This window comes from Streptomyces sp. TRM70350 (genome assembly GCF_019219825.1).
In the GTDB taxonomy this organism is placed as follows: Bacteria; Actinomycetota; Actinomycetes; order Streptomycetales; family Streptomycetaceae; genus Streptomyces.
In genome coordinates this window covers 1-56,331 of record NZ_JAHUXH010000030.1, presented here as the reverse complement: position 1 = coordinate 56,331, position 56,331 = coordinate 1, and the positions used below count along the sequence as shown (strand labels likewise).

General features: G+C 70.3%; 54 protein-coding genes, 1 tRNA gene and 2 pseudogenes (1 of these 57 only partly in view). 44 read left to right on the top strand and 13 right to left on the bottom strand.

The window, feature by feature from the left end:
• Window positions 1–741: the 5' end (the start) of a potassium/proton antiporter gene (locus tag KWI83_RS31100; RefSeq protein ID WP_218517754.1), read on the bottom strand. Its footprint begins 756 nt before the window's first position; 741 of the gene's 1,497 nt are visible here — the first part of the coding sequence; its start codon is at window positions 739–741; its stop codon lies beyond the left edge, outside the window.
• Window positions 742–941: 200 nt separating this feature from the next.
• Here KWI83_RS31100 and KWI83_RS31095 point away from each other — a divergent pair, with 200 nt between their 5' ends.
• Window positions 942–3,722 carry a penicillin acylase family protein gene (locus tag KWI83_RS31095; RefSeq protein WP_218517711.1) on the top strand — a complete coding sequence of 927 codons (2,781 nt, stop codon included), beginning with the start codon at window positions 942–944 and terminating at the stop codon, window positions 3,720–3,722.
• A gap of 67 nt (window positions 3,723–3,789) precedes the next feature.
• Here the strand turns inward: KWI83_RS31095 and KWI83_RS31090 are convergent, their stop codons facing one another.
• Window positions 3,790–4,416, bottom strand: coding sequence for a 5-formyltetrahydrofolate cyclo-ligase (locus KWI83_RS31090; RefSeq protein WP_218517710.1), 627 nt, complete (start codon window positions 4,414–4,416; stop codon window positions 3,790–3,792).
• A gap of 93 nt (window positions 4,417–4,509) precedes the next feature.
• On the opposite strand from KWI83_RS31090, the gene galU reads away from it, so the two are divergent.
• From galU to KWI83_RS31055, 7 genes are all read left to right on the top strand, one after another.
• Window positions 4,510–5,412, top strand: a complete 903-nt coding sequence (gene galU, locus KWI83_RS31085; protein ID WP_218517709.1) for a UTP--glucose-1-phosphate uridylyltransferase GalU — start codon at window positions 4,510–4,512, stop codon at window positions 5,410–5,412.
• A gap of 4 nt (window positions 5,413–5,416) precedes the next feature.
• Entirely contained in the window at window positions 5,417–6,739 is a 1,323-nt protein-coding gene (gene glp, locus KWI83_RS31080; protein ID WP_218517708.1) for a gephyrin-like molybdotransferase Glp, read from the top strand.
• 85 nt (window positions 6,740–6,824) lie between these two features.
• Window positions 6,825–7,304, top strand: coding sequence for a cyclic pyranopterin monophosphate synthase MoaC (gene moaC, locus KWI83_RS31075; RefSeq protein WP_218517707.1), 480 nt, complete (start codon window positions 6,825–6,827; stop codon window positions 7,302–7,304).
• On the top strand, window positions 7,301–7,837 hold the full coding sequence (locus KWI83_RS31070) for a molybdenum cofactor biosynthesis protein B (RefSeq protein WP_218517706.1): 537 nt from the start codon (window positions 7,301–7,303) through the stop codon (window positions 7,835–7,837). The genes moaC and KWI83_RS31070 overlap by 4 nt, the downstream gene beginning before the upstream one ends.
• Before the next feature lie 26 nt (window positions 7,838–7,863).
• Window positions 7,864–8,481, top strand: coding sequence for a GNAT family protein (locus KWI83_RS31065; protein WP_308122276.1), 618 nt, complete (start codon window positions 7,864–7,866; stop codon window positions 8,479–8,481).
• A gap of 184 nt (window positions 8,482–8,665) precedes the next feature.
• The gene (gene glpR / locus KWI83_RS31060; RefSeq protein ID WP_218517705.1) at window positions 8,666–9,922 is read left to right on the top strand and encodes a gephyrin-like molybdotransferase receptor GlpR; all 1,257 of its coding nucleotides are present in this window, start codon (window positions 8,666–8,668) and stop codon (window positions 9,920–9,922) included.
• An 80-nt stretch (window positions 9,923–10,002) separates the two neighbouring features.
• Window positions 10,003–10,076, top strand: a tRNA-Ala gene (locus tag KWI83_RS31055).
• A gap of 102 nt (window positions 10,077–10,178) precedes the next feature.
• On the opposite strand, the gene KWI83_RS31050 is transcribed toward KWI83_RS31055, so the two are convergent.
• Entirely contained in the window at window positions 10,179–10,655 is a 477-nt protein-coding gene (locus KWI83_RS31050) for a GNAT family N-acetyltransferase (RefSeq protein WP_218517704.1), read from the bottom strand.
• 69 nt (window positions 10,656–10,724) lie between these two features.
• Here KWI83_RS31050 and KWI83_RS31045 point away from each other — a divergent pair, with 69 nt between their 5' ends.
• Window positions 10,725–11,528 carry an exodeoxyribonuclease III gene (locus tag KWI83_RS31045; RefSeq protein ID WP_218517703.1) on the top strand — a complete coding sequence of 268 codons (804 nt, stop codon included), beginning with the start codon at window positions 10,725–10,727 and terminating at the stop codon, window positions 11,526–11,528.
• A 33-nt stretch (window positions 11,529–11,561) separates the two neighbouring features.
• Here the strand turns inward: KWI83_RS31045 and KWI83_RS31040 are convergent, their stop codons facing one another.
• A complete protein-coding gene (locus KWI83_RS31040) occupies window positions 11,562–12,206 on the bottom strand; it encodes a MerR family transcriptional regulator (RefSeq protein WP_218517702.1) in 645 nt (214 codons plus the stop codon).
• 125 nt (window positions 12,207–12,331) lie between these two features.
• Here KWI83_RS31040 and KWI83_RS31035 point away from each other — a divergent pair, with 125 nt between their 5' ends.
• The 4 genes from KWI83_RS31035 (at window position 12,332) to KWI83_RS31020 (ending at window position 15,902) form a co-directional block, all read left to right on the top strand.
• Complete coding sequence (locus tag KWI83_RS31035; RefSeq protein ID WP_218517701.1) at window positions 12,332–13,846, top strand: NAD(P)/FAD-dependent oxidoreductase; 1,515 nt, start codon at window positions 12,332–12,334, stop codon at window positions 13,844–13,846.
• Entirely contained in the window at window positions 13,843–14,769 is a 927-nt protein-coding gene (locus KWI83_RS31030) for an alpha/beta fold hydrolase (RefSeq protein ID WP_218517700.1), read from the top strand. The genes KWI83_RS31035 and KWI83_RS31030 overlap by 4 nt, the downstream gene beginning before the upstream one ends.
• Window positions 14,766–15,650, top strand: a complete 885-nt coding sequence (locus tag KWI83_RS31025) for an SDR family oxidoreductase (protein WP_218517699.1) — start codon at window positions 14,766–14,768, stop codon at window positions 15,648–15,650. Before KWI83_RS31030 ends, KWI83_RS31025 begins: the two co-directional genes overlap by 4 nt.
• 75 nt (window positions 15,651–15,725) lie before the next feature.
• Window positions 15,726–15,902, top strand: a complete 177-nt coding sequence (locus KWI83_RS31020; RefSeq protein WP_171116677.1) for a hypothetical protein — start codon at window positions 15,726–15,728, stop codon at window positions 15,900–15,902.
• A gap of 84 nt (window positions 15,903–15,986) precedes the next feature.
• On the opposite strand, the gene KWI83_RS31015 is transcribed toward KWI83_RS31020, so the two are convergent.
• Entirely contained in the window at window positions 15,987–19,217 is a 3,231-nt protein-coding gene (locus tag KWI83_RS31015) for a S41 family peptidase (RefSeq protein WP_218517698.1), read from the bottom strand.
• Window positions 19,218–19,410: 193 nt separating this feature from the next.
• Between KWI83_RS31015 and KWI83_RS31010 the strand changes: the two genes are divergently transcribed.
• The gene (locus KWI83_RS31010; protein WP_218517697.1) at window positions 19,411–20,010 is read left to right on the top strand and encodes a TetR/AcrR family transcriptional regulator; all 600 of its coding nucleotides are present in this window, start codon (window positions 19,411–19,413) and stop codon (window positions 20,008–20,010) included.
• Window positions 20,011–20,115: 105 nt separating this feature from the next.
• The gene (locus KWI83_RS31005) at window positions 20,116–22,320 is read left to right on the top strand and encodes an MMPL family transporter (RefSeq protein WP_218517696.1); all 2,205 of its coding nucleotides are present in this window, start codon (window positions 20,116–20,118) and stop codon (window positions 22,318–22,320) included.
• A 69-nt stretch (window positions 22,321–22,389) separates the two neighbouring features.
• On the opposite strand, the pseudogene KWI83_RS39220 reads toward KWI83_RS31005, so the two are convergent.
• Window positions 22,390–22,464: pseudogene (locus KWI83_RS39220) on the bottom strand (type II toxin-antitoxin system RelE/ParE family toxin); the annotation flags it as partial.
• A gap of 121 nt (window positions 22,465–22,585) precedes the next feature.
• A complete protein-coding gene (locus tag KWI83_RS31000; protein ID WP_218517695.1) occupies window positions 22,586–22,996 on the bottom strand; it encodes an ATP-binding protein in 411 nt (136 codons plus the stop codon).
• 136 nt (window positions 22,997–23,132) lie between these two features.
• Between KWI83_RS31000 and KWI83_RS30995 the strand changes: the two are divergent.
• From KWI83_RS30995 to KWI83_RS30980, 4 genes and pseudogenes are all read left to right on the top strand, one after another.
• A pseudogene (locus KWI83_RS30995) lies at window positions 23,133–23,977 on the top strand (helix-turn-helix domain-containing protein).
• Window positions 23,974–24,153, top strand: a complete 180-nt coding sequence (locus KWI83_RS30990) for a DUF397 domain-containing protein (RefSeq protein WP_218517694.1) — start codon at window positions 23,974–23,976, stop codon at window positions 24,151–24,153. The pseudogene KWI83_RS30995 and the gene KWI83_RS30990 overlap by 4 nt, the downstream one beginning before the upstream one ends.
• 57 nt (window positions 24,154–24,210) lie before the next feature.
• Complete coding sequence (locus tag KWI83_RS30985; RefSeq protein ID WP_218517693.1) at window positions 24,211–24,717, top strand: YbaK/EbsC family protein; 507 nt, start codon at window positions 24,211–24,213, stop codon at window positions 24,715–24,717.
• Window positions 24,714–25,469 (top strand): EamA family transporter, encoded by a 756-nt coding sequence (locus KWI83_RS30980; RefSeq protein WP_218517692.1) that lies wholly within the window; start codon window positions 24,714–24,716, stop codon window positions 25,467–25,469. The genes KWI83_RS30985 and KWI83_RS30980 overlap by 4 nt, the downstream gene beginning before the upstream one ends.
• 777 nt (window positions 25,470–26,246) lie before the next feature.
• On the opposite strand, the gene KWI83_RS30975 is transcribed toward KWI83_RS30980, so the two are convergent.
• The gene (locus KWI83_RS30975; RefSeq protein WP_218517691.1) at window positions 26,247–27,599 is read right to left on the bottom strand and encodes a tetratricopeptide repeat protein; all 1,353 of its coding nucleotides are present in this window, start codon (window positions 27,597–27,599) and stop codon (window positions 26,247–26,249) included.
• Between the two features lie 200 nt (window positions 27,600–27,799).
• Between KWI83_RS30975 and KWI83_RS30970 the strand changes: the two genes are divergently transcribed.
• Window positions 27,800–28,363 (top strand): ATP-binding protein, encoded by a 564-nt coding sequence (locus tag KWI83_RS30970; protein ID WP_218517752.1) that lies wholly within the window; start codon window positions 27,800–27,802, stop codon window positions 28,361–28,363.
• Between the two features lie 1,016 nt (window positions 28,364–29,379).
• Here KWI83_RS30970 and KWI83_RS30965 read toward each other — a convergent pair.
• Window positions 29,380–30,159, bottom strand: coding sequence for a GntR family transcriptional regulator (locus KWI83_RS30965; protein WP_218517690.1), 780 nt, complete (start codon window positions 30,157–30,159; stop codon window positions 29,380–29,382).
• Window positions 30,160–30,324: 165 nt separating this feature from the next.
• On the opposite strand from KWI83_RS30965, the gene KWI83_RS30960 reads away from it, so the two are divergent.
• The 4 genes from KWI83_RS30960 (at window position 30,325) to KWI83_RS30945 (ending at window position 33,830) form a co-directional block, all read left to right on the top strand.
• Window positions 30,325–30,672, top strand: coding sequence for a hypothetical protein (locus KWI83_RS30960; RefSeq protein WP_218517689.1), 348 nt, complete (start codon window positions 30,325–30,327; stop codon window positions 30,670–30,672).
• Window positions 30,672–31,973: an FtsK/SpoIIIE domain-containing protein gene (locus KWI83_RS30955; RefSeq protein WP_218517688.1), complete on the top strand. Its 1,302-nt coding sequence runs from the start codon at window positions 30,672–30,674 to the stop codon at window positions 31,971–31,973. Before KWI83_RS30960 ends, KWI83_RS30955 begins: the two co-directional genes overlap by 1 nt.
• On the top strand, window positions 31,970–32,167 hold the full coding sequence (locus KWI83_RS30950) for a hypothetical protein (RefSeq protein ID WP_218517687.1): 198 nt from the start codon (window positions 31,970–31,972) through the stop codon (window positions 32,165–32,167). Before KWI83_RS30955 ends, KWI83_RS30950 begins: the two co-directional genes overlap by 4 nt.
• A 301-nt stretch (window positions 32,168–32,468) precedes the next feature.
• A complete protein-coding gene (locus KWI83_RS30945; RefSeq protein ID WP_218517751.1) occupies window positions 32,469–33,830 on the top strand; it encodes a replication initiator in 1,362 nt (453 codons plus the stop codon).
• Between the two features lie 124 nt (window positions 33,831–33,954).
• Here KWI83_RS30945 and KWI83_RS30940 read toward each other — a convergent pair whose 3' ends face one another.
• On the bottom strand, window positions 33,955–35,403 hold the full coding sequence (locus KWI83_RS30940; RefSeq protein ID WP_218517686.1) for a recombinase family protein: 1,449 nt from the start codon (window positions 35,401–35,403) through the stop codon (window positions 33,955–33,957).
• Window positions 35,404–35,565: 162 nt separating this feature from the next.
• Window positions 35,566–37,065, bottom strand: a complete 1,500-nt coding sequence (locus KWI83_RS30935) for a metallophosphoesterase family protein (RefSeq protein ID WP_218517685.1) — start codon at window positions 37,063–37,065, stop codon at window positions 35,566–35,568.
• Between the two features lie 172 nt (window positions 37,066–37,237).
• On the opposite strand from KWI83_RS30935, the gene KWI83_RS30930 reads away from it, so the two are divergent.
• The 4 genes from KWI83_RS30930 (at window position 37,238) to KWI83_RS30915 (ending at window position 40,772) form a co-directional block, all read left to right on the top strand.
• On the top strand, window positions 37,238–37,513 hold the full coding sequence (locus tag KWI83_RS30930; protein WP_218517750.1) for a DUF1876 domain-containing protein: 276 nt from the start codon (window positions 37,238–37,240) through the stop codon (window positions 37,511–37,513).
• A 254-nt stretch (window positions 37,514–37,767) separates the two neighbouring features.
• Window positions 37,768–38,955 (top strand): acyltransferase, encoded by a 1,188-nt coding sequence (locus tag KWI83_RS30925; protein ID WP_308122275.1) that lies wholly within the window; start codon window positions 37,768–37,770, stop codon window positions 38,953–38,955.
• Window positions 38,956–39,111: 156 nt separating this feature from the next.
• Complete coding sequence (locus KWI83_RS30920) at window positions 39,112–39,918, top strand: SAM-dependent methyltransferase (protein ID WP_218517684.1); 807 nt, start codon at window positions 39,112–39,114, stop codon at window positions 39,916–39,918.
• Between the two features lie 182 nt (window positions 39,919–40,100).
• On the top strand, window positions 40,101–40,772 hold the full coding sequence (locus tag KWI83_RS30915; protein ID WP_218517683.1) for a ScbR family autoregulator-binding transcription factor: 672 nt from the start codon (window positions 40,101–40,103) through the stop codon (window positions 40,770–40,772).
• 97 nt (window positions 40,773–40,869) lie between these two features.
• Here KWI83_RS30915 and KWI83_RS30910 read toward each other — a convergent pair whose 3' ends face one another.
• On the bottom strand, window positions 40,870–41,550 hold the full coding sequence (locus tag KWI83_RS30910) for a ScbR family autoregulator-binding transcription factor (protein ID WP_308122274.1): 681 nt from the start codon (window positions 41,548–41,550) through the stop codon (window positions 40,870–40,872).
• 220 nt (window positions 41,551–41,770) lie between these two features.
• Here KWI83_RS30910 and KWI83_RS30905 point away from each other — a divergent pair, with 220 nt between their 5' ends.
• On the top strand, window positions 41,771–42,748 hold the full coding sequence (locus tag KWI83_RS30905; RefSeq protein WP_218517682.1) for a ScbA/BarX family gamma-butyrolactone biosynthesis protein: 978 nt from the start codon (window positions 41,771–41,773) through the stop codon (window positions 42,746–42,748).
• An 82-nt stretch (window positions 42,749–42,830) separates the two neighbouring features.
• On the opposite strand, the gene KWI83_RS30900 is transcribed toward KWI83_RS30905, so the two are convergent.
• Window positions 42,831–43,622 (bottom strand): response regulator transcription factor, encoded by a 792-nt coding sequence (locus KWI83_RS30900; RefSeq protein WP_218517681.1) that lies wholly within the window; start codon window positions 43,620–43,622, stop codon window positions 42,831–42,833.
• Window positions 43,623–43,971: 349 nt separating this feature from the next.
• Between KWI83_RS30900 and KWI83_RS30895 the strand changes: the two genes are divergently transcribed.
• The 15 genes from KWI83_RS30895 to KWI83_RS30825 all read left to right on the top strand — a co-directional run.
• Window positions 43,972–44,556: a hypothetical protein gene (locus tag KWI83_RS30895; protein ID WP_308122273.1), complete on the top strand. Its 585-nt coding sequence runs from the start codon at window positions 43,972–43,974 to the stop codon at window positions 44,554–44,556.
• A complete protein-coding gene (locus KWI83_RS30890) occupies window positions 44,553–44,744 on the top strand; it encodes a hypothetical protein (RefSeq protein ID WP_218517756.1) in 192 nt (63 codons plus the stop codon). Before KWI83_RS30895 ends, KWI83_RS30890 begins: the two co-directional genes overlap by 4 nt.
• Window positions 44,745–45,085: 341 nt before the next feature.
• Window positions 45,086–45,457, top strand: coding sequence for a dehydrogenase (locus KWI83_RS30885; protein ID WP_256363040.1), 372 nt, complete (start codon window positions 45,086–45,088; stop codon window positions 45,455–45,457).
• A complete protein-coding gene (locus KWI83_RS30880) occupies window positions 45,454–46,011 on the top strand; it encodes a nuclear transport factor 2 family protein (protein ID WP_218517680.1) in 558 nt (185 codons plus the stop codon). The genes KWI83_RS30885 and KWI83_RS30880 overlap by 4 nt, the downstream gene beginning before the upstream one ends.
• 3 nt (window positions 46,012–46,014) lie before the next feature.
• Window positions 46,015–46,506 (top strand): ester cyclase, encoded by a 492-nt coding sequence (locus KWI83_RS30875; protein WP_218517679.1) that lies wholly within the window; start codon window positions 46,015–46,017, stop codon window positions 46,504–46,506.
• A 101-nt stretch (window positions 46,507–46,607) separates the two neighbouring features.
• Window positions 46,608–47,012: a nitroreductase family deazaflavin-dependent oxidoreductase gene (locus tag KWI83_RS30870; protein WP_218517678.1), complete on the top strand. Its 405-nt coding sequence runs from the start codon at window positions 46,608–46,610 to the stop codon at window positions 47,010–47,012.
• On the top strand, window positions 47,009–47,599 hold the full coding sequence (locus KWI83_RS30865) for an NADPH-dependent FMN reductase (RefSeq protein ID WP_218517677.1): 591 nt from the start codon (window positions 47,009–47,011) through the stop codon (window positions 47,597–47,599). The genes KWI83_RS30870 and KWI83_RS30865 overlap by 4 nt, the downstream gene beginning before the upstream one ends.
• A 67-nt stretch (window positions 47,600–47,666) precedes the next feature.
• On the top strand, window positions 47,667–48,971 hold the full coding sequence (locus KWI83_RS30860; RefSeq protein ID WP_218517676.1) for a cation:proton antiporter: 1,305 nt from the start codon (window positions 47,667–47,669) through the stop codon (window positions 48,969–48,971).
• Window positions 48,972–49,112: 141 nt separating this feature from the next.
• On the top strand, window positions 49,113–49,772 hold the full coding sequence (locus KWI83_RS30855; protein ID WP_218517675.1) for a hemerythrin domain-containing protein: 660 nt from the start codon (window positions 49,113–49,115) through the stop codon (window positions 49,770–49,772).
• A 90-nt stretch (window positions 49,773–49,862) separates the two neighbouring features.
• The gene (locus KWI83_RS30850) at window positions 49,863–51,335 is read left to right on the top strand and encodes an MFS transporter (protein WP_218517674.1); all 1,473 of its coding nucleotides are present in this window, start codon (window positions 49,863–49,865) and stop codon (window positions 51,333–51,335) included.
• A gap of 88 nt (window positions 51,336–51,423) precedes the next feature.
• Entirely contained in the window at window positions 51,424–52,509 is a 1,086-nt protein-coding gene (locus KWI83_RS30845; RefSeq protein WP_256363039.1) for a methyltransferase, read from the top strand.
• Between the two features lie 71 nt (window positions 52,510–52,580).
• The gene (locus KWI83_RS30840) at window positions 52,581–53,588 is read left to right on the top strand and encodes a MarR family winged helix-turn-helix transcriptional regulator (RefSeq protein ID WP_218517673.1); all 1,008 of its coding nucleotides are present in this window, start codon (window positions 52,581–52,583) and stop codon (window positions 53,586–53,588) included.
• A gap of 126 nt (window positions 53,589–53,714) precedes the next feature.
• Window positions 53,715–55,427 (top strand): NAD(P)/FAD-dependent oxidoreductase, encoded by a 1,713-nt coding sequence (locus KWI83_RS30835; RefSeq protein WP_218517672.1) that lies wholly within the window; start codon window positions 53,715–53,717, stop codon window positions 55,425–55,427.
• Between the two features lie 42 nt (window positions 55,428–55,469).
• Window positions 55,470–56,045: a flavin reductase family protein gene (locus tag KWI83_RS30830; RefSeq protein WP_218517671.1), complete on the top strand. Its 576-nt coding sequence runs from the start codon at window positions 55,470–55,472 to the stop codon at window positions 56,043–56,045.
• A gap of 1 nt (window position 56,046) precedes the next feature.
• A partial coding sequence (locus KWI83_RS30825) for a biotin carboxylase N-terminal domain-containing protein (protein WP_305733702.1) occupies window positions 56,047–56,331 on the top strand: 285 nt, incomplete at its 3' end.

The following is a 56,331-nucleotide window of genomic DNA, read 5'->3' as shown; positions in this document are numbered from 1 at the left end:
GACGGCGAGGAATCCGCTGCCGTGCGCCAGCGCGCCCGCCGCGTACGCGGCGACGGCGATCGCCATCGCGGCGATCGGATAGAGGCCCGAGGCGGGCAGGGCCACGTGCCGCAGCCCCCAGGAGCCCAGCCAGCCCACCGCGATGCCGATGGCGGCACCGATGGCGAGCTCCAGCAGGATCTCGCCGACCAGCACGTACCAGTGCTCGAACGGTCCGGCCATGGAGAACGAGACCACCAGGATGACCACGGGCGCGTCGTTGAAGCCGGACTCGGCCTCCAGCGTGCCCGTCACGCGCGCGGGCAGGGGGACCCTCCGCAGCACCGAGAAGACCGCCGCCGCGTCGGTGGAGGAGACGACCGCCCCGATGATGAGCGCCTGCCGCCACTCCAGCCCGACCAGGTAGTGCGCCGCCGCCGCGGTGACCCCGACGCTCACCGCGACGCCGGCCAGCGCCAGCGCGGACGCGGCGGGCAGGGCGGGCTTGATCTCCTTCCACTTCGTGCCGAGACCGCCCTCGGCCAGGATCACGACCAGGGCGGCGTACCCGATGACCTGGGTCAGCTCGGCGTTGTCGAAGCGGATGCCGCCGATCCCGTCCTGGCCCATGAGGACGCCGATGCCCAGGTAGACGAGCAGGCTGGGGAGCCCGCTGCGCGAGGAGATCCGGACCGCGGCCACGGCGACGAGCAGGACGAGCGAGCAGACGAGCAGGAGTTCGTTGAGGTCGTGGATACTCAGCGGCCGTTCCCTTCCAGTGGTGCAGTTACTTCGTTACCTTACCTAACTCTTGACGATTTCTTGACGCTTGCCCGGGCAAGATCGAACGTCAGTCCGTGCTGGTTCACCACTCCGCGTCAAGTCGCGTGGGGCCCTGCGCCTATGGTTGCTCCAGCACTCCAGTACCGCCTGCCGCTCGCGTTAGGACAGCAAGGACAGCGATGCCCCCCAACACCACCGCCTCAACGGGTCAGCAGCCCGGCAAGTCCGGCAGGAAGAAGGGGCGCAAAGCCCGACTGATCGTGCTCGTGCTGGTGCTGGCCATCGTGGGCGGCACCGCCTGTGGGGCGTACTGGTCCGTCAGCACCGTGCGCGCCTCCTTCCCGCAGACCAAGGGCTCGATCACGCTGCAGGGCCTGACCGCACCCGTCGACGTCAAGCGCGACGGCTACGGCATCCCGCAGATCTACGCCTCCTCCGACGAGGACCTGTTCATGGCGCAGGGCTACGTCCAGGCGCAGGACCGGTTCTACGAGATGGACGTCCGCCGGCACATGACCGCCGGACGCCTGTCGGAGATGTTCGGCAAGGGCCAGGTCGACAACGACGAGTTCCTGCGCACGCTGGGCTGGCGGCGGGTCGCGCAGCAGGAGTACGACACCAAGCTGTCCGCCGCCACCAAGAAGTACCTCCAGGCGTACGCCGCGGGAGTCAACGCCTACCTGGAGGGCAAGGACGCCAAGGACATCTCCGTGGAGTACGCGGCGCTCGGCTTCAGCAACGACTACAAGCCCGAGAAGTGGACCCCGGTCGACTCGGTGGCGTGGCTGAAGGCGATGGCCTGGGACCTGCGCGGCAACATGCAGGACGAGATCGACCGCTCCCTGATGACCAGCCGCCTCGGCCCCAAGCAGATCGCCGACCTGTACCCGCGGTACCCGTACGACCGGAACCAGGTCGTCGTCCAGCAGGGCCAGTACGACGAACTCACCCAGACGTTCGACGGCGGCGGCACCTCCACCGACGGCACGGCCGGAACGTCCACAGGCGGTACAGGGACGTCCACGGGCGCCTCGACGGGCACGTCCTCGTCCACCGGCTCCTCGGCGCTCCAGACCCAGCTCTCGGCCCTCTACGACGAGCTGGAGGACCTGCCCGAGGCCGTCGGCGTGAACGGCAACGGCATCGGCTCCAACTCGTGGGTCGTCGGCGGCGAACACACCATCACCGGCAAGCCGCTGCTCGCCAACGACCCGCACCTGTCGGCCTCGCTGCCGTCCGTCTGGTACCAGATGGGCCTGCACTGCCGCACGGTCTCCAGCAAGTGCCAGTACGACGTCTCCGGCTACACCTTCGCGGGCATGCCCGGTGTGATAATCGGTCACAACCCGGACATTTCCTGGGGTATGACCAACTCCGGCGTCGACGTCACCGACCTCTACCTGGAGAAGCTCACCGGCGACGGCTACCTCTACGACGGCAAGGTGAAGCCGTTCACCACCTACGAGGAGACCATCAAGGTCGCGGGCGGCGCGTCCAAGAAGATCGTGGTCCGGGAGACCAACAGCGGCCCCCTGCTGTCCGACCGCAGCGACGAACTGGTGAAGGTCGGCAGGAAGGCCACCGTCGACACCGCCGCACCCGACCGCGGCGACGGCTACGGCATCGCCCTGCGCTGGACCGCGCTGGAGCCGGGCACCACCATGGAGGCCGTCTTCGCGATGAACAAGGCGGCCGACTGGGACGACTTCCGCGCCGCGGCGGCCCTGTTCGACGTGCCCTCGCAGAACCTCGTCTACGCCGACACCGACAACCACATCGGCTACACACTGCCCGGAAAGATCCCCACGCGCGCGAAGGACCACGACGGCTCCATCCCGGCACCGGGCTGGGACTCCAAGTACCGCTGGACCGGCTACATCGAGCAGGACGAGCTGCCCTACGAGTACGACCCGCGGCGCGGCTACATCGTCACCGCCAACCAGGCCGTCGTCGGCAAGGACTACCCGTACACGCTGACCACGGACTGGGGCTACGGCACCCGCAGCCAGCGGATCACCGACCTGATCGAGTCGAAGATCAAGGGCGGCGGCAAGATCTCCACCGAGGACATGCGGCAGATGCAGATGGACAGCAGCAGCGAGATCGCCAAGCTGCTGGTGCCGCAGCTGCTGAAGATCGACGTCGACGACAAGGACGTACGCGACGCGCAGAAGCTCCTGGAGGGCTGGGACTACACCCAGGACGCCGACTCGGCGGCCGCCGCCTACTTCAACTCGGTCTGGCGCAACATCCTCAAGCTGGCCTTCGGCAACAAGCTGCCCAAGGAACTGCGCGCCAAGGGCCAGTGCCTGTGGGTCGAGCCGGTCAACACCACCGGCCCGGTGGACGAGGACCGGCGGGTGCGCGAGTGCGGTCAGCGCGACGCGGACCAGGCCCAGCCGGACGGCGGCGACCGCTGGTTCGAGGTCGTGCGCGGCCTGATGGACGACGAGAACAGCGACTGGTGGACGACTCCCGAGTCGGGCACCCGCCCGTCCGCCGACAACCGCGACGATCTCTTCAAGCGAGCCATGATCGACGCCCGCTGGGAGCTGACCGCCAAGCTCGGCAAGGACATCGACACCTGGAGCTGGGGCCGGCTGCACCGCCTGTTCCTGAAGAACCAGACCCTCGGCACCAACGGCCCCCGCTTCCTGCAGTACGTCCTCAACCGCGGCCCCTGGGAGCTCAGCGGCGGCGAGGCGACGGTCAACGCGACCGGCTGGAACGCCGCAGGCGGCTACGGCGTGGTCTGGGTGCCGTCGATGCGGATGGTGGTCAACCTCGACGACTTCGACAAGTCGAAGTGGATCAACCTCACCGGCGCCTCCGGGCACGCCTACAGCTCCCACTACACGGACCAGACCAGCAAGTGGGCCAAGGGCGAGCTGCTGGACTGGTCGTTCACCCGGCAGGCGGTCGACAAGGGAACGAACGACACCCTCGTCCTGAAACCCTGACCGACCGACGGCGAACAACCGAAAGGGCCCTCCGCGCGCGCGGAGGGCCCTTTCGCCTGCCGGTGCCTCACCTCCCGGAGCCCTGGAAGCGGCGCACGCCCGACGGCGTCACCACCGCGTGCACCGGCCGGTCGTGCGGCTCCGCCGGGACACGCGCGACGACCTCCGTGTCGTACAGCAGCACCACCAGCGCCGGATGGGCGCCCGCGCGCTCCAGACGCGCCAGGACGCGGTCGTACGACCCTCCGCCGCGCCCCAGCCGCATCCCGCGCGTGTCGACCGCGAGCCCCGGCAGCAGCACGGCGTCGGCGCCGGTCACGGCGTCCGGGCCGAGCCGCTCACCGACGGGCTCCAAGAGGGCCATCTTCCCGCCGTGTTGGACGCGCCCCAGGGAGCCCTTCCCGGAGTAGACACCCCAGTCGAGGTCGTTATCGGGCAAAAGCACCGGAAGCAGGACGCGCACCCCGCGCGCGTGCAGCGCGTCGAGCAGCGTGAGCGTGCCGGGTTCGCTGCCCACGGAGACGTACGCGGCCACCGTGCGCGCGTGCGCCAGCTCACGTAGTTCGAGCGCGCGTTCGGCCAGTGCGGCCGCCGCCGACTCCACGTCACCTGCGGGCAACCTGTTTCTCACCGCGAGGAGCTCTCGCCGCAATGTGCGCTTGTCAGGCTCGCCCGTGCGTCCGAGGTGTCCCATCGTTGCTCCCATACCGTGATCAATGTGCTCATATGAGCGTGAACTGGCCGGAGCCGAGGATTACCCACAAAGGCACCGGATATGGTTGCGGGCATGACTCAGGCGCAACCACGGATCAGCAAGGCTGTCATTCCCGCAGCAGGCCTCGGCACCCGGTTCCTGCCGGCCACCAAGGCCACTCCCAAGGAGATGCTGCCGGTCGTGGACAAGCCGGCGATCCAGTACGTGGTCGAGGAGGCCGTCTCGGCCGGTCTCGACGACGTCCTCATGATCACAGGCCGCAACAAGCGCCCCCTTGAGGACCACTTCGACCGCAACTACGAGCTCGAGTCGGCTCTGGAGAAGAAGGGCGACGCCGAGCGCCTCGCCAAGGTCCAGGAGTCGAGCGACCTCGCGACCATGCACTACGTGCGCCAGGGCGACCCCAGGGGACTGGGTCACGCCGTCCTGTGCGCGGCCCCCCACGTCGGCGACGAGCCCTTCGCGGTGCTCCTCGGCGACGACCTGATCGACCCGCGCGACCCGCTCCTCCAGCGCATGATCCAGGTCCAGGAGCAGCGCGGCGGCAGCGTCATCGCCCTCATGGAGGTGGCGCCCGAGCAGGTCCACCTCTACGGCTGCGCCGCCGTGGAGACCACCGAGGACAGCGACGTGGTCAAGGTGAGCGACCTGGTCGAGAAGCCGGACCCGGCCGACGCCCCGTCGAACTACGCCATCATCGGCCGCTACGTCCTCGACCCGCGCATCTTCGACGTACTGCGCAAGACCGAGCCCGGCCGCGGCGGCGAGATCCAGATCACCGACGCCCTCCAGCAGCTCGCCGCCGACGAGAAGGCCGGCGGCCCGGTGCACGGCGTCGTCTTCAAGGGCCGCCGCTATGACACCGGCGACCGTGGCGACTACCTGCGTGCCATTGTCAGACTCGCGTGCGAACGTGAAGACCTGGGCCCGGACTTCCGGACCTGGCTTCGCAGTTACGTCACCGAGGAGATGTAGCCACGTGAGCACCGCCGCGCCCCGCGCCACCGGCCAGGACCACCTGTGGTCGGTGGACGAACACCTGGAGGACATCCTCGACACCGTCCGCCCCCTCGAACCCATCGAGCTGCAACTGCTCGACGCCCAGGGCTGCGTCCTGGTTGACGACGTCACGGTGCCGGTGTCCCTGCCGCCGTTCGACAACAGCTCCATGGACGGGTACGCGGTACGGGTCGCGGATGTCTCGGGCGCGAGTGAGGAGTTCCCGGCGGTCCTGGAGGTCGTCGGGGACGTCGCGGCGGGCCAGGCCGAGCCGCTGACCGTGGGACCCGGCCAGGCCGCCCGCATCATGACCGGCGCCCCGCTGCCGCCCGGCGCCGAGACGGTCGTGCCCGTGGAGTGGACCGACGGCGGCCTCGGCGAGGGCCCCGTCAGTGGGATGCGGGCCCGCAGCCTCGGCCCCGAGGGCGCCTGCGGGCAGGTGCGCGTGCACCGCTCGGCCGAGGCACGCGCGCACGTACGCGCGAAGGGCAGCGACGTGAAGGCCGGTGACCGCGCCCTCGAAGCGGGCACCGTCCTCGGCCCGCCGCAGATCGCGCTGCTCGCCGCGATCGGCCGCGGCACGGTCCGGGTACGCCCGCGCCCGCGCGTGGTGGTGGTGTCCACCGGCAGCGAACTCGTCCAGCCCGGCGAGGAGCTGGCCAGCGGCCGGATCTACGACTCCAACAGCTTCGCCCTCACCGCCGCCGCCCGCGACGCCGGTGCCATCGCCTACCGGGTGGGCGCGGTCGCCGACGACGCCGAGACCCTGCGCACCACCATCGAGGACCAGCTCGTGCGCGCCGACCTGATGGTCACCACGGGCGGCGTCAGCGTCGGGGCGTACGACGTCGTCAAGGAGGCGCTGTCGCACGTCGGCGACGAGGACGTGCCGGGCAGCGGCATCGAGTTCCGCAGGATCGCCATGCAGCCCGGCAAGCCCCAGGGCTTCGGCTCCATCGGCCCCGACCACACACCCCTGCTGGCCCTCCCCGGCAACCCGGTGTCGTCGTACGTCTCCTTCGAGCTGTTCGTCCGCCCCGCGATCCGCACCCTCATGGGGCTGCGGGACGTGCACCGCCCGCGCGCCCGCGCGACCCTGACCGCCGACAAGCCGCTGACCTCGCCGAAGGGGCGCAGGCAGTTCCTGCGCGGGACGTACGCCGACGGAAAGGCCACCCCCGTCGGGGGCGCCGGATCACACCTGGTCGCCGCCCTCGCGCACGCGGACGCGCTGATCGTGGTCCCCGAGGACGTGGAGTCCGTCGAGCCCGGGACCGAGGTCGAGGTGGTCCTGCTCGGCTGAGCGCCCCAGGTTGGCGGTACCGTGTCGCGGACAACAGGCCCGCGCGCCGCACCGCGTCGGGCCCCCGGACCGGGAGCGCCACACCATGAGCACGCAGGACCGACTGACGCACCTCGACGACGCGGGCGCCGCCCGCATGGTCGACGTGTCCGGCAAGGACGTCACCGCGCGCACCGCGCGCGCGAGCGGACGCGTCCTCGTCTCGCCCCGCGTCATCGAGCTGCTGCGCGGCGAGGGCCTCCCCAAGGGCGACGCCCTGGCCACCGCCCGCATCGCGGGGATCATGGGCGCCAAGCGCACCCCGGATCTGATCCCGCTGTGCCACCCGTTGTCGGTGTCGGGTGTGACACTGGATCTGTCGGTAGCGGACGACGCCGTGGAGATCACCGCCACGGTGAAGACGACGGACCGCACGGGCGTCGAGATGGAGGCTCTCACCGCGGTCTCCGTCGCCGCGCTCACCGTGATCGACATGGTCAAGGCGGTCGACAAGGGAGCGGTCATCACGGACGTACGGGTGGAGGAGAAGACGGGCGGCAAGTCGGGTGACTGGAGCCGGGCATGACTCTCGACGCGGCGCTCGGCGGCGCGCTGGTCGCGCCCTACAGCGCCCTGGTGATCACCGCCTCCAACCGGGCCGCCGCCGGGGTCTACGAGGACAAGGGCGGCCCGCTGGTCGCCGACGGCCTGAAGGGCTTCGGGTTCGCCGTCGACGGCCCGCAGGTCGTCCCGGACGGCGACCCCGTCCAGGCCGCGCTGCGGGCGGGCGTGGACGCCGGGTACGACGTGATCGTCACCACGGGCGGCACGGGCATCTCGCCCACCGACCGCACCCCGGAGGCCACGCGCGCGGTGCTCGACCGCGAGGTGCCGGGCATCGCGGAGGCCATCCGCGCCCACGGCCGGGACAAGGTGCCCACCGCGGTGCTCTCCCGGGGCCTGGCCGGAGTGGCGGGCGGGACACTGATCGTCAACCTGCCGGGCTCGACCGGCGGCGTACGGGACGGACTCGCCGTTCTGGAGCCCCTGCTGATCCACGCCGTCGACCAGATCCGCGGCGGTGACCACCCCAGACCCAGCAGTGGGGGTGCGAGCTGAGCAGCGCATCCTGGCCCGTCGAACTGGTGGAGGGCGATGTCGTCCTCCGGCCGATAAAGCTGCGCGACCAGCGGGCCTGGCGTGAGGTCAACCGGCGCAACCGGGACTGGCTGCGCCCCTGGGAGGCGACCATTCCGCCGCCCGCGCCCGGCGGGCCGATCGCGCACCGGCCGACGTACCGCCAGATGGTGCGCCATCTGCGGTCCGAGGCGAACGCGGGCCGGATGCTGCCGTTCGTCATCGAGTACCAGGGGCAGCTGGTCGGGCAGTTGACGGTCGCCGGGATCACCTGGGGCTCGATGTGCTCGGGGCACGTCGGGTACTGGGTGGACGAGGCGGTGGCCGGCCGGGGTGTGATGCCGACCGCCGTGGCACTGGCCGTCGACCACTGTTTCCGGACCGTCGGCCTGCACCGCATCGAGGTCTGCATTCGCCCCGAGAACGGGCCCAGCCGCCGCGTGGTGGAGAAACTCGGATTCCGTGAGGAGGGCCTCAGGCCCCGTTATCTCCACATCGACGGCGCCTGGCGCGACCATCTGGTGTTCGCGCTCACGGCGGAGGAAGTCCCCGAGGGACTGCTGGCCCGCTGGCGCCGCAACCGGACGCGGAACACCCCGCAGAACGCCCCCGGGAATCCCGCGTAACCCCGAAATTGAATACATGTTCGAAAATGATCGGTTCCTGACCGGACCAGGGCATTGAATTCGCGGACACGCCAGCCCGCTGATCGCATCGGTCGCAAAAAAAGCTCGAAATATCAGCCAGATCGTGCGACACACCGGCTCAATTGGCAGATGGCCTCACGCAAACCCCTCTACCGTGTGAGACGTGAGCAGCAGCGGCCTCATCTACGCAGTCATCGTCGGGGCCTGGGCCGCCTACTTGGTGCCGATGTGGCTCCGTAGGCAGGACGAGCTGAACGAGGCCCGTCCGACGGAACGCTTCAGCACAGCCATCCGGTTGCTGTCCGGACGGGCGGGCATGGAGCGCCGATACGCCAAGGACCTGCGGGCACGCTCCGCCGACGAGGGGGAGCCTGGCTTCGACGCCCCGGACGCCGTCACCGACTCGGTGGACGTCCGGGCCTTCGCCGTGCCTCCGACGCGCCCGCAGGCGGGCGGCGTCGTGGAGGCGGCGTCGGGAACCGGGCAGGCGTCCGAGGCCCGCGCTTCCGGCACCGTCCCCGCCCCGGCACGGGAGGACGCCTCCGCGTCCCCGCGCAAGCCGATCCCCCCGGCCCGCCGCGCCCCCGGCGCGGAGGCGGCCGCGGCGCGCGCCCGGCGCTCGAAAGTGCTTGCGCGCCGCAGGCGCACCACCATCATGCTCTTCCTCGCCTTCACGCTCGGCGCGATCGTCGCGGCCGTCGGCGGGCTCGCGTTCCTCTGGGCGCCCGGCGTGCCCGCCGTGCTGCTCAGCGGGTACATCGCGTATCTGCGCATCCAGGAGCGCCGCCGTTTCGCCTACCAGATGGACCGGCGCCGGGCGGAGGCCGCGGCCCAGCGGCTCCGCGAGCGGGCACGCCAGCCGCGCCGGCACGCCACGGCCGAGGCCGAGGCCGACGAACCCGAGGAGGGGCCCGAGCCGGAGACCGACCCCGGGCTGTCGGCGCTGGCCGCGGACCGGCGGGCGCTGGTGGAGCAGACCGATCACGCCGAGTGGGTCGACCAGCAGCGGGAGCGGCAGCGGCGGCCCGGGCGCGGGGAGAGCTGGGAGCCGGTGCCGGTGCCGCTGCCGACGTATGTGACGGCGCCGGTCGCTCCGCGCGCGACGCCGGATGTGGATCTCGGGGCGCCGGACGCGTGGAGTTCGGCGCGGTCGAGCTCGGTGGCGCGGGAGCACGAGGCGGGCGTGGGCTCCCGGGAGCACGGCTCCGGTGCGTCCGGCTCCGCGTCGCCGTCCGATGCCGAAGCGGGGGAGAGCGGGCAGACCCGGGAGACGGACGGCGCGGCGGACAAGGCGGACGGCGAGGGGCGCGGGGACGCGCGGCGCCGGGCGGCCTCGGCGCGACGGGCGCGGGAGCGGGGGCGGACGCCGCTGTTCGACCAGTACGAGGACGGGGAGCGGCCGCGGGCGGCCAACGAGTAGCGGCCGGGCCGGGCCCCGCGTCCAGCGGGAACGGATTTCCAAGCACGCCGATCGGGGTGCTAAAGTTTCACTCGTTGCAAGGGCCTGTGGCGCAGTCCGGTAGCGCACCTCGTTCGCATCGAGGGGGCCAGGGGTTCAAATCCCCTCAGGTCCACGCAGCATAGAGCCCCGCCGGGATTCCGGCGGGGCTCTAGTGCGTTGTGGGTCAGGTGACGTCGTGCTGTGCGCCAGGTGACCGCCCCTCAAGTGGCCCCCGTCACAGGGCCTTCGCGTAGCAGCGGCTGGACTCGTGGAAGCGGTAGTAGCCGAACTTGGCGCACGGCTCGTAGCCGCTGGAGGTGTAGAGGGCGATGGCCTCCGGCTGCTGGGTGCCGGTTTCCAGGACCATGCGGATACGGCCCGCGGCGCGGGCGTCGTCCTCCAGGGCGGCGAGCATGCGCCGGGCGAGGCCGCGGCCGCGCAGCTCCTTGATCACGTACATCCGCTTCAGCTCGGCGTCGCCGTCCTCGTTGCCCTCGTCGTTCTTGTCCTGGCTGCGCCAGCCGCCGGTGGCCACGGGGCGGTCGGTCTCGTCGTAGGCGATCAGGTACACGCCGTTCGGCGGCCGGAAGTCCGACGGGTCGAGGGCGGTGGCGTCGCCGCCGTCGCCGTAGCGCTCGTGGTACTCGGCCTGGACCTCGTCGTTGAGCTTCACGGCGTCGGGGTGGTCGAAAGGGACGCGGCGTATATGCATGCCAGGGATCGTACACCTATGCAGAATGAGGAATCCGGACTTTGTCCAGTGTGCCGGTAGGGTGCCCCGGTGCTCACTGTGACCTCTGTGAATGTGAACGGGCTGCGGGCCGCCGCGAAGAAGGGCTTCGTGGAGTGGCTCGCCGGTACCCAAGCCGATGTGCTCTGCCTGCAGGAAGTGCGCGCCGAGCCGCAGCAGCTGCCCGAGCAGGTGCGGGCGCCGGAGGGCTGGCATGTGGTGCACGCGCCGGCGGCCGCCAAGGGGCGCGCGGGCGTCTCCCTGTACACCCGGCGTGTGCCGGACGCCGTGCGGGTGGGGTTCGGGTCCGCCGAGTTCGACGGCAGTGGGCGCTACGTCGAGGCCGACCTGCCCGGTGTGACGGTCGCCTCGCTCTACCTCCCCTCCGGCGAGGTCGGCACCGAGCGGCAGGACGAGAAGGTCCGCTTCATGGGCGAGTTCCTCGCCTACCTCAAGGGTCTGCGGGAGCGGGCCGCCGCCGACGGACGTGAGGTGCTCGTCTGCGGCGACTGGAACATCGCCCACCAGCAGGCCGACCTGAAGAACTGGCGCGGCAACACCAAGAACTCCGGCTTCCTGCCGGAGGAAAGGGAGTGGCTCACGCAGGTCTTCGACCCGCAGTCGGGCGGTTACGTCGACGTCGTGCGCGCCCTGCACCCGGACGTCGAGGGGCCGTACACCTGGTGGTCGTACCGGGGGCGGGCCTTCGACCACGACACCGGCTGGCGCATCGACTACCAAGTGGCCACGCCCGGGCTCGCGCAGGGGGCGGTCAAGGCGTTCGTGGAGCGGGCCGCCAGCCATGGCGAGCGGTGGTCGGACCACGCTCCGGTGACGGTGGTCTACGACCGTTAGGACTTCTACGACCGTCAGGGGCTTCCACGGCCGTTACGACTGCCTCCGCATCCTCCGGTCCAACGCCAGCGACAATTCCGCCTCCACCACGCTGCGGGCCAGTGGGCGCAGGCGGGGCAGGTCCTCCTCCGAGGCGTGGCGCAGGACCAGGTCGGTGAAGAGGTCGGCCAGGGCGTCGGCGTGGCAGCGGACCTGCTGGCCCGCCCGGAGCACCTCCGCGAGCGGGATGCCCTCCCGTACCAGCGCCGACGACACGTCCAGCAGGCGGCGGCTGATGTGGACGATCTCGTCGCCGTCGGTGCCGAGGTAGCCCAGTTCCATCGCGGCGGCGAGGTTCTCGGGGGTCGCCTGGCCCGCGAACCGGTCGGCGAGTTCCTCGGGGCTGAGGCGGACCGGTTCCTCCTCGGTGGGGGCGCCGACGCCGAGCAGGTCGGCGACATCCCGGCCGTGGTCGAAGGCCTCGGCCAGCTCGGCTATGCCGTTCAGGGTGTGGCCGCGTTCCAGCAGCGCCGCGATCGTGCGCAGCCGGGCCAGGTGGTGGTCGTCGTACCAGGCGATACGGCCCTCGCGGCGGGGCGGCGGAATCAGCTTGCGTTCGCGGTAGAAGCGCAGGGTGCGCACCGTGATGCCGGCCAGCCGGGCCAGCTCGTCCATGCGGTACTCACGCTTGTCTGCCACGTCCGCACCCTAAGTCGTACCGCCGGTAACTTTCCTCGTACGGCCCCCTACCCATCAGTACACAGCTCCTCTACTCTCCCGATTGCGCCAGTGTTCACTGGCAGGGTTGAAGGGAGGGCGTCGGTATGGCCGAGCACGAGCACGTACGGGTGGCGGTGGTCGGGTCGGGGTTCGGCGGGCTGGGAGCCGCCGTGCGGCTGCGCCGCGAGGGGATCACCGACTTCGTCGTCCTGGAACGGGCCGACGGCGTCGGCGGCACCTGGCGGGACAACAGCTATCCGGGGTGCGCGTGTGACGTGCCGTCGCATCTCTACTCGTTCTCCTTCGCACCCAACCCCGACTGGCCCCGCGCCTTCTCCGGGCACGAGCACATCCGCGCCTACCTGGAGCGCGTCACGGACGTCTTCCGGCTGCGCCCGCACATCCGGTTCAACTCCGAGGTGAAGCGGATGACCTGGAACGGCGACGAACTGAGGTGGGAGATCGAGACCGCCTCCGGCACCCTCACCACCGACCTCGTCGTCTCCGCCACCGGGCCGCTGTCCGACCCGAAGATCCCCGACGTCCCGGGGCTCGACACCTTCCCCGGCAGGGTGTTCCACTCGGCCCGCTGGGACCACGACTACGATCTGCGCGGCAAGCGGGTCGCCATGGTCGGCACGGGCGCGTCCGCCATCCAGATCGTGCCCGCCATCCAGCCCTCCGTGTCGAAGCTCGTCGTCTTCCAGCGCACCCCGCCCTGGGTCCTGCCCCGCGTCGACCGCGCGATCGGCGGCGCCGAGCGATGGCTGCACCGCCAACTGCCGTTCACCACCCAGGCCCGGCGCGGACTGCTGTGGGGCATCCGGGAGTTGCAGGTGCAGGCCTTCACCAAGCACCCGGGCCAGCTGGGCTTCGTCGAGCAGCTGGCCAAGCGCAACATGGCCCGCGCCATCAAGGACCCGGCCCTGCGCGCCAAGCTCACCCCCGACTACCGCATCGGCTGCAAGCGGATCCTGCTGTCCAGCGACTACTACCCGGCGCTCGCCCAGCCCAATGTGGACGTGCTCGCGGGCGGGCTCAGCGAGATCAACGGCTCGAACGTCACCGCTTCCGACGGCACCGAGGCCGAGGTCGACGCGATCGTCTTCGGCACCGGCTTCCACGTCACCGACATGCCGATCGCCGAGCGGGTGGTGGGCGCGGACGGGCGGACGCTCGCCGAGACCTGGAAGGACGGGATGGAGGCCCTGCGCGGGGCGTCCGCCGCCGGGTTCCCGAACTGGATGACGATCATCGGGCCCAACGCCGGCCTCGGGAACTCGTCCATGATCCTGATGATCGAGTCCCAGCTGAACTACATGGCCGACTACGTACGGCAGTTGGAGGTGCTCGGCGGGCGCGTGGCCCTCGACGCACGCCCCTTGGCCGTCCGCGCCTGGAACCACAGGGTGCAGGAGCGGATGAAGCGCACGGTGTGGAACACCGGTGGCTGCACCAGCTGGTATCTGGATGCCAACGGGCGCAACACGACCATCTGGCCCGGTACCACGGGCGAGTTCCGGCGCGCGACGCGGCGGGTGGATCTGGGGGAGTACGAGGTGCTGCGCCCCTCCACGGGAAAGGTCACCGAAGCGGCCGTGCAGGAGGCCACCGCATGAGCCGCCTCCTGCACGTCTCCTCCGGCCCCTACGCCCCACCCGCCCCCGCCCACGAGCTGACCGTCACCTCCGCCGACGGCGCACGCCTGCACGTCGAGGTGCACGGCCCCGAGCGCGCGCCCGCCGTCGTCCTGGTGCACGGCTGGACCTGCTCGACCGCCTTCTGGGCCGCGCAGATCCGCGCCCTCGCCCCCGACCACCGCGTCATCGCCTACGACCAGCGCGGCCACGGACGCAGCCCCGCCGCCCGCGTGTGCAGTACGGAGTCCCTCGCCGACGACCTGGAGGCCGTACTCGCCGCGACGCTCGCGCCGGGGGAGAGGGCGGTGATCGCCGGGCACTCCATGGGCGGCATGACGGTGCTGGCGGCGGCCGAACGGGAACGCTTCCGCGCGCACGCGGCCGCCGTCCTGCTGTGCAGCACGGGCAGTTCACGGCTGGTCGCCGAGTCGACCGTCGTGCCGATCAGGGCGGGGCGGCTGCGGACCTGGCTGACCCGGCACATCCTCGGCTCCCGCGCGCCCCTCGGCCCGGTCACGCCGCTCGCGCGCGGGATCCTCAAGTACGCGACCATGGGCGCCGGTTCCGCCCCGCACATGGTGGAGGCGTGCGCGCGGATCGTGCACGCCTGCCCGCGCGCCGTGCGCCACAGCTGGTCGCAGGTACTGCGCCTGCTCGATCTCGACCACGGCGTACGGCAGTTGCACGTCCCCACGGCGGTCGTCGTCGGCGCGCAGGACCGGCTCACGCCCCCGGTGCACGCCCGTGCGCTGGTCGCCGCGCTGCCGCGGTGCGTCGGGCTCACCGAGCTGCCCGGGCTCGGCCACATGACACCGGTGGAGGCTCCCGAGCTGGTCACCGGGAAGATACGCGAACTCGTCACCGCATACGCGCCGCAGGAACCGGTCAGGGAGGGCGCATGAGCAGGGTCAGCCTGGAGGGACAGGTCGCGGTCGTCACCGGGGCCGCGCGGGGCGTCGGGGAGCTGCTCGCCCGGAAGTTGTCGGCGCGCGGCGCCAAGGTGGCGCTGGTCGGGCTGGAGCCGGACGAGCTCGAGCGGGTCTGCGCACGACTGCACAGCGAGAGCGACCACTGGCACGCCGACGTCACCGACCACGCCGCCATGGCGAAGGTGGCCCAGGAGGTCAAGGCGCGGTTCGGCAAGGTCGACATCGTCGTCGCCAACGCGGGCGTGGCGACCGGCGGGCCGTTCGTCGACTCGGACCCGGAGGCCTGGCGGCGGGTCATCGAGGTCAACCTCATCGGCTCCGCGGTGACCGCCCGCGCCTTCCTGCCGGTGCTCACCGAGAGCCGGGGCTATCTGCTCCAGGTCGCCTCCCTCGCCGCGATCACACCGGCGCCGATGATGACCGCGTACTGCGCGTCCAAGTCGGGCGTGGAGGCGTACGCGCACAGTCTGCGGGCCGAGGTCGGCCACCAGGGCGTGAGGGTCGGCGTCGCGTACCTGTCGTGGACCGACACCGACATGGTGCGCGGGGCCGATCAGGACGACGTCATGCGGGAGTTGAGGCAGCGGCTGCCGTGGCCGGCCAACAAGACGTATCCGCTGGGACCGGCGGTGGACCGGCTGGTGGCCGGGATCGAGCGGCGGTCGAGCCATGTGTACGGGCAGTGGTGGCTGCGCGGGATGCAGGGCGTGCGCGGGTACTTGCCGACGCTCGTCGGGACCGTGGGGCAGCGGGAGATGCGGCGGTTCGCGCCTCGGCTGCGGGGGATGCGGACGGGGCTGGTGGGCGCGGGTGGCGTGGCCGACGAGCAGCACCGCACTACGGTGCGTAACTGATCGACATGCGCGGGGTTATCGCCCGTGTGAATCTGGTCGTGCCAGATTCCCTCACCCCCACGGGAGTGAACCCACATGGGCATGAAGGACCAGTTCCAGGAGAAGTCCGAGCGTCTGCAGGAGCAGGCCAAGCAGAAGGCCGGTGAGGCCAAGGAGCGTGGCCAGCGTGGCCGCCAGCAGCGCGAGGACGAGGAGATGGAGCGTCAGCGCCGCGAGGAGCAGGACCGGTTCGAGCAGGACTACGACGCGTAACGCGTAGTCGGCTTCACCCGTGACGCAGGGTGCCCTTCTTTGCGGAGGGTGCCCTGCGTTCATGTTTCTCATGGTCAAGAATCCTCAAGCCCTCGGCGGGAGCTTCGGCCTCGACCTGTCCGGGACGTGGCTGTAGTCCGGCGGCGTTGCCGCAGGCTCCGTCTCCAGCAGGTTCAGGGCCAGCCGGACCGCGTCGTCGAGTTGGGCGTAGCGGCCCTCCGCCCAGTCGAGGGGGGTGCGCAGGGCTTCCACGTCGGGGGTGACGCCGTGGTTCTCGACGGACCAGCCGTACGCCTCGAACCAGGCCGCGTTCATCGGTACGGTGATGACCGTGCCGTCGCCCAGGCGGTGGCGGCCGGTCATGCCGACGACGCCGCCCCAGGTGCGCTGGCCGACCACGGGGCCCAGTGCGAGGAGTTTGAAGGCGGCCGTGATCATGTCGCCGTCGGAGGACGTGGCCTCGTCCGCCAGCGCCACCACCGGGCCGCGCGGCGCGTTCGAGGTGTACGACACCGGCTGGGCGTTGCGGGTGAGGTCCCAGCCCAGGATCGTGCGGGTCAGCTTCTCGATGACGAGTTCGCTGATGTGGCCGCCCGCGTTGCCGCGCACGTCCACGATCAGTGCGGGCCGGGACACCTCCATGCGCAGGTCGCGGTTGAACTGCGCCCAGCCGGAGCCGCCCATGTCGGGGATGTGCAGATAGCCGCAGCGGCCGCCGCTCAACTCCCGGACCACCGCCCGGCGTTTGGCCACCCAGTCCTGGTAGCGCAGCGGGCGTTCGTCGACGAGCGGGACGACGGCGACCCGCCGGGAGCGTCCCGCGCCCTCGGCCGGGCTGAACGTCAGCTCCACCGTCGTACCGCCCGCGCCCGCGAGGAGGGGGTAGGGGCCGGTCACCGGGTCGACCGGACGGCCGTCCACGTGGGTCAGGATCGCGCCCTCGCGGATGCCCGAACCGGCCAGCGGGGAGCGGGCCTTGGAGTCGGAGGAGTCGCCGGGGAGGATGCGCTTGACCATCCAACCGCCGTCCCGGTGGACGAAGTTGGCGCCGAGCAGGCCCTGCCGGCGCTGGTAGTGGGGCGGGCCCTCGTTGCGGCGGGCGGCGGAGACGTAGGCGTGGGAGGTGCCCAGCTCGCCCAGCACCTCGCGCAGCAGGTCGGCGAACTCGTCCGGCGAGGCGACCCGGTCGACCAGCGGCCGGTACTGGTCGAGCACCGCGTCCCAGTCGATCCCGCACATCCCCGGCTCCCAGAAGTAGGCGCGGATGAGCCGCCCGGCCTCCTCGTACGCCTGCCGCCACTCGGCGCCCGGATCGACCTCGTGCATGATGCGGCGTACGTCGATCCAGGTCGTCGTGTCGCTGTCGCCCACCTCGGTGGACGGCACCGCGCGCAGATCGCCCTCGTCGACCACGACGAGGCGGGTGCCGTCGCCGCTGACGGTGAACCAGTCGAGGTGCTGGACCAGTTCGGACTTCTTCGCCTTGGTGATGTTGAAGTACTCGAGGGTGGGGCGGCCGCTGGTGTCGTCCGGGTTGACGAACGTCTCGCCGAGCGCGCCCGAGATCGGCCAGCGCAGCCAGACCAGCCCGCCGCCCGCGACCGGGAACAGCCCGGAGTACTTGGAGGCCGCGACCGGGAAGGGCGTGACCCGGCTCTCCAGGCCCTCGACCTCGACCGTCACCGCGCCCGCCTCGCCGGTCTCCTCGTCCTCGACCGGGTACAGGCCACCGGCGGCCGGCCGCCCGTCCGGGTTCAGCGCGAAGGGGGACGGGGTGGCCGAGGACAGCGGCACCAGATACGGGCGGCAGCCCAGCGGGAAGGAGAGGTCGCCGGTGTGGACGTCGTACACCGGGTCGAAGCCGCGCCAGGATAGGAACGCGAGATAGCGGCCGTCGCTGGTGAAGACGGGGTTCTCGTCCTCGAAGCGGCCGTTGGTCACGTCGACGATGTAACGGTCCTTGATCCGGGCCAGCTTGATCTGCCGCAGCGAGCGGCCGATCCCCGGGTGCGACCAGGTCAGCCAGGTTCCGTCGGGTGAGAAGGCGAGGTCCCGGACCGGGCCGTTGATCGACCGGATCAGCTCGGTCACCTCGCCGTTCGACTGCTCCGACGCGTCGAGCAGCAGCAGCCGCCCGTCGTGCGCGGCGATGGCGAGCCGCTCGCCCTCCGGGTCGGCGACCATCTCCAGCACCCGCCCCAGCTCGCCCTGGGCCAGCCGACGTGGCGCGCGGTCGCCGGTGGCGCGCGGCAGATAGGCGATCTCGATCGCGTCCTCGCCCTCCGCGTCCGTCACATACGCGACCTGACCGCCCGAGCCGAGCATCTCCGGGAGCCGGACCCGTACGCCCGGAGTGTCGGTGATGGTGCGGGCGGGACCGTCGCGATGCGTCAGCCAGTACAGACTCCCGCGCACGACGACGGCGCTCGCGCGCCCGGTCTCGTCGACGGAGATGCCGTCCACGTGGTGGGCGGCGGGCACCTGGTAGGGACGACGTCCCGCGCGCGGACCGCTCAGGCGCACGTCGAGCCGGCGGGGCGCCGAGTCCGCGGCGAGGTCGTCGACGAGCCAGAGGTCCCCGGCGCACTGGTACACCACGCGCGTGCCGTCGCTGGCGGCGTGCCGGGCGTAGAACGCGTCGTGGTCGGTGTGCCGGCGCAGGTCGGTGCCGTCGTACGCGCACGAGTAGAGGTTGCCGACGCCCTCGTGGTCGGAGAGGAAGGCGATCCGCCCGCCGACGAACATCGGCGAGTGGAGATGCCCTTCGAGGTCGGCCAGCAGGCGCTTGCCGTGCAGCCAGAGACGGCCCATGGCGCCGCCCCGGTAGCGCTTCCAGGAGGCCGGTTCGTGGGGCGGGGTGCCGGTGAGGAGGAGGGTGCGGTGGCCGTCCTCGACGTCGGCGACCTGGATGTCCGCGACCGGGCCCCAGGGCAGTTTGCGGCCCGGGTCGCCGTCCGGGGGGACCTTGTAGGCCCAGGTGTAGTGCGAGAACGGCTCGCCGTGCGAGGCGACGGCGAGGATGTCGCCGTCCGGGGTCCAGCCGCACACCTGGGTGTCCGAGCTGCCCCAGTAGGTGAGCCGACGGCCGGTGCCGCCCTCCACCGGCACCAGGTGCACCTCCGGATCGAGGCTGCGCCAGCTCGTGTACGCGATCCGGTGACCGTCGGGGGAGAAGCGCGGGTGGCCGACCTTGGTGCGGTCGACAGTGAGCCGCCAGGCGCGGCTCGGGCCGCCGAGGGGGGCGAGCCAGAGGTCGTCCTCGGCGACGAAGCACAGCAGGTCACCGCTGAGGTGAGGAAGACGCAGATAGGTCACCTTCCCATGCTTCGCCCGGGGGACGGACCGGAGCAAGTCGTGCGAAACGCTGTGTGGGAATGCCTGGTGGGCGGCACGTGACCCGGGACGCGTACGAAACAGTTTCGTTTCTTATCGCCCTGCGCTACATTCGTCGTGTACGAGACCGTGTCGCACGGAGACGGAAGGCGACCGAGCGGGAAGGGTGAGTCACATGGCTGAGGTCGCGACGGCGCGTCGCAGTCGGATCACGCCCGAACGTGAGGCCGAGTTGTACGAGGCCGTGCTCGACCTGCTCCGGGAAGTCGGCTACGACGCCCTCACCATGGACGCCGTGGCCGCCCGCACCAAGTCCAGCAAGGCGACGCTCTACCGCCAGTGGGGCGGCAAGGCCGAGCTGGTGGCCAGGGCGATCCGGCACAGCAAGCCGGGCGGCATCGCCGACATCGACACCGGGTCCCTGCGGGGCGACTTCCACGCCCTGATGGCCCGCGAGGACGACTGCACCATGGAGCAGAACGCCGCGCTGATGCGGGCTCTGGCCATGGCGGCGCACACGAACCCGGATCTCATGAGGGCGTTCAAGGAACTGCTCGTGGAGCCGGAGACGCAGGAGCTGCGCAAGCTGATCCAGCGGGCGGTCGACCGGGGCGAGGTCCGGGCGGACAACCCCGCGCTGAACTACGTCGTGCACATGATGCTCGGCGCGTTCGCCACCCGTGCGCTGATCGACGACCTGCCGCCGACGAAGGCCTTCCTCACCTCGTACATCGACGCCGTGGTCCTCCCCGCCCTCGGCGTGCCCACCACCTGAGAAGTCCCCACTCGCAGTCCCGAGTACCTGACGTCACCGCTCACGTCGTCGGGCTGATCACCCCTGCCCTGAAGAACCCCACGACCTGACCGGGAGTACGCCCTCGTGGCCACATTCCTCTGCAAACTCGGCCGGCTCGCCTTCCGGCGACGGCACTTCGTCGCCCTGATATGGGTGGCGCTGCTGACCCTCGCCGGTGTCGGCGCGGCAAGCGCGCCCGCCCCGGGCACCACGTCCTTCTCGATCCCCGGCACCGAGGCCCAGAAGGCCTTCGACCTGCTGGAGGAACGATTCCCCGGTATGAGCGCCGACGGAGCGACCGCCCGTGTCGTCTTCAAGGCACCCACCGGCGAGAAGATGACCGACGCCGACAACAAGTCGACCGTCGAGGAGACCGTCCAGGAACTGTCCAACGGTTCCGAGGTCGCCTCCGTCGCCGACCCGTACACCGCGAACGCCGTCAGCGGGGACGGCACGGTCGCGTACGCGCAGGTCAGGTACGACGTCTCCGGCATGGAGCTGGCGGACTCGTCCCGGGAGGCGCTGAAGGAGGCCGCGCAGCAGGCGCGGGACGCCGGGCTGACCGTCGAGATCGGCGGTGACGCGCTCCAGGTGACGCCGGAGACCGGCACCACGGAGATCATCGGCATCGCGGTCGCCGCAGTCGTCCTCGTCATCACCTTCGGCTCACTGCTCGCGGCCGGACTCCCGCTGCTGACGGCCATCATCGGCGTCGGCATCGGCGTCGCCTCGATCACCGCCCTCGCCAGCACCCTGGACCTGGGTTCCACGACCTCCACCCTGGCCACGATGATCGGCCTCGCGGTCGGCATCGACTACGCGCTGTTCATCGTCTCCCGCTACCGGGCGGAGCTGGCGGAGGGCCGGGAGCGCGAGGAGGCGGCCGGGCGGGCGGTCGGCACGGCGGGCTCGGCGGTGGTCTTCGCGGGCCTGACGGTCGTGATCGCGCTGGTCGGCCTGTCGGTCGTGAACATCCCGATGCTGACGAAGATGGGCATCGCGGCGGCGGGCACGGTGGCCATCGCGGTCCTGATCGCGCTGACGATGATTCCGGCGCTGCTCGGTTACGCGGGCCGGAAGGTGCGTCCGGCGGGCGAGAAGAGCAAGCTGCTCGGCGGCGGCCGGTCCAAGGCTTCGGCCAAGCCGAACATGGGCACGCGCTGGGCGAGCTTCGTGGTACGCCGTCCGGTCGCCGTCCTCCTGCTGGGCGTGCTCGGCCTGGGCGCCGCGGCCGTCCCGGCGGCGTCCCTCGAACTGGGCCTGCCCGACGACGGCTCCCAGCCGACGTCGACGACGCAGCGCCGGGCGTACGACCTGCTCTCCGAGGGCTTCGGCCCCGGCTTCAACGGCCCGCTGATGGTCGTGGTCGACGCGAAGTCGAGCGACGACCCCCAGGCCGCCTTCGGTGAGGTGGCCGACGAGATCAAGGGCCTGAAGAACGTCGTGACGGTGACGCCGCCGGTGCCCAACAAGGCGGGCGACACGGCGACGATCACCGTGATCCCCGACTCCAAGCCGTCGTCGGTGACGACCGAGGACCTGGTGCACTCCATCCGGGACACCGGCGCGCAGGTCAAGGCCGACACGGACGCGGAGCTGCTGGTCACCGGCGCGACGGCGATGAACATCGACGTGTCGGAGAAACTGAACGACGCGCTGGTCCCGTACCTGATCCTGGTGGTCGGCCTGGCCTTCCTCCTCCTGATCGTGGTCTTCCGCTCGATCCTGGTCCCGCTGAAGGCGGCGCTCGGCTTCCTGCTGAGCGTGATGGCGGCGCTGGGCGCGGTGGTCGCGGTCTTCCAGTGGGGCTGGCTCGCGGGCCTCATGGGCGTCGAGGAGACCGGCCCGGTCATGTCGATGATGCCGATCTTCATGGTCGGCGTGGTCTTCGGCCTGGCGATGGACTACGAGGTGTTCCTCGTGACGCGGATGCGGGAGGCGTACGTCCATGGCGAGAAGCCCGGCCAGGCCGTCGTGACGGGCTTCCGGCACGGCGCGCGGGTCGTCACGGCCGCGGCGGTCATCATGATGGCGGTCTTCGCGGGCTTCATCGGCTCCAGCGAGTCGATGGTCAAGATGATCGGCTTCGGCCTCGCGATCGCGGTCCTCTTCGACGCGTTCGTCGTCCGCATGGCGATCGTCCCCGCGGTCCTGGCACTGCTCGGCAAGAAGGCCTGGTGGCTGCCGAAGTGGCTGGACCGCGCGCTGCCCAACGTGGACGTGGAGGGCGAGGGCCTGCGCACGGAGGCAGACCGGGGTCGGGAGGACCGGGAGCTGGTACGCGTCTGACGCGACGGCTCCTTTGAGACCAGCCGGTGAGGGCACCGTGGGGACGGGGCTTGCCCTCACCGGCTTCGTCCGGTAATCGCCGACGCGGAGTCGGCGCCGGTCCGGCTGTGAGACAAGCGCGGTGGTGTTGAAGCCGAGCGGGTCGGGGCCTCCGGCCGGAAGAGGTGCGGCATTTACTCACTGCGCTCCAGCGTCTCCCTCATGACGTGGCCACCTGCTTGCCTCGTCGCGTGACAGTCACCGATGGACTCCATGGGCATCTGGGTCATGCACCAAGGGTGTTCAGCTCGGCCCAGATCGTCTTGCGTGGGTGCGGTCCCGGCGCCACGCCCCAGCGGTCGGCGAGCGCGTCGACGAGGAGGAGGCCGCGGCCGGAGCCGAGGCGGGGCAGACGGTCGCCGCGGGTGTCGGTGACCTCGATGCGGAGGGTGTCGCCGACGACGTAGAGCGTCAGGCGGAAGTCACGTCCTGGGACGCGGCCGTGGGTGGCGGCGTTCGCGGCCAGTTCGGCCACGATGTGGTCCGCCGGGTGCAACGGGAGACCCCACGTGCGGAGTTGCTCGGTGCTGAGCAGGCGCGCGAGGCGGGCTCCGCGTGGGGTGGGGGACAGGAGCACGGTGAAGTTGCGGATGGGGGACGAGAGTTGGTTTTCAGGGGCAGTGATCTCGCGGTTCATGCACTGAGAGTGACCCAATCTGCTTCCGTGGATCAGTGACAACGCCTGTGCGTAGGGTGACTGTCCCGGCTTTGTCTCGGCTGTCTTGGCTGTCTCAGGTGTTGTACGGGTACAGGTGCGCGTCGGAGGAGGAGCCATGAACGACGATGTGGACGAGGCGGGTTGGGACGTCGAGCCCGGCGACGAGATCGAGCCGGTGGTACAGGCGGTGGGGCGCCTGCTGAGGGTGTGCCGCGAGTCGGCGGGGATGGGCGTGGCCGACTTCGCCGAGGTCATGGGCTACGGCGAGGACATGATCCGCAAGATGGAGCGGGGGCAGCGGATTCCGAGGCCGGAGTTCCTGGACAGGGCGGACACGGTTCTGAACGCGCAGGGGCATCTGCGGGCGTTCATGGAGGACATGCGGAAGGCTCGGTACCCGAAGAAGGTGCGGGAGCTGACGGAGTTGGAGCGGCGCGCGGTGGAGCTGCTGTTCTACAGCAGCCACAACATCCATGGGTTGCTGCAGACGCCGGAGTACATGCGGGCGCTGTTCGAGATGAGGCAGCCCCCGCACAGCCCGGAAACGGTGGAGCGGGGAACGGTCGCACGAGCGGCTCGAAAGGCGATCTTCCAGCGGGAGCCTGCCCCGACGCTGTGTTTTGTTCAGGAGCAGGTGACCCTTGAACGCCCTATCGGCGGGAAGGCGGTGCTGCGCCGACAGCTCGAACACCTCATGGAAGTGGCGCAGTTGAGAAACGTCACGCTCCAGGTCATGCCACCGACCTGGAGGAGCACGCCGGATCGTCGGGCCGCATCCAGGTGCTGAAGTTCGCTGACGGCACGGCGATTGGACGCTGTGCCGGTGCGTTCAACGGTCGCCCGGTCGAGAACCCGAAGGACCTACGGATCCTTGAGCTGCGCTATGGCATGATCCGGGCTCAGGCTCTCCCGCCGAGGGAGTCGCTGGCCTTCATCGAGCAAGCGCTGGGGAAGCTATGAGCACCGCACAACTCCACTGGTTCAAGAGCAGCTACAGCGACACCGACGACGTCAACGACTGCGTCGAGGTCGCCACCACCCCCGCCACCATCCACATCCGTGACTCCAAGGCGCCCGACGCCGCACGAGTCACCGTCACCCCCGCCACCTGGTCGGACTTCCTGACGCACCTCTGACTGGAGCGGCCGTAACCCGGTCGCGTGTGCCGTACACGGGCCGCTAGCGTGCCGCTCATGACCACTTCGGACGCAGGAGCCGCAGAAGCTCATCCACGGTTCGCCGAGGCGCTGGACGCCCTCGGGCTCAGCGAGCTGCGCGGGCGGATCCGCCGGTTCCCCCACGCCACCCGTACCGCCGCCGAGGCCGCCGCCGCCATCGGGTGCGAGCTCAGTCAGATCTGCAAGTCGCTCGTCTTCGCCGCCGACGGGGTGCCCGTGCTGGTGCTGATGGACGGGGCGTCCAGGGTCGACGTGGAGCTGGTGCGGCAGGAACTCGGCGCCGAGAAGGTCACCCGGGCCCGCGCCGACGTCGTACGGGAGACGACCGGGTACGCCATCGGCGGGGTGCCGCCGTTCGGGCATCGCAGCAGCACGCGGGTGCTCGCGGACCGGTCGCTGCTCGACCACGACGTGGTGTGGGCGGCGGCCGGGACGCCGTACACCGTCTTCCCGATGGCACCCAAGGCCCTGATCACCCACGCGGGCGGCACCCTGGCGGACGTCCGCGAGTGCCCTGCGTGACGCCGCTGGTGACCGCGGCCGTCCTGCTCGCCGCCGTCACGCACGCCGGCTGGAACGCCATCGCCCACCGCATCACCGACAAGCTCGTCGCTTTCGCGCTGATATCCGGGGGCGGGTTGGTCATCGGGCTCGCGCTGCTGCCGTTCGTGGCGGTCCCGGCGGCGCGGGCCTGGCCGTATCTGCTGCTGTCGGCCGCGGTGCACATCGCGTACTACGCGCTGCTGATGAAGTCCTTCCGGCTCGGTGACTTCGGGCAGGCCTATCCGATCGCGCGCGGGAGCGCGCCGCTCGTCGTCACCGTGCTGGCCGCGATCTTCGCGCACGAGGTGCCCGACGGGTGGGTGGTGGCCGGGATCGCGCTGAGCTGCGCGGGGCTGACCGGCGCCGCGCTGTGGGGGCTGCGCGGGCGGCAGCCGGACTGGCCCGCGATCGGGGCGGCGCTGGGGACCGGGCTGTCCATCGCCGTGTACACCGTCGTCGACGGGCTGGGCGTGCGGGCGTCGGGGTCGGCGCTCGGCTATGTGGCGTGGCTGATGGCGGTGCAGGGGGTCGTGATACCGGCGTACGCGGTGTGCGCCTGGCGCACGGAGACCATCGCGCGCCTGCGGCCGTTCCTCGGGCTGGGAATGCTGGGCGCCGCCCTGTCCGTGGGCGCCTACGCCCTGATCCTCTGGGCACAGACCCGCGCCGAACTCGCGCCCGTCGCCGCGCTGCGGGAGTCCTCGGTCAAGCCGTGCTCATGCAGTAATTGATTTGCTGGTCAGCGACCCAGGGCGGCTTCGCCGCCCGCCGTGGGACTGGCAATCGAAGGTGCCAGAGCGCCGGTGACCTTGGAACCGATCGCGTCAGAGGGTTGGAGTATGTGTCAAACCTGCTGATCCGGCCGGACTGGCATCTCGCGGACGCATCCCTCGATCAGCTCCCTGGCCTCGTGCTGCGTGAATCACCAACCGCACCGGTACAGTTGCCCGCACGCGGATTGCGGTTCGCGCGAACTCGGGTTCCGACGTACCCGGGTACGCCTGGCTGGGGATAGGAGAGGCCTCCAGCCATTTCGCGCGATATTGGAGGATTAGCGTCGAGTACCTCGGGGGTTCCAGCCGCACGGCAGCCTTGGCAAGGCACCGAGACCTTGAACGTCGGCATGGCCTCAGCTGACCACACGTACGTCACGTGGTGGTTCGGGCTGAGTGCTATGAGCCGGAGGTCCGACCACCGGAAAGTGATTCGGGACGTTGAACCTCTCTCTCGGCGTCAGGGTGCTGCTAGTGCTCGTCTGTGCCTTGGTGTCCGTCATCGTGGGCATCGTGGCAGCCCTGCTTAGGTACGCCACCAACACGCCCAAGGCCTCAGCCGTCCTATACGGTGCGGGAGCATTCGGCGGGTCTATGACCCTTTGCCTGCTGATCTTGACGGCGCTCGGAGGTCTCTGGACGGGGTGAAGCAACACCACGAGCCGTGACCTGGTCGCGTAGGCCAAGATGGGGCCCTGCTTCCGTCACGGAACAGGGCCTCATCACTGGTAAGACTCAGAACGGAAGCTCGGGCGTGGCTGCGCCGCGCTTGATGGTCATGATCTGTTCGTGGAAGTCGCGGGTGGCGGCCTCGCGGGGGTGGCGGGAGCGCAGTTCCTTGTCCAGCTCGTCGGCGACTAAAAGCAGGGACGGCAGGGATTTGCGGTCGGCTTCGAGGGCGGCTGTGCCCATGCCGATGGCTTCTTCGATCTCGCCGGTGCGGGCGGCGGCGACTCCGAGTGTGAGGCGGGCTTCTGCGGCGCGCATGGGGGAGATCTCGGTTCCGTCGGGGCCGGTGCTGATGCGGATGACGGATCGCGCGTGGGCGGCGGCGCGCTCGTCGTCCCCGAGAAGGCGGTAGGCGTCCATCTCGTAGAAGTCCCACTTGTCCGGGTCGATTATGAAGTGGTGCTCTGGGTGATCCGGGCGGGGGAGTCGGTCCAGGCGGGCGCGTCCGGCGTCCAGGGATTCACGGACCAGGCGGGCGTCTCCCATGCGGGCGGCGGCGCGTGCCTTGTGCGCGTAGAGCTGCACGCCGACTGAGTGTGTCTGGTCAGCCACGTGTCCGGCTTCGACAGCATCGAGCATGTCTTGCCAACGGCTCTGGGTGAGAGCGAACCAGGCCTCGATCTCCCACGCCCACGCCATGATCTCGCCGTGTCCGGCTTCCTGGCCGATGCGGAGTGCGGCGGCCTTGCTGAGGTTGGCGGCCTCGCGCTGGCCCCGGTCGTACTGGACACATGCGTTGAGCAGGAACAGCCATCCGGCATCGACGAGTAGTTCCCGGTGCTGGCGGAGTGTCATCCGGCCTTCGAGCTGCTTGGTGACATATTGCAGGCCGTTGCGGGTGCGCTCGTGTAGGTAGTCGGCGTTGGCGTACGGGTAGGCGCGGGCCAGTTGATCGATGCCCTCCTCGATCGACTCAAGGGCGGCGCTGTTGATGCTGGACATCTCGGTACGGCGCAGCATCTCTGCGATGTCCCATATACCCGCGCCACCCTGAGCGATCAGGGCGCTCGGGTCGTCGGTCCGGGAGGGGGCGGCCGATCGTTCCAACTCCCACGGACGTGGGGCGAGTCCGGCGAGATGGCCGGGGATGCGTAGGCCGTCGACCACTTCGAGGATCTTGTTGAACTGCGTGATCCGTGGACGAACGCCCTTGCCGTCGGTCTCGGGCCGGGCCATCTTGCCGATGTGCTCGCGTTTGTAGCTGACGGCCTCGGCGATCTTGGCGTAGCTGATATTGCCGTGGATCTTGGCCAGCCTGAAGACTTCGCCGAAGTCGTGGTTCGCTATCGCGGACCGCACATCTGCGCGTTCCAGCACGTGCGGCGGTAGAGCTGCCGGTGTCGGTGCAGCTTCGGCCATCTCACTTCCCCATCGTGATTGACCTGACGTTTCTTGTCTTTCGATCTTCCCTCGTCATCAGTTTCCGGTCCGTCTCGCGAGTGTACCCACGAGGGGGGTCCCCAAGAGGGGGGAGCGACAGCAGGGACAGGGGGTGCACCCTCGGGTCACCTTGCCGGGAGGGCCTCGGCAGGATGTGATCAGAGATGGTGGTCGATGTCATGGACGCGAGGAAAGCACGGCTGCCGGAAGACCTCGCGCAAGATCTAGACGCGTACGCCCACTGGTTCGTGGCACCGGATCCGTCGTCCGGGCACTTCTTGACGCTGACGCTCTTCGCCGAGTGCCGTAGTACGGCGCGCGTCGCGCGTGACACGACGTCCGTGTTCCTTCGTGGCGCGGTTTCGGACGAACTCATGTATGACGCGCGTCTGGCTGTCTCGGAACTGGTTGGGAACGTCGTGAACCACGCGGTACCGGACAACTGCCAGGCCGTTCCCGGCGGCATTCGGCGCATCGACGTGACCTTCAAGTTGTATCCGAAGTGGCTCTTCATCGGGGTCACGGATGAGGACTCGACACCCCCGCTGCTACCCATGGGCGACTTTTACTCGCCGGAGTTGATGACGGAGCTCTCAGAGGCGGTCCTGGCTGACAACGGCCGTGGGCTGATGCTCACTCAACGGATGGCGTCGGCGGTCTGGTGGACGCCGGGACAGCGGGGCGGAAAGACGGTCTGGTGCCGCTTCGACCTGGACAGTGGAGCCGAGCGCAGTCCGCACTGATGATCTCCCGGCTGTCGCCTCGGCGTTGCTCCCTCGGGAGTTGGCGACAGCGCGGGGCCGGAGGGCGATCCCTCTGGTGAACGGGGCGTGGCCCCTTGGGACGGTCCGCCGGGATCCCCACCCGGCTCCCAGGGGGCCGCGCTTCACAACCCCATACCGAGTCCGGACCACCCCCGCGCCTGCCAGCAACCGGGGTGGTCCGGGAGGGGACACAGCGATCCCCGGTGCCTGATGGTACCGGGGTCGTTGTGCTGTGCACTCGCCCTGGCCCAAAGACAGTTGACGATCTGTTACCAGAGCGGGAGTGACAAGATGACTGGCGCGGGGGCGGAGTGGCCCGGTGACGGCCTGGACGTGACAGGCGCGGACTTCGGTCTGTGGGTTCGTGGTGTCGACTACATGGCCGGATGGCGGGAGGCCCGAGACGCTGCCGATCAACTGAACTTGGCGTTCCTTGGAGCGGAGTTCGAGCCGTCCGAGTTACGGGCTGTAGCAGCGACGAATGACGACGGGCGCGGGGTCGTCCGCCTGGTGGGCCTGCCCGATGCTGTGGTCCGGCTCGCGGGCCTTCTGCAACGGCTCGCGGATGGCGAAGGTGGTGCAGCATGAGGCGTCTTTCCGCTGGTGAGCGGTGCACGTGGGCACGTCGCCGGCCGGAGAGACTTTGGGCTGGAGCTGCCATGGGGCGAGTGAACAGGGGGCCTTACGCTCGCCAGCGGATCGGGCAGTCCTTGGACCTGCCCGCAATAGCCCGATCGGCCCCCTGTTCTTCGAGGCTCGCCCCATGGTGGCTGCCTAAAGCCTCTCCGGCCGTCGACCCCCAGCCCCGTGGGCCCCGGCCTGCGACGGCCGGTCGACGCCTCGACTCCTTGGTCGTACTGCTGTCGGGGGCGCCTGCCGTCCGGACGGGACCGGCGGCCACGCCGCACGCCCGGCCGGGGCGGCCGGGCGCCCCGGCGCGCCGCAGGCGCGCCCTTGAGGAAGTGAAGGCTGTTTCGACCGATCCCGGTTGGCGCTCAGTCGCCGGAGCGTCGCACGGGCTGCTTGTCGGCGGTGATCCGGTAGGCGAGTTCGGCACGGTCCGCGCCGAAGCGAAGTTCTTCGAGGAACAGCGGGCGGTCGTCGGTGTCGTGCGTGACGCGGGCGACGTGCAGGATCGGGGTCGCGTCCGGGGGCTGGAGCGTGGTGCGCTCGTCGGGCAGGGGCATGCGGGCGCGTACCGTCTCGGTCCACGTCAGTTTGTGGCCGTCCTCGGTGAGCCATCGGTAGATCGCTGCTGGGCGCTTGCAGGGCTCCTCCGCAAGCATCGGGATGCCGTCCGCGACCTCGAAGGGGATCAGCGTGCGGTGCATCGCGCGTGTGCCGGTGCCTGGATCGATGAGCAATCGATCGCACCCGAACAAGGCTTCCTCTGCGTCGAGTTGGAGGAGTCGGCCGGTGTTCTTCGTGGTGTGGGTGCGGTAGGTGCTCGGCTCCTCGATCTCCTGCCAGATGTCGCCGTTGGGCATGACGAACTTGCCTTCGGCGGTGCGGCTGATGCGGCGCTCGATGGTGAGGTGGGGCTGTCCGATGGAGCGTACGAAGCTGCCTTTGCCGTGGCGGACGTCGATCAGGCCTTCCGCGCGCAGTGCCGCGATGGCGTTGCGGACTGTCGGCCGGGAGACGCCGTAGCGGGCCATGAGCTGGGCTTCGGATGGCAACAGGGAGTCGGGCGCGAACTCGCCGGACAGGATCGCTTCTCGGATCGCGGCGGCCACCTGCTGGTAGAGGGCTCCGGGGCGCTGGATCTCTGACATCTCGGCATCTCCGGGTTGAGGTCGTAGGCACGTCGCACGCGCGACATCACTCGTCAGCATAAGTAGTTGCACTCTCGCCGTACAGGGCTCCATAGTCGTAACTCGTAAGGACAAGTGACGTCAGCATTAGAGCTGGCGTCCTGATTGGCCAGGGAGGCCAACGAAATGCAGTCCATTCCCGTGGACACGGCGCGGCTCGGCGTACTGCGGTGCGCCAACGTGCCTGAGCTGAAGTTCAGCAACTCCGAGACACAGGAGGTGAAGAAGGACCGGGACGGCAACCCGGTCTACACCGTGGCTGTCACCGTGCGGCCGGACGGGCGCCGTATCTCCGTCATCGAGATCGCTGTCAGTGGTGAACCGAAGGGCATCGAACCGGGCCAGGTCGTCAAGGTCTCCGGACTGACGGCGTTCGTCTGGTCGATGGGCGACCGCAACGGCGTCAGCTTCCGCGCAGACGCCATCACCCCGGCGTCAGGAACTGCGGTGCAGGGCAAGGGCGGTGATGCGTGATGGGGTCGGTCCTGCTCGCGCTCGGCTTGGCCGTGCTGGCCTGGGTGCTCGTCGTCGGTGACCTGGTGCGCCGACATCGGCCGGTCTGGCACTGGTACCTCGTCGGCTACCCGGTCACCGCGTGCCGGGTGCTGGCGACTTGGCGCAAGGTCGCCATGCTCAACGACCTTGCCGTATCTCGTCGTCCGCCGCGCGGACTGCTCGGGGACCTGGTCGTCAAGGGCGATCCGCTGCGGCCGGTGGCCCCGAGGATCTCGTTCCCGCACGCCACGCGCATGGGCCTGACCGTGACCGTGCGGCTGCACGCGGGGCAGACCCCGGCGACGTACATGAAGGCCGCTGACGCCTTAGTGCACGCGTGGAAGGTCCACGCGGTCCGCGTCACCTCCCCGGAACGCGGGCTCGTCCTGGTGACCGCAACCGCCAGTGATCCGCTTCAGCGACCCGGCCTCGCCACGGCTCCGGCCGAACTCCTCTCGGCGCTCATCGGCGTCCTGGAGAGCGGCGGCGCCTGGGTGATGAACCTGCGGCTCGTGCCGCACTGGCTGATCGCCGGGGCCACCCGGTCGGGCAAGTCCACCCTGCTGGCCCGGCTGATCACCCAACTCGCCGGACAGCCCGTTGCCCTGGTCGGAATCGACTGCAAGGGCGGCATGGAGCTCGGCCTGTTCGCCGGACGGTTGAGCGCGTTGGCCACCTGCCGCAGGGAAGCGGTCGCCGTGCTCTCCGCCCTGGTGGTCGACATGCAGGACCGGATGCGCGCGTGTCGGTCGGCCGGTGTCCGCTCGATCTGGGAGTTGCCCGAGAAGCTGCGGCCGGTGCCGGTCGTCGTGATCGTCGACGAGATCGCGGAACTGTATCTCTCGGAGGGGACCCGTGAGAGCAAGGCGGAAGCCGAACAGTGCTCCACCCTGCTGTTGCGGCTGGCTCAGCTTGGGGCGGCGCTCGGCCTGCACCTTGTTGTGGCTGGGCAGCGGGTTGGCTCCGACCTCGGCCCCGGCGTCACTGCCCTGCGGGCGCAGCTCGGCGGCCGTATCTGCCACCGCGTCAACGATCCCGGCACGGCCGAGATGACCTTGGGCGACCTGAACAAGGACGCCGTGGCCGTCGCTCAGTCGATCACGGCGGAGGAACGCGGCGTGGCCGTGTGCACCGGACCGGACGGCGGCTGGAGCCGCGCACGCTCCCACCTCACACCGACCGAAGAAGCCGTGTCGACGGCCCGGAAGCACGCAGCCATGACCCCGGAACTGCCTGCCATAACCCGCGCCCTCGCGGCTCTGGAAGGAGACGACAAGTGATCAGCGAAGGTACGGCGTTCACGTTCGCGGTGATCTTCGGGATCATCACCGTCCTCCTCGTCCGCTCCCGCGACGTCCGCGCCTGGGAAGCGGTCTGCGTCGGCCTCTTCGGCCTCTACCTCGGCCAGACCCCCGTGGGCCTCACCGCCCACGAACTCGTCACCTGGTTGATCAACGGCTTCTCCCACACCTGAGCAGAAAGGACACACGGCCATGCCTATGCCTCGTGTGAGGTGCCCCCACTGCAAGGGCGACGGAGCCCGTAGGACCTGGACCGGACGGCGGCGGCGCTGCCGCGTCTGCCGGGGCACCGGAACCATCCGCTGAATCCCCTCCCAACCCACCCGACGCACGCAAGGGAGTGATCCCCATGAGTAACGGCGCACCACCACCCAACCACCGTGCCGCCTCGGCGGCCCACCCCGGAAGGTCACCACCATCACCCCGGAGTACACCCCGGCTGACAGGCGCGCCGTCCTCGACCGCGCGGCGCGCCTGCGTCAGCTCCCCGAAGCAGACCGCGACGCAATCCGCATCGCCCAAGATCCCAAGTTCCCGCGCTGGCTGGAGCAGATCACCGCAACCGGCGGCTGCTCTCACCCCGTCCACCTCTCCGGCTCGACCACCACCCTGGACGGCACAACCGGCGAGATCATCCACCACTACGACACCCGCAACGAACCTGGCGAACGCCTCCTGGTGCGCTGCCGCAACCGCCGCGCAACCGTCTGCCCTGCCTGCTCCCGCCTCCACGCGGGCGACACCTTCCACCTTGTCCGCGCGGGCCTGCTCGGCGGCAAGAACGTCCCCGGCGTCGTCCGCCACCGCCCCCGGCTCTTCGTCACCCTGACCGCCCCGTCCTTCGGCCCGCTCCACCGTGCAGGGGAGCTTTGCCGCCCCCGCCGCGACGGCGGAACCTGCGAGCATGGGCGCCCCCTCGGCTGCGGTGCCGTCCACGCCCCGGACGCTCCGGTGGTCGGCCAACCGCTGTGCGCCGACTGCTACGACTACACCGCCCATGTGCTGTGGCACGCACACGCGTCCAAGCTGTGGGACCGGTTCGTTATCGACGTACGGCGGCGCCTCGCCTCGTCGGTCGGCCTCGTACAGTCCCGCTTCGCCCAGCATGCCCGGCTGTCCTTCGCCCGCGTCGCCGAGTACCAGAAGCGCGCTGCTGTCCACCTGCACGCCATCGTCCGCCTCGACGGCCCGGACGGGCCCGACGACGAACCCCCGGCCTGGGGCAGCGTCGACCGACTGACCGATGCCGTTCGCGCCTCGGCCGGACGGGTCCTGGTCCGCACGCCCTATAGCCCGGCCGTTGGTGAGCTGGAGTTGCGCTGGGGCGCCCAGCTCGATGTTCGTCCGCTGCACGCTGACGGTGACGGGCCAGATGATGACGCGGTGGCCGCGTACGTGGCCAAGTACGTCACCAAGGGAGCGAGCGAGACAGGCGCCGGCACTGACCACCCGCTCACGACCTGGCACGACATCGACACGGCATCTGTCAGCGAACACGTCCGCACCCTCATGCGCACCTGCTGGCGCCTCGGCGGCCTCCCCGAGTACGAACCCCTCCGCCTCCGCACCTGGACTCACACCCTCGGCTACCGGGGCCACATCCTCACCAAATCCCGCGCCTACTCGACGACCTACGCGGCACTGCGCACCGAACGCGCCAACCACATGGGCCACGCCGACATGCCCGGCGACACCTTCGACACGGTCACCGAACGGCACTGGCGCTACGTCGGCTCCGGCCACACCCCCGGCGCTGCTCTCATCGCCGCTGGAGTCGCCGAAGACATCGCCACGAACCGTGAGATCGCCCGTGACCGGTGTGAGGTGCCCCGGTGACGAGACGCCGCAACGAAGAGTGGGCTCGGGCAGTCGAGCGCCAGGCGGCCAAATTCCCCACACGGGTAGGACCGAAGAGCGCGGCGAGACTCGCGCGGCTCCTCGGCCCTGCACGGAAGGCTTCCTAGTCCAGAGGGTTCGGCTTGATGTCCACCCGGTCGGTGTCGAACCCCCTGCCCTTCCTCGTCGGCGCGCGGACGACCACGGCGGCGAACAGGAACCGGTAGATCGCGTTCATGCGCGCGTAGTCCTCCTCCTTCTCCAGCCTCTCCCAGTTGGCTTCGGCGTCCGGTCCGGCGATCCCGTCCAGAACGGCGATGGGCCGCTTGACGGTCTTCCGCTGCCGCTCCTTCATCCGCTTGAGGATGGGGGCACGCATGGATTGGAAGTCGGCCGTCGTGAAGTCGTCATCGTTGAGCCACAGCTCTTTTAGCTCCTCCAGCTTCGCCCGGTCCTTCTCGTCCGCAAGAACGTCGGCTTCGGGACGGGTGGTCGTGGCGGGCTCGTAGCCCGAGGTGTCCAGCTTGGTCAGTACCTTGATCGCCACGTCCCGCGCGAAGGCTTCGAGGGGTCCGGCCGAGACGGAACGATTGCATTTCTGCTGGCCGATTTCGTCGGCGCGAGTGCACCGGTAGTAGGCGTACCGGCCGCTGTTCGTACCGGCCATGCGCGCCCCGCATGAGCATGTCGCGACTCCACGCAGGAGGTAGTGCCGGGTCGGTCGCTTCTGCTCGTCCCGGGCACGCTCGGCCCGGTACTCCCTGAGCCGCTGTACCTCGTCCCACTGGCCCCGGTCGATGATGGCGGGCCACGTGCCCACACCCACCTCTTCGCCCTGGTGGATCCGCACGCCCCCAACGAAGTTGGAAGACAGCAGATGGCGAACGTTCTCCGGCTGCCACGTCTTGCCCTTGGACGTCGTTACACCCCTCGCGGTCAGATCCTGGGCGATGCGTTGGGGTGACTCGCCGTCCAGATAGCGGCGGAAGACTTCGCGGACGATCTCCGCTTCTTTCTCGACGATCGCGCGGCCGTCGCTGGTGTAGCCGTACGGCCGGTTGCCCACGTGCGGCCTGCCCTCGCGGGCCTTGTCCTTCAGGGCGTCCTTCAACCGTCGCGACGTGTCGTCGGAGGAGCGGCACGCGTGGGCCACCTCGATACGGAGGATGAACCGGTCGTCGGGGTCCGACAGATCGCGCCGGTTCGCCTCGCCATGCAGGAGGACGCGTTTGTCGTCGGCTATGGAGAGCAGCTCTTCAAGATCCTTGGGCTGCCTCATGAGGCGGTCGGGGTGGTAGACGATGACGTGCCGGATCTCTCCCTTCCCCATCGCCTTCAGCATCTCTTCCCATCCCGGCCGCTTGCGGTTGCGCTGCCACGCTGAACGGTTGTTGTCCACGTAGACGTGGGCCGACTCGACACGGAGCTGAAGTCGTTCGGCGATCTCCCGGCAGATGCGTTCCTGTCGGTCGACCCCGGTCTGATCCTCGTCCTTGGCGTGGGAGATGCGGCAGTAGATCGCTGCGGGCTCGCCCGGCGTGATGGTGATCTTGCCTAACTTGGATCGGCTCATGACAAATACTGTATGAGCGAGCTATGACATCGGTCATTGTGGGCGCGGCCATCGGGGCCGTGGTCTTCAAGGAGCGTTTCGGGGCGGCGCGGATCGTCGCCGCGGTGTTGGTGGTGGCGGGGATCGGGCTCATGGTGGGGTGAGGCCGTATGTTGGCTTGGGTCACGCCGCCGTCAGCCGGTCCGGTACCGGGTCCCGTGGCGTCGGGCGGGTGATGCCCGACAGGTCGTGGGCCGCGACGCTGTTGCGGTCCGTCACCGAGTGGCCCAGCGCGTGGTGCGGCCACAGGCCGCCCGCGACCCGGCGGCTGCGTTCCAGCCAGGCGCGGGCCGGGGTGTCGGTGGGTGTGTAGTGGTTGAGGGCGTAACCGGCCGAGTGGATGCGCAGCAGGGTGAAGCCGCCGGGGTAGTCCTTCACCGCGCCGACCTCCTGGAACGTGACGTGCGGCGCCTCGTCCAGGACCGTGCGCTTGTTGCGGTGGGTGTGGCCGGCGTGGTGCAGGAAGACGCCCGGCGCGGCGGCGTAGGCGGCGAGGAGCGCGCGGGCCTGGCGGCGGGCCAGGCGCTGGCCCGCGCTCGCCGGGAACAGGGAGTGCCGTACCGTCAGCGGATGGTGGCCGAAGACGAGCGTCGGCTGGTCTCCCGCTTCGCGCAGACGTGCCCGTAGCCACGCAAGTTGCTCCGCCCCCACCCCGCCCGCGTCGGCGCCGGTGCCCGCCTTCTCGTAGGTGTCGAGGCCGATGATCCGCAGGCCGCCCACGGCGTGGGTGAAGTAGGTGGCGTCTCCGGGCGCCGGGAGGAACGCCCGGTGGAAGGCGTCGCCCTCGGGAATCGCCCGGTCGTGGTTGCCCCGTACGACGAAATAGTCCCGGCCGTGGACACCGAAGCCGTCCAGGATGCGCCGCGCCGTCGCCAGGTCGCGGGGCGCGCCGCCCGCCGAGAGGTCCCCGGCCGCCAGCAGCAGGTCAGCCCCGCGCCGCCGTGCCTCCGCGACCACGGCCCGGCTCATGACCTCCGGGTACGGGGCCCCGCCCGGCGCCTGAGAGACGCCGCGCAGGAGGGGGAGTCCGGCCACGAGGCCCGCCGTCGTCTCGCCCAGGTGCAGGTCGTTGCAGAGGGCGATGGAGAGGAGATGACGGCCCGGTGGGGGCTGGGGGGTGGTGAAGGAGTACGGGCCCGCGGGGGTGCCCAGGCCGTGCGGCGAGGTGCCCACCGCGTTGCCGCCCGACAGGTGGAGGGGGGTGGCCGTGGCGGGGACGCCTCGGGAACGGGCCTGGTAGTAGTACGTCTCGCCGGGCTCCAGACCGGTCAGCTCGACCTGGTGGTGCGCGGTCGGGCGGTCCTCGCCGGTGACCCGGTTCAGGCGGGCCGGGTGGGTGCCGTACACCACCTCGCCCTCGGTGATCGCCGGGATCATCTGGCCGAGCCCGTCGTCGGTGCCGGGCACGCCGGTGAACCAGGTGAGCACGGCGTGGTCCTCGGCCAGCGTGACCAGTTCCAGCTGGACGGCGGCGACGGGGCCGGAGTGCCGGGTGCGCAGGCCGTGCAGGACGACGGGGGCGAGGAGGGCGGCGGAGCGCAGGACGTGGTGGGGAGCGGGGAGCGCGGAGAGGGATGCGAGGGCTGAGCGGGCGGCTCGGGAAGCGGTCGGGCAGCAGCGCATGCCGCCTTCGTGCCCCACGGCAGTGAACGGCGGCCGTGGTGGCGGCGGCGTACCCAGGTCCGGAACACGACAACAGCGACGGGAACGCGACAAGTCGGGCACTCAAGGAGCACTCTGGAAGCAATCCTGGAGACAGGTGATCCTGGACCCGGATGATCCGGAGGTGATCATCATGATGCACACCGCTGTGGGATGGCATGTCGAGCTCGAATTCCAGGAGGACGACACGCACACGAAGGCAGCGGCGCTGGTGCGTCTGCCCGACGGGACCGAGGTGAGGTCCCACGGACGCGCGAGCCGGCACCACACCGACGCGAATCAGCCGAGGGTCGGCGAGGAGATCGCCGGGGCAAGGGCGTTGAACGAACTCGCCATGCGCCTGCTGACGAAGGCGCACGACGAGATCGACGCGGCGTCGGGACGCACGTCCCACCCGATTCACGTCTGACCGGCGGCCTTCTGCGTGGCCTAACCAGGAGCGTGGTGGCACCCGGAGCGGGTTGACTTCCGCGAAGGGGGGCTGTCACGCTCTTGGCGGCGGTTGATGTGTGCCCCGAGCGCCTCCTGGGCAGGGCGGGGCGTCCCGCCGACCGATCCGATCCTCCACTTCTCTTTCTGTACCGCCTCATGCCGTCGACACCGCGCGGCAGGCCCATCGGCCTGCCGCGCGGTGCTTTTTCGTGCCGCGCGAAGGAGAGATCCGTGACCATCCCGACCCATCGCCCCATGGATACGGTGCCCGCCCGGGCCGGGCGGGCACCGTCGCTCACCGGGCTGCCGTCGCTGACGGGGCTCCGCTTCTACGCCGCCATGGCGGTGTTCCTGTACCACGTCACCAGCCCCCAGCTCAGCCCCTTCAGCGGGCAGGCCGCGCACGACGCGGCCCGGCTGTTCGGCATCGCGGGCGGGCTCGGGGTGTCGTTCTTCTTCATCCTCAGCGGGTTCATCCTGACCTGGTCCGCCCGCCCCACGGACACCCCCGGCCTGTTCCTGCGCCGCCGCCTGGTCAAGCTGTACCCCAACCACCTGGTCACCTTCGTGGTCTCGCTGCTGGTCTTCGCCGGGGCGACCACCACCGCCTGGCAGCACTGGCTGCCCAACCTGCTGCTCGTGCAGACCTGGTCCTGGGACCCGGCGGTGTCCTTCAGCGTCAACGCACCGAGCTGGTCGCTCGGTTGTGAGCTGCTGTTCTACCTGTGCTTCCCGCTGCTGCACCGCGCGGTGAAGGCGATCGCCCCGGCGCGGCTGTGGGCGTGGACGGCCGGTTTCGCGGCCGCCGTCGTCGCCGTACCGGCGTTCGCGTACGCCGCGCTGCCCGGCGAGGTGCGCCTCCCCGGCTGGCAGGTCAGCGAGGTGCAGAACTGGTTCGTGTACCAGCTGCCGCCGGTGCGGATGCTGGAGTTCGTGCTCGGCATGCTGCTCGCCCGGATCGTGCTGACCGACCGGTGGGTGGGCGTGCGACTGTGGCAGGCGGTGCTGCTGTGTGTCGCCGCGTACGCCGTGGCGCTCAACGTGCCCTACCTGTACGCCCTGTCCGCGGTCTGGGTGATCCCGCTCGGCCTGCTCATCCCGGCCGCCGCGGTCGCCGACGTGCGCGGGCGGCGCTCGCCGTTCCGGGGGCGGGCGATGAGGTGGCTCGGCGAGGTGTCGTTCGCGTTCTACCTGCTCCAGGCCGCCGTACTGATCGGCGGCACCAAGTACCTGGCCGGACACGCCCCTTACAGCTTCGCCGAGGCGGTCGGTCTGTGCCTGCTGGCCTGGGCCGTCACCACCGTCCTCGCGTATCTGCTGTACGCGCTGGTCGAGCGGCCCGCGATGAAGCACCTCAGCAGGCCGCGCCGGAAGGACCCGGGGGCGGGCTCAACTGAGCGGACGGTCAGCGTCCGTTGACATCCGGCTCGTGCACATGTCACGCTTCCCCGCGGAGACGTTTTGCCCTGAAACGGCATGAGAAAGGCGACATCCACCGGTAGAAGCCGGTATCGGATGTCGCCTTTTCCGTTTGCCCGTCTTCGACAACCAACCCCTCACCAAGGATGTGTGGACATGCCCGAGACCAAGACCCCCGACCAGATCCCGCACGCCGCGCGCATCATGGACTACTTCCTGGGAGGCACCGAGAACCTCCCGGTCGACCGCGCCGCGGCCGACGGCATCGTCAAGCTGCTGCCCGGCGGCCCGCTGGGGGCACGCGCCAACCGGCGCTTCCTCAACCGGGCGGTGCGCACCGCCACCCGGCGCGGCATCAGCCAGTTCCTGGACGTCGGCAGCGGCATCCCGGCGGCGAACGCCACGCACGAGGTCGCGCCCGAGGCCAAGGTCGTCTACGTCGACAACGACCCGGTCGTCGGCGACATCGCCCGCCGGATCCTGGGCGAGACCTCGGGCGGCCGCACGGCGTACGTCGACGCGGACTTCCGCGACCCCGAGGCGGTGCTGTCGGCCCCCGCGGTCAAGGAACTGCTGGACTTCTCCCGGCCGGTGGCGGTGCTGTTCGGCGCGCTGCTGCACTTCGTCGTCGACGCCGACGACCCGTACGGCACCGTCGAGCGCTACAAGGAGGCGCTGGCCCCCGGCAGCCTCGTCATCCTCACCCACTCCAGCCCCGACTACGTCTCCGCGCCGGTACGGGCCGCGGTCGACGAGTTGTACACGAACCTGCGGGTCGACCTCGCCTCCCGCTCCCGGGCGGAGATCACGCGGTTCGTCGACACCGAGGGCTGGACGGTGCTGGAGCCCGGAGTGGTGTCCGTCAACGAGTGGGAGACGGAGGAGGAGCGGGCCTCCGACGCGGACTACCAGACCAACCGGGAGGACACGGCCGGCTTCGCCGCCGTCGCCGTGAAGAACTGACACGACCGGATGTGGCCGGCCCGGCACCCCGCGGGTCGGCCCACGGTGGCCCGGCTTGCGAGAGTGTGAGGGTTTGGAATCTTTTTGTTTATCTGACACTGGGCTTGCGTTCCCCTGCCGTGACCGGGCGTATGAAGGACCCATACAGGAGGTGTAACGGGGTTGCTTCGAGGAGCGGTCGGATGGCAGGAAAACAGAAACGCTCGGAGCGGACCGTGGAACGGCTGGTGGTCGCCGCCGCCGAGCAGTTCGCGCAGCACGGCTACGTGCGCGCCACACTCGCCGACATCAGCCGCCACGCCGGGGTGACCAAAGGAGCGCTGTTCTTCCACTTCTCCACCAAGGACGAGGTCGCCATGGCCGTGCAGGAGCGCGGCCGGGAGGCCATGGAACGCGCGGTGCTCCAGCTGGAGGCGGCCGGTGGGACGTATCTGCAACTCGTCGTCGACCTGACCTATGTGCTCGGGCGGCTGCTGCGCGAGGACGTGTTCGTGCGCGCGTCGGTGCGCATCGCGCGCGAGCGCGAGCGGGGCAACGCCGACGGCCTCGTGGCCGGGTGGGGCGTGCCCGGGGACGACGACACACCCGACTTCTACGGGCAGTGGCTGGGCCGGCTGGGCGGTCTGCTCGACGAGGCCCGCCGCGCCGGTGAACTCGGCCGCTCCGTACCGGAGTCGTCCGCACGGACGCCGGTGGCGGCGGCCGTCTCGGGACTGGAGACGCTGACCTGGCTGGGCGTACCGCCGGACGAGTGCGAGACCTGGCTGGCCGACCTGTGGGAACTGACCCTGCCCGCGCTGGCGTCGGAGGACGGGCTGCGGGCGGTACGGACCACGGCCCCGTCCGTGCTGTGAGGCGCCGGACCGTCCCCCGGCCGCGGTGCCGCCGTGACTCCGTTGTCGGCCGCTCCAGCGGCGCGCGCCCGCACGCTCCTCGCCCTCGCCCGCCCGGTCAGTCGGTCCCTTCCGCAGGCTCTTCGTCGTCGAGGGGCGCAAGCCCCAGCTCGGCACGGCACTTGGGGGAGCCCGCCGGTTGGAACTGGGCGAGGCGGTCCGGCGGGACGACGCCGGGGAGCAGGTAGCGGAACATGTCCGTGACCCGGTTGTGCAGGTCCTCCCGGCCGGTGCGGACGTACGACGTGAGCTGAAGACCGGTGAACGAGCCGCACACGAACGTCGCCAGCTCGCTGACGTTGATGTCCGGGAACAGGTCACCGCGGCCCTGGGCGGGCGCCAGGCAGTCCCGCACGATGCCGATCCACGAGTTGTACGGCGTGGGGTCGGGGTCGACGAAGGAACCGAACTCCACCACCAGCCTTATCCCGGCGCGCAGCCGGACATCGGTGCGCAGTCCGTGCGCCAGCCGGTGCCCCATGTCGATCACCGTCTGCACCCCCGGCATCAACTCCCCGGCGATCAGGTCGGTGGACTGGAACTGCTCGTCGACCAGCGCGCGGGCGAGGGCCTCTTTGGAGGCGAAGTGAAAGTAGAGCGCACCCTTGGTGACACCCGCCTGCTGTGCGACATCGGTCAGGCTCGTGCCGCCGAAGCCGGTCGCGTCGAAGGCTGTCGCCGCCCCGTCGAGGATCGCCTGCCGGGTGATCTCGGCCCGTTCCTGCCTGGCCCTGGCCACGTGCCTACCTCCTGTCGGTCGCTGAGCCGGTGACGGTCGCCCAGCCGGCCGGCCCCACCGCGAGTCCCTTGGTAAAAGACTGCCATGCCCCAGAGAAAAAAAACCAGTCAGCTAGTACGCTTATGCCAGCGGTGTTGCCATGCACGACGGCGGCCCAGGTAAGCCCTGTCCTGTCCGCTCGCGGAAGGCCACGTTCCTTTCGCGCCTCAGGAGGCACGCGATGAGTCCACTTGTGCAAGCCGACCGGCTGGAATTTTTGACTCTCCAAAACGGGGAGGTCGACCTCTTTGAGCGCACGGTGCCGCGCTGGCTGGTGCACCGTGCGGCGGTCTCGGAGGTCCTCATCACGGGAGTCCGGCCCCACAGACGGGACGTGTACCGCGTGGGCGCCCAGTGGGCGCGCGGTCACAGCTACTACGGCCCGATCGCGGGGCGCTGGCACGACCCCATGCTGCTGGGAGAATCGATACGTCAGGCCGGGCTGCTGCTCGCCCACCAGGCGCTCGGCATCCCGCAGAGCCAGCGGTTCCTCACCAAGAGCACCTCGTTCGAGATCACCGAGGAGGGTGCCCGCCTGGCCGGGGCGCCGGCCAACGTGGTGCTGGAAGTGACACTCAAGGACATCCGCTGCCGACGCGAGCACGTCGCGTCCTTCTCCTGCGACGTCCTCGCCCACCGGGACGGCACCCTCATCGGCCACGGGTACGCCGCCACCGACTGCGTGGCCCCGGCGGTGTACCGCAGGCTGCGCGGGGAGCGGACCGAAGCCCGTCCGGCGAGCACGCTCGTCCCGGCGGTGAACCCGGAACTCGTGGGCCGCACCAGGGAGTTCGACGTCGTACTGGGCGTGCCGGGCGGGGAGGCCGGCAACGACCGGGGCGTGCATCTGCTGCGCGTCGACGCCACCCACCCGGTGCTGTTCGACCACCCGGTGGACCATGTGCCGGGCATGCTCGTCATGGAGGCCGCCCGGCAGGCGGCGCTGGCCCGCCTCGGGCTGCCGCACGGCCTGCTGGTCGGGTGCGACGCCGTGTTCCACCGGTACGTCGAGCTGGACCAGCCCTGCGTGGTGTCGGCCTCCGAGCCGACGGTGGGCGAACTGGGGCGGCGCGGCCTGACCGTGGAGTTCCACCAGGGGGGTTCCGTGGCCGGCGTCTGCGCGGTCACGATCCTGGACACCGAGGCGCCGGACGCCTGAACAACGTGACCGTGCCCCCTTCCCGCGGAGGCGGGGAGGGGGCACGGCCGTGACGCCGGGCGCGGGGACGCGCCACGGGGGCTCAGCCGCCCGTCTGCTCCGCCGTCCGCCGCACCGGCGCCAGTGTCTCGGGGGGCACCACCAGGCGGTAGCCGATGCCGCGCACCGTCTCGATCCACTCGCGGTTGCCCAGCTTGCTGCGCAGGGAGCCGACGTGGACGTCGAGGGTGCGGGTGGAGCCGAACCAGTTCTCGTCCCAGACCTGGGCCATGATGTCCTGCCGCCGGTGCACCGTGCCGGGCTGCTCCATGAGCAGCGCCAGCAGGTCGAACTCCCGCCGGGTGACCGGGATCTCCGCGCCGTGCAGGGCGACCGTGCGGGTGCGCAGGTCGAGGTCCAGCGGACCGGCCCGGAGGATGTCCTGGGCGGCCGTGACGGCGGACGCGGCGGGTGTGGTGCCGGGGGCGCCCCGGTCCGGGGTCGGTGGCTCCGTACGGTGGTCCTCATGCCAGGGGCAGTTGCCGACCCGCCGGAACAGCGCCTGGATGCGGGCGATCAACTCGTAGGAGCCCACGGGCTTGTACGCGAACGCGTCCGCGCCCATGTGGAACGCCATCACCCGGTCCAGTTCCTCGGCCCGGTCGCTCATCGCGAGGATCGGCACGCAGGAGCGCTCCCGGATGCGCCGGCACACCTCGTGCCCGGCCAGGTCCGGCAGGGCGAGTTCGAGCACGACGAGCGACACGTCGTCCAGCAGGTCCAGCGCGTCGGCCCCGGTCGCGGCCCGCTGTGGGACGAACCCGTGCACGGTCAGGGCCTGTGCGAGCGATTCGGCCACGCCGTCATCGTCATCGACGATCAGAACGGTCCTCATCGGTGTCTCCCAGCGCCGTGGCCCGCCCGCGTCGGAGCGTCCGCCGCGAGTCTGAAAGGGGTTCTAAAAAAACTGGTCGAACGGTATCTTCTTCATGTGTACCAAACGGCTCGGCCTGTCTTCAAGCCTTGCCGGGGGGGCTGCGAGGGGTGAGTACAGGCCATCTCACACTGCCCTGACCGTCCGTTCACACAACTGCAGATGCTTGTCGAAACCCTGAACGAGCCTGCGTTGAAGCGCGTCGGGGTGGCCGCGAGCATGGAGGAAGTCTCAGGAGAACCCAGAGATGCGGGGGATTCGGATGCACGAGGTTCGGCAACTCGCCGACGACCACAGGAGCAGGGACTGCGTGCCCCTGTGCGGTCGGATCTGCGCCAGGTGCGTGGGCCGGCTGCACCGCGAGTTACGGTCCCTGCTCGAACTCTACGAAGAGAGCGACCAGGCCCTCACCCAGGCCCCGCCCCGGCTGCGCGAGCGGGTCAGTGGCAGCCGGAGCACCGTGGGCATCGTGCTGGACGACGGCGCGGTGGCCCTGCGGGCCCAGGTGACCGACGTACTCGCGCAGTGGGCACGGCTCGTGGTGGACGAGCGCCGCGACCGGACGCCGCGGCCGTTGCGGGAGCCCCGGCTGGACGGTCTGGTGCGGTTTCTGCAGGAGCAGCTGCCGTGGCTGGCCGGCCACCCCGCGGCCATCGACTTCGACGAGGAGGTCACCGAGCTGCTCACCGCCTTCGGCAAGCTGTTCGGCCCCGGCCAGGTGCGCAGGTTCCCGCTCGGCTCGTGCCTGGAGCCGGGGTGCGACGGGATGCTGTTCGGGGTGATGTCCACGGGCGGCGGCCGGGTGCCCAGTCATGTCACCTGCGACGCCGGGCACGCGCTGCCGCCGCACCAGTGGATGCGGGTGGCCGACCGGCTGAAGGGTGAGGTCGCGTGAACCAGGAGGTGAACCGGAGGCGACGGAGGGTCTCGACGGAACTGGCCGCCCTTGCGATGGGGGTGTCCGAGGCCACCATCCGCAAGTGGGCGAGCCGCCGGAAGATCACCCGGTACGGCGGTCCGCAGCGGGCTGAGTACGACCTGGACGAACTGTTCCGGCTGACCCGCCGCGACGATTCCAAGTGATTCCCCGTACCTTCGGCAACGGCGCCGTGGAATAAGGGCTTCACATTCATCTGACGGACCATCATAAAGGAAAACGCGGATCCGTGCGGGGATCCCGTTGAGCAGCCCCTGCGGCCACCCCCCAGGCCGTGGGGGCTGCTTCTTCTCCGTTAACCGCTCCTTCATCAAGTCGCTTGGAAAAAGCGGGAGTTGACGAAGTCGGGCCAAGGTGTCACACTTTTTCCGGCGGCTTCATGCCCTGACTCGAAATCCGTATCCACGTCGGTGTTTCCGACCTGGATGCGGATTTTTTGTTTCCCCGACGTTTCACGACGTTTCCCCGACTAGAGGAAGTGTGGTCGATGCCTGTTTCTACCTGGACGCCCGTCGGTCGCTGGACGGGTACGGTCACGCACGACGGCGAGGTGGACGACTACACGGTCACCTTCGAGCAGGACGGTTCGCTCTCGGTCACGACGAAGAAGAGCACCGGCACCGGCTCCTGGACCGTGACCAGCGACACCGAGCTGCGGTTCTCGCTGCGCGAGGACTTCAACCTCGACGTCACCCAGATCAGCCCCAACGGCCACCGCGCCGCGTACATCCAGATCGACATCGCCGCCCGCCGCGACGGTGACACGCTCACCGGCGAGGGCAAGGCCGTCGTGCACGGCCCGGACGGCGTCGTGATCTACGCGACGGACGCCACGACCGAAGCGCGCCGGGTGTCATGACCCGGCCCCAGGCGGCGGATCCGGCCGCCCTGGCCGGTGAGATCGCCCGGCTGGCCGACCTCGCCGAGCTGACCAAGCTCGTCGGCCGTTACCTGGCCAGCCTCGACGAGGGCGACTTCGGCGAGGCCTGGGCCAAGTCCCTGTTCACCGAGGACATCGAGATGACCTTCCCGGTGGGCAGCCACCGGGGCATCACCGGTGTCGGCGCCTTCACCACCGAGATCATGGCGCGCTGGGGCCGTACGCACCACCACGGCTCCGACAGCTCGGTCGACCTCGACGGCGACCGGGCCGAGCTCGGCTGGAGCCTGATCGCGTCCCATGTGCACCACGGCTCGCCCCTGCCGCCGGACCCCTCCGAGTACTTCCAGCTCGGCGGCCGGTTCACCGGCACGGCCCGGCGTACGCCCGACGGCTGGCGCTTCGACCGGCTGCGGCTGCGCATCGTGTGGACCACGGGAGCCGTGCCCAGGGGCGTGACCCAGGTCGACGCCACGACCCTCGACACGCGCGGAAACACACCCGCGCACCACGCAGCGACGAAGGAGAACTGACGCATGCCCACCACGCTCACCGCCGAGCAGCAGCGGGAAGTCATCGAGAAGGTCTTCCACGAGGGCCTGGACCTCGGCGACCTCTCGGCCGCCGACCGCTACCTGACCGCGGACTTCCGCAACCACGGCAGCCACGACGACTCCATGCGCGGCCCGGAGGCGTTCAAGCACACCATCAAGATCCAGCAGGCCGCGTTCAGCGACATCCGCTACGAGATCCTCGACTTCATCTCGATGGGCGACAAGGCCGCGATCCGCTGGGTGATGCACGGCAAGCACACCGGCCCGTTCATCGGTATCCCGGCGACCGGTCTGCAGGTGCAGCACCAGGCGATCATCTGGTTCCGCTTCGAGGGCGACCGGATCGCCGAACGCTGGGGCATCGTCGACAACTTCACCCTGGAGCGCTTCCTGAAGTCCGGCGGCAAGCCGGTCGGCCCGCTGACCCCGGCCGGCGCGAACGGCGGCCCCGGCGCGGGCAAGCCCGCCGCCTGACCCCACGCCCGGTACCCCGGACGGGCGCCGGCCGTCGAGACACGGACCGGCGCCCGCCCGGCGGTCAGCGGCGACCGACAGACCAGAGGGAGGGAAGATCCGTGCCGATCGACAGGAAAGTGGCCCGCTTCAACCGGAAGTTCGCCAACCACCTGGTGGGCCCGCTGTTCAGCCGACTGCCCGGGTTCGGGAAGGTGCACCACCGCGGCCGCAAGTCGGGGCGCGAGTTCGCCACACCGGTGAAGCTGTTCCGGCGCGGCGAGGACATCGTCATCACACTGCCGTACGGCCCCGGCTCCGACTGGGTCAAGAACGTGCTGGCGGCGGGCGGTTGCGAGATCACCACCCGGGGCCGGCGCATCCAGGTCACCAACCCGGTCGTCTTCACCGACGACGGCACCACGAAGATGCCCGCCCTGACCCGCCGTATCCTCTCCCGCGTCGACGCCAAGGAGTTCCTGGCGCTGACGCCGGTGGCCGCGCCGAGTCCGGCGGTACGGCGATGAGCACGCCCGGCGTGGTGACGCGTCCGGTGCGGGTCACACTGCTCGTCGGCTCCGCCCGGGACGGACGGCTCGCGCCGGACGTCGCGGGCTGGTTCGCGCGGGTCGCCTCGCGCCGCGACGACCTCGTCCTGGACGTCGTCGACGTGGCGGACCACCTGCTGCCCGCGAGCCTCGACGCGGACGACCCGACGGCGGCGGCCCTGCGTCCGCGGCTGACCGGCGCCGAGGCGTACGTCGTGGTCGTACCGGAGTACAACCGCAGCGTCCCCGGCCCGCTGAAGACCCTCATCGACAGCTTCCAGGCCGAGTGGCAGGCCAAGCCGGTCGGCTTCGTCGGCTACGGGCTCGGCACGGCCGGCGGGGTGCGCGCGATCGAGCATCTGCGGCAGATCTTCGCCGAGTTCCACTGCGTGGGGATGAAGGACATCGTCACCTTCCCCAGGATCCTCGAACACTACGACGCCGAGGGCCGCTTCCCCGCCGACCCCGAGGGCGCGGAGTCCGCGGCCAAGCTCATGCTCGACCAGCTGCTGTGGTGGGCCCGCGCGCTGCGCGAGGCGAAGGCGGCACGCCCGTACGCCTCCTGAGGGTGTTCCGGCGGCAACGGACACCCGCGCGCTTTCCCTTCCCCGAAGCCTCCTCAGGAGACGTGTGATGGCCGCTGTTCCCGATCCCCTTCCCGGTCTGCTGATCGCCGTGCCCGCGGTGATCCTCGCCTGCAGAGCAGGTGCCCAGCTCGTGCGGCGGCTCGGGCAGCCGCCCGTGGTGGGCGAGATCGTCGTCGGCATCCTGTTCGGTCCCTCGCTGCTGGGCTGGCTGTGGCCCGACGCGCAGGCCTGGCTCTTCCCGCAGTCCGTCCTGCCGTACATCGGCGTGCTGGGCAACATCGGGCTGCTCGCCTTCATGTTCCTCGTCGGGCTGGAACTGGACCTCAAGGCGCTGCGCGGGCACAGCCGTACGGCCGTGGCCGTGTCGCAGGCCAGCATCGCCGTGCCGCTGGCACTCGGCACCCTGCTGGCCTTCGGCATGTACGGGACCTTCGCCCCGGCGGGCACCGACAAGCTCGCGTTCGTGCTGTTCATCGCGGTGTCGATGAGCATCACCGCCTTCCCCGTCCTGGCGCGCATCCTCACCGACCGGGGCCTGTACCGCACCCGGGTGGGGGCGCTCGCCATGGCGTGCGCGGCGGTGGACGACGTGACCGCCTGGTGCCTGCTGGCGGCCGTGGTCGCGGTGACGAAGAGCAGCTCGCCGATGGATGCGGTCACCACCGCCGCGTACGCCGCGGCCTTCACGCTGGCCATGTTCTGTGCCGTGCGTCCGCTGCTGAACCGGTGGGCCGGGCGGGCGGAGCGCAAGTACGGCGACGGTGTGGTGCTGGTCGTGCTGTTCAGCGGGCTGTGCCTGAGCGCGTACGCCACCGACCGGATCGGTGTGCACGCGCTGTTCGGCGCGTTCCTGTTCGGCGTGATCAGCCCGCGTGGCCGACGGAGGATCGAGGCCTCCGCGGCTCGCGTGGGGGCGTTCACGGTGCCCGTGCTGCTGCCGCTGTTCTTCGTCAGCACCGGCCTGAGGACCGACGTGTCGCTGCTGGGCGGCGCCTGGGCGCAGTGGCTGTGGGCGGGCGCCGTGCTCGCCGTCGCCGTGCTCGGCAAGTGGGGCGGCGGCTCGGTCGCGGCCCGGCTCGCGGGCCAGGGCTGGCGGGACGCGATGTCCATCGGCGCGCTGATGAACTGCCGCGGTCTGACCGAGCTGGTCGTGCTGAACATCGGCCTCGGCCTCGGGGTCATCGGGCCCGACCTGTTCACGATCCTCGTGCTGATGGCCCTGCTGACCACGGCCGCCACCTCGCCGGCGCTGAGCTGGATCCGCCGGGGTGCGGGGGATCTGGATCCGGCCGACAACCCATCCGGAATCGGCCAAGAAGAGCCGGTGCTGCAGTCCGCCGGGACCCGTTGACCCTGCCCTGACCTGCCCGTTCGCTAGTTATTGGGCAGTTGATGGTTGGGAAGCTGCTAGTTATGTACGTTGATAGATAAGCAAGTTGACGATACTCTCGCGGTACGGCAACGCAGCAGTGAGGCACTGAGGGAGACAGTGATGAGTCAGGAGTTCAAGAACCACGACATGACGATGATGTTCGCGATCCACGACGCCCTCCGGCGCGAGCTGGAGCGGATCGCGCGGATCACGGCCCGGGTCGACGAGGACCCCCGTCATGTGCTGAGCACCGCGGTCGGCTGGGAGCTGTTCAAGAAGTTCCTGACGATCCACCACACCTCCGAGGACGTCACCGTGTGGCCGGTGATGCAGCAGGCGCTCGCGGGCAAGCCCGCCGAACTGGCCCTGCTGGACGACATGGAGGCCGAGCACGCGGTCATCGACCCGCTGCTCGCCGACATCGACGCCGCCCTCGCCGACCGGGACTCCGGTCTGGAGCGCCTCGGCGGCCTGACCGACACCCTCTACACCCGGCTCAGCGGCCACCTCGACCACGAGGAGCGCGACGCGCTGCAGCTGATGGACATCACCATGACCGCGGAGCAGTGGGCCGCCTTCAGCGCCGAGCAGCGCACCCGCGTCGGCGACGACTCCCGCCGCTACCTGCCCTGGCTGCTCGACGACATGGACGTCGCCAAGGTCGCCGGAATCCTCGGCAAGATGCCCGAGCAGCTCCGCAACGCCTACGAGACCGAGTGGCGCGCCGCCTACGAGGCGCTGGACATCTGGGGCACCCGGGCCGGCACCGCCGCCCGCTGACACAGGGCCCCCATGCCCGGGGGCGCCTCCGCTTCCCGCACCCCCGGGCCCCCGTCGTACCACCCCCGACCCAGACATCGGAGAGAGCTCATGTCGCTGCAAGACCGCACCCAGGCCGTCCCCAGGGCCGCGGCACCGCCGCAGAAGGACGGCAAGCTCGGCCTTGCGCTGCTGGTCATCGCGGCAGCACAGCTGATGCTCGTTCTGGACAACACCATCGTGGCGGTGGCCCTGCCCAGCATGCAGAGCGCCCTCGGCCTCAGCGAGGCCGGTCTCGGCTGGGTGGTCACCGCCTACGCCCTGGCCTTCGGCGGACTGCTGCTGGCCGGTGGCCGCGCCGGTGACCTGTTCGGCCGCCGGCGGGTCTTCCGGATCGGCCTGGTCATCTTCACCGCCGCCTCCCTGCTCGGCGGCCTGGCCACCACCGGCGGACTGCTGATCACCGCCCGGCTGCTGCAGGGTCTGGGCGCCGCCATCGCCGCGCCCACCGCGCTGTCCCTGCTGGCCACCACCTTCCCGGCGGGCCCGGCCCGCAACAAGGCGCTCGGTGTGTACGGCGCGATGGGCGGCCTCGGCTCGGTCGTCGGCCTGCTGCTCGGCGGCGCGCTGACCGAGTACCTGAACTGGCGCTGGGTGATGTTCGTCAACATCCCGATCGCCCTTGCCGTCCTGGTCGGCACCGGCGTCCTCGTCGAGGGCGGCCGCGAGCGCGGCAAGATCGACGTGCCGGGCGCCTTCACGGCCACCTTCGGCTTCGGCGCCCTCGTCTACGGCATCACCCGCGCCGGTGAGGAGGGGCTCGACGACAGCAACACGATGATCGCCCTCGGTGTCGCGCTGGTCCTGCTGATCGCCTTCGTCGCCATCCAGCGCACCGCGCGGGCGCCGATGATCCCCGGCGGTGTGCTGGCCGACAGGGGCCGGCTCGGCGCCAACCTGGTGATGTTCCTGGTCGGCGCGGGCATGCTCGCCACCTTCTACTTCCTGACCCTCTACATGCAGGTGGTCAAGGGCTACGACCCGATGGTCACCGGCGTCGCCTACCTGCCGTACGCGGTGGGCATGCTGCTCGCGGCCGGTGCCCTTGGCCCGCAGCTGCTGGCCCGGCTGTCCGAGCGCACGGTGATCTCCGTCGGCCTGACCGTCGGCGTCCTCGGCATGGTCTGGTTCAGCCTGCTGGCCCCGGGCCAGAACCCCTGGGTCGCCCTGCTGCCCGCGCAGCTGGTCTCCGGTCTCGGCCTCGGCATGGTCTTCGTGGCCGTCACCATCATCAGCGTCCGCGGGGTCGCGCCGCAGGAGACCGGCGCCGCGTCCGGCCTGATCAACACCGCGCAGCAGATCGGTGGCGCGGTCGGTCTCGCCACGCTGGCCGCGGCGGCGGCCGTGGTCACGCAGAACGAGTCCGACCCCGGCACGCCCGACGCGCTGACCACCGGCTACTCGTACGGCTTCCTGCTCGGTGGCGGTCTCTACCTGCTGGCCCTGCTGACGGCGCTGGTCACCGCGCCGAAGTCGGCACCCCAGCCGCAGCGGGACGGGGCTCAGCCCCCCGTCGCCCTGTGACCCGCCCCGGCGGCCCCGCCTCTCCCCCCGCGGCGGGGCCGCCGGCCCTCTCCCCCACACACCCCGAGCCCGGAAAAGAGGCGTCGAGATGCCCCAGATCTCGCGGAACGCACACACCGAGCAGACCAACGAGGGAACAGAGATCCGCATGTCGAACAGTGGGCCGGAGAACCGTTCCCTCGCCGTGTGGGAGCTCGCCGACCTCGTGACGCCCATGGCCGTGCGGGTGGCCGCCACCTACCGGGTCGCCGACCACATCGCCGCCGGCCGCGCCACCGCCGAGGACATCGCCCGGGCCGAGCAACTGCACGCCGGGGCGCTGGAGCGGGTCCTGCGGCACCTCGTCACCGTAGGCGTCCTCACCTTCGGCGGCGGGACGTACGGGCTGACCGGCCTCGGGGAGCAGCTGCGTACCGACCACCCCGGCGGCCAGCACCGGCTCGTCGACCTCGGCGGAGCCCTCGGCCGCGGTGACCTCAGCCTCGTCGAACTGGCCCACGTGGTGCGCACCGGCGAGCCCGCCTACGCCGTCCGCTACGGCCTGCCGTACTGGGAGGACCTGGCGGCCGACCGGGCGCTGGCCGAGTCGTTCGACGCGATCATGGCGGACAACCTGGCCCGGGACGTGCCCTCCATCGCCGCCGCCTACGACTGGGCCGCGCTGGGCCACGTCTACGACCTCGGTGGCGGCAGCGGCGTCCTGCTCGGCGGGCTGCTCGCGGCCCACCCGGCGCTGCGCGGCACGGTCGTCGACCTCAAGGCCACCGCCGCCCGCGCCGCGGACCACTTCCGGGCGCTGGGCCTGGCCGACCGGGCCGAGGTCGTCGGCGGCAGCTTCTTCGACGAGCTTCCCGCCGGTGGCGGCGGCTACATCCTCTCCTCCGTCCTGCACAACTGGTCCGACGACGACGCCCTGCGCATCCTGGGCCGCTGCGCCGACGCCGTCGCGGACGGCGGCCGGGTCCTGGTCATCGAGGAGACCGGCGAGCGCCCCGAGACCGCCATGGACCTGAGGATGCTCGCCTACTTCGCCGGTGTGGAACGCGGCGTCGACGACCTCGCCCGCCTCGCCGCCCGGGCAGGCCTGAAGCTCACCGGCGTTTTCCGGGCCGGGAGCCAGGCGGCCGGTGTCCGGTCGGTGCTGGAGCTGGTCCGGGAGGACGCCGCCCACTGACATTCCAGGCCGCGGTGCACCCGAGGGGACGGCGGGTGCACCGCACTTATACTCGGGCAGGAGGTGCTGTTTTGCGGCGTGCACGCGACGAGACCCAGGAACCGGCGAGCCACGGGGATCCGGCGGTTCCCGTGACGCGGACCGAGGAGACCGCCGAGGTCCCGGGAGTGCTCCCGGAGTCGCTCACGGGCTATGTCAGCTACCTCCTGCGCCGGGTTTACGCGCAGTTCTCCGCCACCCCCGACGGCACCGACACCGACTCCCGGGACTTCCTAGTCCTCGACGCCCTCGCCGGCCAGGACTGGGCGTCCCAGCTCGACCTCGCCGAGCGCCTCGGCATCAACCGCACCATCATGGTCCAGGTCATCGACCGCCTGGAGGCCCGCGGCGAGGTCCAGCGCACCCGCAACCCCGACAACCGGCGCCAGTACGTGCTCTCCCTGACCGACCGGGGCCGAGGCGCGCTGGAGGCCATGCGCCGGGCCGTGGCCGAGCGGGACGCGCACCTGACCGCCGTCCTCACCCCCCAGGAGACCGCCCGGCTCGACGAACTGCTCACCCGGCTGCTGCCCGAGTCGGCGCGGCCGCTGGTGCAGGGCACCGAGTACCTGGTGGCGCAGGTCCACTTCCGGCTGCGCCGGCACGGCGACGACAAGCTCACCGGCACCGGACTGCGCGTCCGCCACTACGGTCCCCTGTCCGCGCTCGTCGCCTCCGGCCCGTGTTCCCAGCAGCAGCTCGCGGAGCACCTCGCCATCACCGGTCCGGCCGTGTCCCAGCTCGTGGACGAACTCGTCGAGCAGGGCCTCGTACGCCGCGGCCGCGACCCGCACGACCGGCGCCGGTACGCACTCGAGGTGACCGACGAGGGCCGGGAGAAACTCGCCGTCGTCACCGCGGCCGTACAGGAACTCGCGGACGACGTGGCCGCCATGCTCGGTCCCGGCGGCGAGGACGAACTGCGGGCGCTGCTGCTGAAACTTCTGGAACCGACGACGCTTTCGGGCGGGCATTCCGGTGAGCATTCCGGAAGCGCCCTTTCCGGAAAAGCCAAGTCGACCGTTCCGGCCAGGGGTTGACCCTCTGGCCAAAACCTGTCACGCTTAATTCAGCGGTTGCCTCACGCCTTTTTTCACGGCTCTTCATTCTCCGAATGAAGGGCCTTTTTTCATGCGGTATTCCGCCCCCGGAGAAGGAGACAGCTCATGGTCACGAAGATGACCGAAGGCGCGACGGAAGCGGCACACATACCCGAGGAGATGACCTTCGACGTCATCATCCTGGGCTCGGGCCTGGCCGGCTCCGTGACCGGCACGATCCTGGCCCAGCACGGCGCGCGGGTTCTGCTGGTCGACGCGACCGCCCACCCGCGCTTCGCCATCGGCGAGTCCATGACCCCGCAGCTCGTCGAGTGGATCCACATCCTCTCCGAACGGCACGACATCCCCGAGCTGAAGAGCCTGGCCAGCGTCCAGGCCTCCACCCGCGACATCGGCCCGACCTTCGGCACCAAGGCGCACTTCGGCTTCATCAAGCACGAGGTGGGCCAGGAGCCCGACCCGCGGGCCGCCACCCAGCTGGCGCTGCCGAAGATCTTCCACCAGAACAGCCACATGTTCCGCCAGGACAGCGACTCGTTCATGTTCCACGTGGCGATCAAGTACGGCTGTGTGCCCCGGCAGAACTGGCGCGCGAGCGAGGTCGACTTCGACGCCGACGGCGTGACCGTCACCGGCAGGAGCGCCGCCCCGAACGCCCAGCCCGAGCAGTACCGGGCGAAGTACCTGGTGGACGCCTCCGGCTTCCGCTCGCCGCTCGCCGACAAGTTCGACCTGCGGGAGAAGCCGGCCCGCTTCAAGCACCACAGCCGCTCGCTGTTCACGCACTACGTCGGCGTCAAGCGGTTCGACGACGTCAGCGGCCACCCCAAGGACCTGCGCCCGCCGGCCGACTGGCACACCGGCACCCTGCACCACCTGATCGAGCGCGGCTGGTTCTGGATCATCCCGTTCGACAACCACGACAAGTCCCGCAACCCGCTGTGCAGCGTCGGCCTGACCATCGACGAGCGCACCTACCCCAAGCCCAAGGACCTCACCCCGGAGCAGGAGTTCCAGCTCTTCCTCGACAAGTACCCGGCCGTCAAGCGGCAGTTCGTCGGTGCCCAGCGGGTGCGCGAGTGGGTGTCCACGGACCGGCTGCAGTACTCCTCGAAGCAGACCATCGGCGACCGCTGGTGCCTGATGTCGCACGCGGCCGGCTTCATCGACGCGCTGTTCTCCCGCGGCCTGTCCAACACCTTCGAGGTGGTCGACGCGCTGACCTCCCGGCTGATCGCGGCGCTGAAGGACGGCGACTTCTCCGCCGAGCGCTTCGAGTACGTCGAGCGGCTGGAGCAGGGCCTGCTCCAGTACAACGACGAACTGGTCAACAGTTCCTTCATCTCCTTCTCGCACTTCCGCCTGTGGAACGCGGTGTTCCGGGTGTGGGGCTCCTTCATCACCCCCGGCACCATGCGGCTGACCCGGGCCCGGCTGGCGTACGCCCGCGACGGCCGCCAGGAGCACTTCGACGACCTGGAGCAGGTCCCGTACCCGGGTCTGTGGTGGCCGCAGTCCGACTCCTTCAAGCGGATCCTGGACACCACCGCGGAGACCTGCGAGAAGTACGAGGCGGGCGCGCTCACCGGCGACGAGGCCGCCGACATCATCTTCAAGGTGCTGGGCGAGTCGCCCATCGTGAACCCGGTCTTCGGCTGGAAGGACGAGAAGCGGCGCTTCATCTACCCGTCGGTGCCGACGATGGCCCGCTTCCTGTTCTGGGCGTCGGTGCAGGCCCCGTCGGAGATGAACAGCGTCGGCCGGGAGTTCCTGCTCGGCATCCTCAAGGCCGGGTCCAAGGTCCGCAAGCTCCTCTGATCCGCGCGGCACACCCACGACACCCCCATGAAAGGGATGAGCATGTCCGCAGCAGCGCGGTCGCTGACCCGCACCCCTGAGCGACAGCCCATCGAGCCGCTGAGCCTGCGCCGCGTGTGCGGCTTGTTCACGACCGGCGTCACGGTGGTCGCCACCGGGCCGAGCGGCCGGGCCGAGGGCACCACCGTCAACTCCTTCACCTCGGTCTCGCTGGAACCGCCGCTCGTGCTGTTCTGCCTGCACAAGCAGTCCCGGCTGCACGGCCTGCTGCAGGAGAGCGGCGGCTTCACCGTGAACTTCCTGTCCGGGCGTCAGCAGCCGCTCGCCCGCCACTTCGCCGGCAAGCGGCCCGACGCGTTCGCGGGTGTCCCGCACCACTTCACCGCGGACGGACTCCCGGCCCTCAGCGAGGCCCTGGCCTACATCGCCTGCACCACCGTCGACGTACACGCGGCCGGGGACCACGACATCGTCATCGGCGAGGTGGTGGAGCTGGGCGCCCCCCAGCACGGCCAGGAGCCGCTGATCTTCTTCGACGGGTCGCTGGGCCCGCTGGAGACCGGAGCCGGCCGGTTCAGCCGGGCCGGTGAGCCACCGGCACCGGCCCGGGTGTCCTGACATGCGCCGGGTGCTCATCGCCAACCGTGGCGAAATCGCTGTCCGCGTGGCCCGGGCCTGCCGGGACGCCGGGATCGCGAGCGTGGCCGTGTACGCCGACCCGGACCGGGACGCCCTCCATGTCCGCGCCGCGGACCAGGCGTTCGCCCTGGGCGGTGACACCCCGGCCACCAGCTATCTCGACATCGACAAGGTCCTCGGGGCGGCCCGTGAGTCCGGGGCGGACGCCGTCCACCCCGGCTACGGGTTCCTGTCGGAGAACGCCGAGTTCGCGCAGGCGGTGCTC

Excerpts from the sequence above, each read along its gene's own strand:
- KWI83_RS31095 (WP_218517711.1), top strand. The coding sequence starts at position 942 with ATGCCCCCCAACACCACCGCCTCAACGGGTCAGCAGCCCGGCAAGTCC.
- KWI83_RS31090 (WP_218517710.1), bottom strand. The coding sequence starts at position 4,416 with ATGGGACACCTCGGACGCACGGGCGAGCCTGACAAGCGCACATTGCGG.
- galU (WP_218517709.1), top strand. The coding sequence starts at position 4,510 with ATGACTCAGGCGCAACCACGGATCAGCAAGGCTGTCATTCCCGCAGCA.
- moaC (WP_218517707.1), top strand. The coding sequence starts at position 6,825 with ATGAGCACGCAGGACCGACTGACGCACCTCGACGACGCGGGCGCCGCC.
- KWI83_RS31070 (WP_218517706.1), top strand. The coding sequence starts at position 7,301 with ATGACTCTCGACGCGGCGCTCGGCGGCGCGCTGGTCGCGCCCTACAGC.
- KWI83_RS31050 (WP_218517704.1), bottom strand. The coding sequence starts at position 10,655 with ATGCATATACGCCGCGTCCCTTTCGACCACCCCGACGCCGTGAAGCTC.
- KWI83_RS31035 (WP_218517701.1), top strand. The coding sequence starts at position 12,332 with ATGGCCGAGCACGAGCACGTACGGGTGGCGGTGGTCGGGTCGGGGTTC.
- KWI83_RS31030 (WP_218517700.1), top strand. The coding sequence starts at position 13,843 with ATGAGCCGCCTCCTGCACGTCTCCTCCGGCCCCTACGCCCCACCCGCC.
- KWI83_RS31025 (WP_218517699.1), top strand. The coding sequence starts at position 14,766 with ATGAGCAGGGTCAGCCTGGAGGGACAGGTCGCGGTCGTCACCGGGGCC.
- KWI83_RS31020 (WP_171116677.1), top strand. The coding sequence starts at position 15,726 with ATGGGCATGAAGGACCAGTTCCAGGAGAAGTCCGAGCGTCTGCAGGAG.
- KWI83_RS31010 (WP_218517697.1), top strand. The coding sequence starts at position 19,411 with ATGGCTGAGGTCGCGACGGCGCGTCGCAGTCGGATCACGCCCGAACGT.
- KWI83_RS31000 (WP_218517695.1), bottom strand. The coding sequence starts at position 22,996 with ATGAACCGCGAGATCACTGCCCCTGAAAACCAACTCTCGTCCCCCATC.
- KWI83_RS30990 (WP_218517694.1), top strand. The coding sequence starts at position 23,974 with ATGAGCACCGCACAACTCCACTGGTTCAAGAGCAGCTACAGCGACACC.
- KWI83_RS30985 (WP_218517693.1), top strand. The coding sequence starts at position 24,211 with ATGACCACTTCGGACGCAGGAGCCGCAGAAGCTCATCCACGGTTCGCC.
- KWI83_RS30975 (WP_218517691.1), bottom strand. The coding sequence starts at position 27,599 with ATGGCCGAAGCTGCACCGACACCGGCAGCTCTACCGCCGCACGTGCTG.
- KWI83_RS30970 (WP_218517752.1), top strand. The coding sequence starts at position 27,800 with ATGGACGCGAGGAAAGCACGGCTGCCGGAAGACCTCGCGCAAGATCTA.
- KWI83_RS30965 (WP_218517690.1), bottom strand. The coding sequence starts at position 30,159 with ATGTCAGAGATCCAGCGCCCCGGAGCCCTCTACCAGCAGGTGGCCGCC.
- KWI83_RS30960 (WP_218517689.1), top strand. The coding sequence starts at position 30,325 with ATGCAGTCCATTCCCGTGGACACGGCGCGGCTCGGCGTACTGCGGTGC.
- KWI83_RS30955 (WP_218517688.1), top strand. The coding sequence starts at position 30,672 with ATGGGGTCGGTCCTGCTCGCGCTCGGCTTGGCCGTGCTGGCCTGGGTG.
- KWI83_RS30940 (WP_218517686.1), bottom strand. The coding sequence starts at position 35,403 with ATGAGCCGATCCAAGTTAGGCAAGATCACCATCACGCCGGGCGAGCCC.
- KWI83_RS30935 (WP_218517685.1), bottom strand. The coding sequence starts at position 37,065 with ATGCGCTGCTGCCCGACCGCTTCCCGAGCCGCCCGCTCAGCCCTCGCA.
- KWI83_RS30930 (WP_218517750.1), top strand. The coding sequence starts at position 37,238 with ATGATGCACACCGCTGTGGGATGGCATGTCGAGCTCGAATTCCAGGAG.
- KWI83_RS30920 (WP_218517684.1), top strand. The coding sequence starts at position 39,112 with ATGCCCGAGACCAAGACCCCCGACCAGATCCCGCACGCCGCGCGCATC.
- KWI83_RS30915 (WP_218517683.1), top strand. The coding sequence starts at position 40,101 with ATGGCAGGAAAACAGAAACGCTCGGAGCGGACCGTGGAACGGCTGGTG.
- KWI83_RS30905 (WP_218517682.1), top strand. The coding sequence starts at position 41,771 with ATGAGTCCACTTGTGCAAGCCGACCGGCTGGAATTTTTGACTCTCCAA.
- KWI83_RS30900 (WP_218517681.1), bottom strand. The coding sequence starts at position 43,622 with ATGAGGACCGTTCTGATCGTCGATGACGATGACGGCGTGGCCGAATCG.
- KWI83_RS30885 (WP_256363040.1), top strand. The coding sequence starts at position 45,086 with ATGCCTGTTTCTACCTGGACGCCCGTCGGTCGCTGGACGGGTACGGTC.
- KWI83_RS30880 (WP_218517680.1), top strand. The coding sequence starts at position 45,454 with ATGACCCGGCCCCAGGCGGCGGATCCGGCCGCCCTGGCCGGTGAGATC.
- KWI83_RS30875 (WP_218517679.1), top strand. The coding sequence starts at position 46,015 with ATGCCCACCACGCTCACCGCCGAGCAGCAGCGGGAAGTCATCGAGAAG.
- KWI83_RS30865 (WP_218517677.1), top strand. The coding sequence starts at position 47,009 with ATGAGCACGCCCGGCGTGGTGACGCGTCCGGTGCGGGTCACACTGCTC.
- KWI83_RS30860 (WP_218517676.1), top strand. The coding sequence starts at position 47,667 with ATGGCCGCTGTTCCCGATCCCCTTCCCGGTCTGCTGATCGCCGTGCCC.
- KWI83_RS30855 (WP_218517675.1), top strand. The coding sequence starts at position 49,113 with ATGAGTCAGGAGTTCAAGAACCACGACATGACGATGATGTTCGCGATC.
- KWI83_RS30850 (WP_218517674.1), top strand. The coding sequence starts at position 49,863 with ATGTCGCTGCAAGACCGCACCCAGGCCGTCCCCAGGGCCGCGGCACCG.
- KWI83_RS30845 (WP_256363039.1), top strand. The coding sequence starts at position 51,424 with ATGCCCCAGATCTCGCGGAACGCACACACCGAGCAGACCAACGAGGGA.
- KWI83_RS30835 (WP_218517672.1), top strand. The coding sequence starts at position 53,715 with ATGGTCACGAAGATGACCGAAGGCGCGACGGAAGCGGCACACATACCC.
- KWI83_RS30830 (WP_218517671.1), top strand. The coding sequence starts at position 55,470 with ATGTCCGCAGCAGCGCGGTCGCTGACCCGCACCCCTGAGCGACAGCCC.